Source organism: Rathayibacter sp. AY1E8, assembly GCF_002931415.1.
GTDB lineage: Bacteria > Actinomycetota > Actinomycetes > Actinomycetales > Microbacteriaceae > Rathayibacter.
On sequence record NZ_PSVI01000026.1, the window covers coordinates 1 to 50,509 of the forward strand.

Sequence of the window (50,509 nt, forward strand, 5' to 3'; positions counted from 1 at the left end):
CGAGCCTGGCACCCGACCCGTCGAGACCGCATCCGCCGGGCGACGGGTCCTCCGTCGTCCGCCCGATCGACCGGCCGTTGCGCCCCCCGGAGCCGGGCAGCCGCCCCTCCCCGTCGCTCTCCTCCTCCTGCTGCGGCGGAGCGACGGGCGGCCCGCGGCCTCGTCGGGCGCTCTCGACACCGTCCTGGCCGCCTCCGTCCTCGCGGAGCTCTCCCTCCGGCGGCGCGTCGAGGTGGACGCCGGAGCCGTCGCCCTCGGGCCGGAGCGGTCCGCGCTCGGGGACGCCGTGCTCGACGGGGCACTCGGGTGGATCGCAGCGGAGCGAGCACCGCGCAGCGTCTCCTGGTGGATCGCCCGCCTCACGCGAAGGGAGCTGCATGCCGCCCTCCTCGAGCGGGTCGCCGCCGTGGAGCCGGCGGAGGACGAGCGGCTGCGGATCCGGGTCGCCGAGGTCCTCGCGGCTCGGACGGCGCCCCTTCCGTCGGACGCGGCGCTCATCGGCCTGCTCGACGCGGCCGGAGCGCTCTCGCCGAGGCCCGGCATCCCGGACCGGCAGGCGATCCGGTCGCTCGCGGCGCAGCACTGGGCAGGGCAGGCGGCCGCCGCCGTCCTCGCGGGAACCGCCGCGAGCGTCACGGGAGCCGCGGTGATCGCGGCGACGACGACGGTCACGATCACCGGCATGTGATCCGACGCGTGCGGCTCGCTGAAGCCGCGCGCCCCTATTCCGCCGGGTAGTCGGGCGCGACGAAGACGCAGAACGGGTGGCCGGCCGGATCGGCGAGGACGTGGAGCGCCTCCTCCGGGTCCTCGCTCCTGTCCTCGATCAGCTCGGCGCCGAGAGCGAGCGCCCGGGTCTTCTGCCGGTCGAGCTCGTCGGCGTCCGCGACCATGAAGTCGAGGTGCAGCTGCTGCGGGACGGGCCCCTCCGGCCAGGTCGCGCGCGGCAGGGCGGCCACCCGCTGGAACGTGAGCTTCGCGCCGTCGGCGGTGACGATCGCGACCCACTCCGCCTCGTCGTCCGAGCCGTCCGCGGGCGGCTCGTCGCCGGAGCGGTACTCGCCGCCGAGCAGGGCGAGGTAGAAGGCGGAGAGGGCGCGGGCGTCCTCCGTGTCGAGGACGACCTGGCGCAGGCGCATGCGGGCAGGGTACCGCCGGACGAGCACTGGAGGGGGATGACGTGCTGTGCGGGACGGCTGCGGCGGGCCGGGCGTCGTGGGTCGCGGCCCGACGTCGGCTGAGAAGGGGGGTCCCTGCCCCGACACGGCAGGCCGCGTCTCAGCGGAGGTTGTCCAGCTCTCTCGCTCCCGACCGCGCCGCCCTGCCACTCCGCGCCCGCTTCCTCAACCCCTCCCGGCTCCCGGGCTCGCGCCAGGGCCCGGCGCGTACTGTGGCCGCTGACTCACGACGGCTACGAGGGAGACACCATGACGGAGCAGATCGGAATCCCCGAGGCCGCGGCACTGGGGAGCGAGCGGCGGAGCATCGCGATCCTCGGAGCGGGCGGCGACCTCACCGAGCGGCTGCTGCTGCCGGGCCTGGGCCGGGTGGCCGAGCTCGCGCGCGACCTCGAGCTCACGCTGATCGGCGCGGCGCGCACGCCCCAGACCGACGAGGAGTGGCAGGGCCTCGTCCGCCGCAGCCTCGAGGCGGCCGGAGTCGCCGCGCACACGGTCGAGGCCCTCGCGTCACGGGCGCGCTTCGTCGCCACCGACGCCTCCGACCCGGAGCAGCTGAAGGCCCTCCTCGACGCCTGCCCGTCGACCCCGGTGCTCTACGTCGCCCTGCCGCCGGCGATGGGGCACAAGGTCGCCGCCTCGCTCGCCGAGCTCGACCTCCCCGAGGAGCTGGTCGTCGCCATCGAGAAGCCGTTCGGCGAGGACCTCGACGACGCGATCGCCCTCAACGCGGCGTTCGCGAAGGTCCTCCCCGAGAGCCGCCTCTGGCGCATCGACCACTTCCTCGGCAACGCGACCGTGCTGGGGATGCTGGGCCTGCGGTTCGGCAACAGCATGCTCGAGGCGAGCTGGAGCGCCGAGTGGATCGAGAAGGTCGAGATCGTCTACGACGAGACGCTCGGCATCGAGGGCCGCGCGGCCTTCTACGAGAAGACCGGCGCGCTGCGCGACATGCTGCAGAGCCACCTCCTGATGGTGCTCGCGCTGACCACGATGGAGCGCCCCGACGAGGTCGCGCCCGACGAGGTCCACGCGCGCATGGCCGAGGTGCTCGGCGCCGTGCGGCTCTGGCGCGACGACCCCTCCTCCGCCCGCCGCGCCCGCTACACCGAGGGCCGCGTCGACGGCCGCTTCTTCCCCTCCTACGTCGACGAGCCCGACGTCGACCCCGAGACCGGCACCGAGACCCTCGCGCAGCTGCTGCTCCAGGTCGACACTCCGCGCTGGGCGGGCGTCCCCTTCGTCCTCCGCTCCGGCAAGGCGATCGGCGACCCGCGCCGGGAGGTGGCGATCCACTTCCGCGCCGCCACGCCCCCGCGCGGCCTGCAGGCGGCCGAGGGCGACGCCGGGACGGTCCTCCGGATCGGTCTCAAGGGCGGCGACGTCAGCCTCGACCTGGTCGTGAACAGCGCCGACGAGCTGACCGATCTCGAGCGCACCACCCTGACGGCGCAGCCCGGCGCGGCCACGCTCGACCCCTACGCGCAGGTCCTCGCCGGGATCCTGCAGGGCGACACCCTGCTCTCGGTCCCGGGCGACGTGGCCGAGCAGTGCTGGCGCATCATCACTCCGGTGCTCTCCGCCTGGGCCGCGGGCGACGCTCCACTGGACGAGTACGAGGCGGGGAGCGCGGGGCCCGAGGGCTGGTGAGCTCGCGGTGAGGCGCGCGGGCTGAGGCGTCGGCGCGTGGCGTGATGCGGGGTCAGGTCCGCCGACGCCGGTCGCGTAGCCTCCCGCCCGGCTCCGCTGCTAGCCGTCCCGCTGGTCGACCCGTCCCGCCGGTCGACCGGCCGGTCGGTCGACCTTGCCGCCCATCGACCCTCCCGCCCGTTGACCCTCCCGCCGGGGGAGACGGGATGCTGGAGGCATGTTGGGCATCGGGGAGTACGCAGGCATCACGGGTATGAGCGTGAAGGCGCTCCGGCACTACGACGAGAAGGGCGTGCTGGTCCCGGCGGAGGTCGACGAGCGGTCGTCGTACCGCCGGTACGCCGACGCCCAGGTCCGGGCCGGAGTCGTGATCAGCGCCCTCCGGAGCGCGGGGGTGCCGCTGCCCGAGGTCGCGGCGGCGACTCGAGCCGGCACCGCGGCGGAGGCGCTGCAGGCGCACAGGGAGCGCGTGCTCGCGGAGCGGGAGCAGGAGGACCGGGCGTTCGAGGTCGCCGAGGTGGCGCTGCGGGCGCTCGCCGTGCCGGTCGAGGTCGCCGAGCGGACGATGCCGGCGCAGCCGTACGTCGGCCAGGTCCTCACGATCGCCCTGGACGAGGCCGACGGGCCGGGCGACGACGAGGCGAACGAGATCTTCGGCGCGCTCGCCACCCGAGTGCACGCGGCAGGGCTCGGGCCGACGGGACGTTTCTGGACGGCGCTCCGGGCGGGCGAGCCGGGTTCGGCGGAGCTCGTCTGCTGCTGGCCGACGTCGGCGGAGGCGGAGGGCGATCTCGCCGATCTCGCCGCGATCCTCCCGGCGCGCACCGAGCTGGTCGCCACCTGGCGGCCTCGCGACGGGGAGGAACTGCCCGAGGGGACGCTGCATCCGGCGATCGTCGCGCTCTTCGACGCCGCCGGAGACCGCGGCCTCCGGCTCGACGGGGTCGAGGTGCGGCAGACGGTGCTGGGGGAGGGGCCCGAGGACGTGGCGGTCGAGGTGTCGCTGACGGTCGCGGGGTGAGGGAGGCCGAGGCGTGCCTCAGGTGGGCCGGGTGCCAGCGCTCGAGGACCGGCTCGGCAGGACCGGCTCCTCAGCACCGAGCGGAGGAGGGAGTGGCGCCGTCCGGCTGATCCCGCGCCACTCTGTCGCATGGTGCCACCCGTCTCCGTAGGCTCCGACGCATGACGAGCGGAGTCGAGGCCGGAGTCCATCGCGGTGACGAGCGGACGGTCCTCCACCGTCGGTGGTTCGCGGTCGTGGCCTCCCTGGTCTTCGCCTTCGGCTGGCTGCTGATCCCCGGCGTCGGCTGGCTGATCGGCGCCGTCGCCGTTCTCTGCAGCTCGGCGTGGACGCGGTCCGAGAAGGGATCGGTGTTGGCGATCCCGCTGGTCGCGGCCGCTCTGGTCGGCAGCGGGGTCGGGCTCTTCTACGGTCTGCTCGGCGCGCCGAGCTCCAGCCTGACGACGTGGACGGTGGTGGGGGCCGGGATGCTGGCGGGAGGCGCGGCGACTGCGCTTCTGGGGGTCCGGCTGTGCGCTCGGGCACTCCGCCGGCCGGAGGAGTCCGCTCGAGGCTCGCTCTCACCAGCTGCCCCGGCCTCGGGCGCGAACGACGTCAGCTGAGAGGAGGGGCGTGGGCTCCTGAGGGAGGCCGCCCTGTCTCAGCGGAGGTTGTGCGGCCGCTCGCCGGCCCCGCTCGCGTCGTAGCGGAGCCGCACCAGCTCAGAGCCCGGCAGAACCGTCGCGTCGAGGAGGCGCAGCCCGTGCTGCGGCGCCCCGGAGTAGAGCGGCGTCCCGCCGCCCGCGAGTCCGGCGCCGACGAGGACGATCAGCTCGTCCACCAGGCCCTGCTCGAGGAGCGGGTTCCAGGTGGTGCCGCTGCCGAACATCAGCAGGTCGCCCCGGTCGCCCTGCTTGAGCAGCTCGATCTCGGCCGGACCCTGCTTCCGCGGCACGATCCGGGTGGTGGCGGCCCACGGCGCCGCCGGATCGGGAGCCAGGGAGTCGCTGATCACCAGCGCGTCGAGCGACGTGACCAGCCGCGCCGTCTCGTGCTCCCGCTCACCCGCCGTCCCGTCCGCGGCGACGGCGCTCCAGCTGTCCCAGTTGTCGCGGAACCAGCGGCCGCCGTAGACGAGCGTCCCCGCGCGGCGCAGCAGCTCGAGGTTGTGGTCGTTGAACGCGTCCTCGAACGGCAGCGCCGAGAGGTCGTGCCCGTGCCCCTCGAAGCGGCCGTCGAGCGACGTGAGGACGGAGACGACGAGCCTGCTCATGCGGGGGATGCTACTCAGGCGGGGGTGCCGGGTGAAGGGGCGCGGAGGGCCGCGAGCCGGAGGAACAGCGGCGGGGGCAACTCATCCGGCAGGGGTGTCCGAGAAGCGTCGGCAGCGGTGTTCCCGATCACCTTTCGATACGCGGCTGGATAGTGTCGAGCCAGGAAAAGGCGTCTACGGGGAACAGGTACGGGTGATGGTCGAGCGACCGGAGTTGGACAGGGCGAAGGAGAGAGTCGCGCGAGCTGCCGGCGATCTGAGCAAGCGTGCGCGGAGCGCTACGACGCAGGTGATGGAGCAGGCCGGCGATCTCCGCGAAGCAGCCGCCGAGAAGTTCGGCCCGAGGAGCCTCCAGTCGTACGAGGAGGTCACGGCCGAGTACAACCGCGCCTTCACGGCGATGAGCGACGACGGGCTCTCCCTCCTCCGGCAACGCGAGCGCTCCACCGACCTGATCGCTCTCGTCGAGCTCGTGGTGAACAGCATCGCCAACACGCCCAAGTCCTTCAGCAGGGACTTCGAGCAGATCGAGCTCGACAGAGCCCGGTTCCTGGACGCCGAGGAGATCGCCCGCGCTGATCTTGTCGCTGCACGGAAGTCCGCGGCGGGAGCGGGCGCCGGTGTCACCGCCGGAGCGGCGATCGCGAGCGTCGCGCCGACCGCTGCCATGTGGGTCGCCACCACGTTCGGCACCGCGTCGACCGGGACCGCGATCTCGACCCTGTCCGGTGCCGCTGCGAGCCAGGCCGCCCTGGCATGGCTCGGCGGCGGAGCCGTCGCTGCCGGTGGCGGAGGGACCGTCGCGGGAGGAGCGCTGCTCGCGCTGGCCGGCCCGGTCGGCTGGAGCCTCGCAGGCGCCGCCGTCCTCACCTCGGTCGTCCTGTTCACGAAGAAGAAGTTCGAGAACCGCGAGACGAAGCACGAGATGCTCACCGCCGTGATGCGGAACATCGCGCAGGTGCAGGCGATGGACGCGCAGATCGACGACCTCCTCCAGCGCACCGCCTCTACCCGAGAGCTGCTTCTGAAGGTCTACGGCGAGGCGCTGCCGTTCTTCGGGGCGGACTTCGCGACCCTGGCTCCCTCCCAGCAGTCGCAGCTCGGCGCGCTCGTGAACGTCGCGAAAGCGAGTGCGGCACTGCTGAGCGCCCGTGTGGAGCAGGCCGCCGACGATGCCTGATCTCGCCGACGTCGCCAGAAGCACTCACGAGCAGGCCGTCGCCGCCTGGGTGGGCTACCTGAACCAGGTGCGCGTCGATCGCCTCATGGGCGCCCTGAGCAGGCAGGACCAGAACCTCTCGACGGCTCTCGACCATCTGGATACGGCCCTCCTGCACATAGGCGACGTGGTCTCGTCGAACCGCGGTGGAGTGAAGGGCGCGCACGGATTCATCGCCGAGGTCGCCGAGGTCGGCATCGGCAACGCCCGTGCCGCTGTGCTCGGGGAGACCGGCGGCAACGCCTGGGTGAACGACAACGGCCCCGTCGATCTGATGCGGAACGGCCTGCTGATCCAGCAGAAGTTCTCCGCCGCCGGCGGGCGGTTCGGCCTCGGCGCGATCACGGAGCACCTCGAGAGGTACCCGGACTTCGTGAGGAACGGCGGCAGGTACCAGATCCCGAGCGACCACTTCGAGGTCATCCAGAAGCTGCACGCGATGTCCGCCGAGGATGCGGCGAAGGTCCTCTCTCGCAGCGGGGACGGCCCGTCCCTCCGCGACTGGAACCGGGTGAAGACGTTCTTCTCGAGCGAGACGATCGACATCGCGGCACTCGAGCCCTCCCGGCTGGAGTACCGCGACGTGCAGCTCGGTGCGTACACCGACACGTTCGCGGCGGAGGAGGGAAGGATCACGGCGACCGACGAGGCCGCCCGCACGGCTGCCGTTCGGGAGAACCGGGCGACGGTGCGCCAGGGCGCTCAGGTCACCGTCGCCGCCGCCGGGATCGAGGGTGGGACCGCGTTCGTCTCCGCGGTCCTCGCCAAGCGCCGCGAAGGCACGAAGCTCAAGGAGTTCTCGGCCGACGACTGGAAGGACATCGCGAACGCCTCCGGTCTCGGCGCGGTGAAGGGCGGTGTCCGCGGTCTCACCATCTACTCACTCACCAATCTCACTGCGACGTCGGCCGCCACGGCGAACACGGTCACGACCGCCGCGCTGGGGATCGCGGGCCAGGCGAGCAGGCTGCGAGCGGGCGACATCTCCGAGATCGAGTTCATCGAGAACTCCGAGATCCTCTGCCTCCAGGCCGGCATCAGCGCGCTGTCCTCGGTCGTCGGGCAGGTGCTCATCCCGGTCCCCGTCCTCGGCGCCGTCATCGGCAACACCGTCGGCTCCGTCATGTTCAGCGTCGCGTCGTCCTCGCTCTCCGCCCGGGAAGAAGCGATCATCGCCGGATATCTCGAGGATCAGCGCTCACTCGATCAACAGCTGGCCGCCGACTACGCCGATCTCCTGGCGAAGCTCGAGACGAGCATGCTGCACTTCATCGACATCCTCGACCGGGCGTTCTCTCCCGACATCGAGGTCGCGCTTCTCGGGGCGATCGACCTCGCGGCCCGAGTCGGGGTGCCCTCGGAGGAGATCCTGGACACCGACGAGAAGGTGAACGCGTACTTCCTCGACTAGGTGCCTGCGGGTCGGGACGTCGTTCGTGGCGAGGGCGTTGTGCCGACCTGGTTCCACGGGTTCCGGATGGTGCTGCCGGTACGCCCGCCCCGCACCCCTCCTCACATCGCCGCCCCCAGCGCCTCCCGCAACGTCGCCCGCGCCCGCGCGTGCCGGCTCCGCACGGTCGCGGCGCGGAGGGACAGGATCTCGGCCGCCTCGGCGAGGGAGAAGCCGTCCCAGTAGACGAGGGTGATGATCTCCTGGTCGACGGGCTTCAGCTGCGCGATCGCGGCGCGGACGTCCTCGGCCGCGTCGTCGGCCGGCGCGGGCGGAGTGATGCGGAGCTCCTCCGCCAGCCGCTCGACGAGCGCGCTCCTCCGGGTCGCGGTGCGGCGCTGGCCCGAGATCACCCGCCGTGCGACGCCGAACGCCCACATCCGCGCGCGCGTCTCGTCCTCGGGGATCGACCGCTCCTTCCGCCAGAGGATCAGGAGGGTGTCGCTGAGGAGGTCCGCGGCGTCCTCGGGGCTCGCCGTCCGCCGCGCGAAGTAGCGGAGCAGGTCCGGCGCCTCCCGCTCGACCAGGGCCGTGATCTCGGCCTCCCGGTCGCGCGCGGGGGAGCGGACGACGCTGCGCGCCATGGACGGCGCCGCCTCGCCGGCGCTCATCACAGCTCTCCCGTGCAGTCGGTGCTGCCGCCCAGGCCGCCGTCGCCCTCGACGATCACGCCCTCGGGGATCGTGTCGAGGATGTGGTCGTCCGCGGCGGTGATCCAGGCCCGCCAGCGGATCGTCTCGTCCGAGAGGCCGGGGCCGTCGCTGTTCATGTCCGAGGCCAGCCAGGCGGGGTCGGTCGTGTAGGCGAGCGCGTCGTCGTGGATCCGCTGGCCGATGCCGTTCCAGTCCTGCGCGCGCAGGTAGTCGGTCGCGGAGGTGGTGACCTCGCGGTAGTCGATCTCGCCGTTGAAGTAGTCGATCGAGCACGACACCGCTGCGCCGGAGTCGGTGGTGTAGCTGATCGGGATCGTGAAGTCGGGGACCGAGCGGACGTCGGTGCCGGCGCTGGTCGCCAGCACGAGACCCGGGACGAGGAGGACGGGAGCTGCCAGCCACCACGCCCTCGACCGCGCGGGACGGCGGGGCGCGCGTTCGCGGGTCTCGGCGATCACGCTGTGCAGGGCGGTGCGGACGCCGGGCGCCCGGTCGTCGGTCGCGGGGTCGCTGCGGGAGAGCAGGTCGTCGAGTGTGCGTCGCGTCATCGGGTCCATCCTTCGTCGGTCGGGCGTCTACCGAGTACGTGGCCGGGTGGGGCCCGAGCGTTGCACGGGACCTGACGGGAGGAGTGAGCCGAGCCGGTCGCGCGCGCTCACTTCTTAGAACTCCTTCGCGAGGACCCGTCAAAAGGCGCCATATTCGGCTTCACCCCGGTCCTTTTCTCATCGGTTATGGCCCCGACAAGGGGGGCTCACTTCTCTATGGCGAGAGGGAGGCCGACCTATACGTTCATCTTCGGAAGCCCGCGGGGAATGCGTGCTCCCCTCCGGAGTCTGGGGCCTCCGCACTCGCTGCGACATCCATGTCGTTCGTCGTGTCGACGTTTCGCTCATCTCCACGATCGACAACACGACTGAGAAGCAGAACCATGGCTTTCACGACCCGGCGGCGCCGCCACTCACGGCACCGAGCGCCGTCGCGCCTCGGAATGCGGGCCGTCGTCTTCGCGACGATCGGCGCTCTCCTCGTCGGCTCGTGGGGGCTCGGCGACGTCTCCGCCTCGTCTCCCGCTCAGGCCGCGAACCAGGCGGATCCGGTCGCCGGCGACGCCCCCGCTCCTCTCCCGACGCCGGTCGCACCGACACCGCCGATAGCCCCCGAGGCCGATCCGGCACCCGCCCCCTCCGCATCTGCCACCTCGGCACCCACTCCGTCAGCGTCCGCCCCGTCGGCACCCGCCGAGGCCGCGGAGTCGCCGAGTGCGACGGCGGAGGAGCCGGCTCAGGACGAGCCCGATCCCGCAGCACCCCGCGGCGCCGCGCAGCCGGAGCAGCCCGTCGAGCCGGCGCCCACCGGGTCGGCGCCCGCTCCCACGGCGGCCTCGGACGACGACCAGGAGTCGGACCGCGGCCCGCCCGCGACGGCGCGAGCAGCGGGAGGCTTCTCCACGCTCGCGGCCGGCGTCGCCGAGGCCCCGCGACAGGTGTGGACGGAGACCTTCGAGCAGGGTCTGACCGCCACCCCGAGCGCGCTCACCGCCTACGCGAACGGCCGCTACACGGCCGCCACCGGCTGGTCGACCGCCACGAACTGCACCGGCGTCCTGGTCAACTACACGGCGCCCTACCCCAACTCCGCCTTCTGCCCGACCCGGCCCCTCCTCACCGTCGGCACGGGATCGTCGGCCGCACGCGAGACCCGCCGCATGGCGGACGTCCTCGGCCAGGTGGCGGCCGGAGTGCCGGGGTCCACCTCCAGCACCGCACCGGCCAACGGCTCGAACACCGGCACGCAGGCGAACCACGCCCTGGTCGAGTACCCGTACGCCGCCGTCACCGGCGGCACGACCGTCGCCCAGAGCGCCGCGGGGATCGGCGTCTCCGCGCCCGCCGCCCGCTACTACGCCGTCGGCATGAACGCCGCCGGCGGGCAGTGCGGGACGAACAACGCGTCCCTCTCCCTCAACCTGGTGTCGGGCGGGTCCACCGTCCTCACCGGATTCGCCGCACCGGTCGTGCCCTGCGCCGCGACCGGCGGCGTGTTCTACACGTCCCCGACCCTCCCGCTGGTCGGCGGGCTCGGCTCGCTCGTCGATCCCGGGCTCCCCGCCTCCGCTCGCGCCGCCGCCTACACCGGCACGAGCACCGCGCTCCTCACTCCGGCGCAGATCGCCGCAGCCCAGGTGCAGCTCGTGAACACGGTCACCGGCACGGGAAGCGCCTTCGCCGTCGACGACCTCCGCGTGCTCGACGTCACCCCCGCTCTCGATGCGGCCTTCACGCAGGCCGTGCCGACCGCGACGGTGCCGACCACGCTGACCTACACGGTCACCAACACCAGCGACCTCCTCGCGAAGGCGGACTGGCGCTTCTCGACCGCTCTCCCGGCCGGCCTCGTCGTGGCCCCGACGCCTGCTGTCGGCGGGTCCTGCACCGACGTCACCGGAACGGCGTTCGCCGTGACAGCGGCTGCCGGATCCTCCTCCGTCTCGACGGTCGGCGGCGATCTCGCCGCGGGCGCGACCTCCTGCACGATCTCGGTGGACGTGGTGGCCGCCGCCGCCGGGACGTACAGCACCGGGACCACGACTCCCACCGGTCTCATCGCCGCCGCCCCCACCTCGGTGACGATCCAGGCCGCGACGACCCTCACCGTCCGGAAGAACCTGCCGGTGCGCAGCGCCACGGGCGACCAGTTCACGCTCTCGGTGCGCAGCGGCACGACGGTCCTCGCGTCGGCGACCACCACGGGCACCGCCACCGGGATCCAGGCCGCGCAGATCAGCCGCCTCACCGTGCAGTCCGGAGCGACGTACACGATCGCCGAGGCGCAGACCGCGGGCGCGGGCCTGGGGTACTCCAACAGCTACGAGTGCTCGCGCGGCGGCACGGTCATCGCCTCCGGAGCCTCCGCCGCCGGGTCGATCACGATCCCCAGCGAGGCGGGAGCGGAGGTGCTCTGCACCTTCACGAACACGGTGCAGACGCCGCGCCTGTTCTGCGACACCGGCCGCTTCTACTCCCTCACGGCGGCCGGCGCCCTGCAGCAGGCCGACATCGTCACGGGATCCCTGACCTCGATCGGCAGCTGGTCGGGGACCGCCGAGGCCAACGCGCTCGGCGTCGGCGCGAACGGTGCCTTCGCCTACGCGCTGGACCGCTCGTCCGACGCAACGGACGTCGACGCCGTCCTCAAGTGGACGCCGGAGGCGGGCTTCCAGAGGATCGCGAACAGCGCGTACACGACGGTGGCCGGCGGAGCGCAGGTGACCGGCAGCATCGTCGCCGGCGCGGTCGACCTCCGGACGGGCCGGTACCTGTTCGGCAGCTTCGCGAGCGGCCAGTTCTACATCTGGAGCTTCACCGAGGCCAACCCCGTCGGCACCCGGTTCGCCCTCGTCGGCTCCTTTCCCACCTCCGGAACCCCCAACGGCAACGGCGACATGGCGTTCGACGCTCGCGGCAACCTCTACGTCGTCGGCGCGGGCTCGGTCAACAACGCCAGCAGCGCCGCGATCTTCACCGTGCCGGCCGACGCCCTGGCTGCGGCGACCGGCGGCACCCTCCCGGTGAACACCTCGATCGCGAAGGCCGTGACGGGGACCGACGCCGCCTTCGCCAACATCAACGGCATCGCCTTCTCGCCGCGTGGAACCGTCTACCTCGCCAACGGCGACGTCGCCGCCGCGAACGGTGTCCCCGCCATCCCCGGCAGCGCGTACGAGTTCGACGCCACCACCTGGACCCGCGTCAGCGGCACGCCGCGCGTGAGCGTCAACGCCGTCGACCTCTCCGGCTGCTCCTCGCCGGCCACGATCACCGTGCAGAAGAGCGTGGTCGGCCGCCTCGCCGCGGCGGATCAGTTCCAGCTCACGGCCGCCGCCGGCTCCCCGGCGTCGCCGTTCGCCACGGCCACCACCACCGGCGCCACCACCGGCCGCCAGATTGCGCAGATCGGCCCCTTCCCCACTCCGATCAACAGCACGGTGACGGTCTCGGAGGCGATGGCCGCGGGCTCCGCCTCCCCGATCACCGCCTACACGAGCATCTACGAGTGCTACGCGGACGGCGTGCGGGTGAGCACGGGCTCGAACCCGACCGGGACAGTCACCCTCCCGAACCGGCTCGGCGTCAACGTCACCTGCACCTTCTTCAACTCCCCGCGCCCCGCCTCCACCGTGCGCATCACCAAGACGATCCGGGACGCCTCCGGCACGACCCGCCCCGGCGTGGACTGGACGGTGGGCACGACCGCGACGGCCACCGCCGGCACCGTCGCCCTGCTGCCGGAGCAGTCGCCCCGCCAGCAGACGGACGCCGCGGGTCAGGCCGCCTGGACCGTCCTGTTCGGCACGGAGGCGTCGCGGGCGACGCTCACCGTCTCGGAGGTGCAGCAGACGGGCTTCGCGTTCGTCAGCGGCGCCTGCACGGTCAACGGCGCCGCACGGTCGACCACGTTCTCGCAGTCGGGGACCGTCATCAGCGCGAGCGTCACCGGCATCGCCTCCGCGGCGGTCGTCGAGTGCTCGATCGTGAACCGGCCCACGGCCTCCCTCACGCTCGTGAAGACGGTGAGCTCCGGCAGCGCGCTGCCCAGTGACTTCACGCTCAGCGCCACTGGCCCGACCGGCGCCCTGCCCGGCCCGACCGGCCGCGCGGGCTCCGCTGGCGTGTCGGCTATCCCCGTCACCCCGGGTGTGGCCTACCGGCTCGCCGAGACCGGGGGCCCCGCCACCTCCGTACAGACCGCACCCTGGCAGTGCCGCACCGACGCCGGCGCCGCCCTCACCGTGAGCGCGGCCGGAGACGTGACCCCGACGAACGGCGCCGCAGTCACCTGCACCGTGGACAACGCCAGCGCGACGATCACCCTGGTCAAGCAGGTCCTGCGCCCCCAGACCGGTTTCCAGGCGGCCGACTGGCGCGTCACCGCGACGCCCGCCGCACTGGCCGGAGCGACGCTCCCGACGGAGACCCGGGCCGGCGCGGAGTACGTCGCCGCGGGCAACCCGGCGAGCACCTTCGAGGTGCGACCGGGCCACGGCTACACGCTGTCCGAGGCGGCGACGGATCCGACCCGTCGCCTCGCCTACCAGGAACTGCGTCTCGAGCGCCTAACCGGGACGACGTGGTCCCCGGTCGCCTCGCGGACGATCACGGCCCCCACGGCCGGTCAGACGGCGGTCTACCGCTTCGTCAACGCCCCTGTGGACCCCACACGCCTGCCGCTGACCGGCGGCGCCAGCACCGACGCGTTCCTCCTGGGCGGGGGGTCGGTGCTCACTCTCGCACTCGGCCTCCTCCTCTGGGAGCGGCGCCGGAGGCTGCGAGGCCCCTCCAGGTGACGCCCCGACCGAGAGCCCCGGCGCTCTCCCGCAGACCCCTTCCCGCACACCTTCGACTCCACGACACCAGCACTCACGATTTCAGTAGGAGAGATCACATGTCCCGCTCACTCACCAGGCGGCTCGCCGCCGCAGCCGGCGTCCTCGCGCTGAGCGCTGCGGCGGTCTTCACCGCCGTCGCGCCGGCGTCAGCGGTCACGCTGCCCGGCAACATCGACCCCACCATCAGCCGCACCCTCACCGTGCACAAGCTCGCGCTGGGCTCCAACAACGGCCAGGCGATCGGCACCGGCCAGGAGATCACGGTCCCCGGCGATGCGCTGCCCGGCGCCGTGTTCACCGCCGCGCGCGTCCAGGGCGTCGACCTCACCACGCCCGACGGCTGGAACCAGGTCGCGAACCTGACCCCGGGCACCGCGGCGACCCGCGTCACCGCCGCCGACACCTTCACCGCCACCAGCGGCACGGACGGCGAGGCCGTGTTCAACAACGGCGCGAGCATGCCGCTCGGCCTCTACCTCGTGACCGAGACCCAGCTCCCCGCCGGAGCCACCAACGGCGCGGCGCCGTTCCTCGTCACCCTGCCGTTCCCGACGGGCCCGACCGGTGCGCCGGCGAACCAGTGGATCTACGACGTCCACGTCTACCCCAAGAACGCGGTCACGGAGCTCACCAAGACGCGCGTCCCCGCGGCGGCGAACTCGGTCGAGGCGCGCAACCCCGACCTCATCCGCTGGGCCATCGCCTCGGACGTCCCGGTGCTCGCCGCCGGTGACACGCTCGACACGTTCACCCTCACCGACACGCTCCCCGCCGAGCTGACCTACCTGCCGACCGGACCGGCCGGCGTCGCGCCCACCGGCATCACGGTGACCAGCGCCGCGGGCACCGCGCCCGCACCGGCGTTCATCGCGAACACGGACTACACGCTCGGCTACGACGCCGCGACCCGGAACGTCACGCTGAACTTCCTGCAGCCCGGCCTCACGAAGCTCCAGGGTCTTCAGGGCGGCGTCGTCACCCTCACGGTGCTCACCCGCGCCACCGCCATCCCGGCCAACGGCATCATCACCAACTCGGCGACGAGCGTCGTGAACGGGGCCACGGAGACGGTCACCGGCAGCACCCCGATCGGTCAGCTGACCGTGTACGCCTACCAGAACAACGGCGCCAACCGCGTGCCGCTCGCGGGTGCGGTCTACCAGGTGTTCCTCACCGAGAACGACGCCAACCTCGGCCAGAACCCGGTGTTCATCAACGGCAACCAGAACTGGACGACCGGAGCGAACGGCATCGTCGAGATCCCGATCATCACGCCGGGCAACTACTACGTCCGCGAGCTGACCCCGCCCGCCGGATTCCGTCTGCCCACCCCGGCCCAGGTGCTGACGCAGGTCGTCGCCGGACCGAGCTCGGCCACCGCGCCGATCCAGAACTACGTCGAGTTCCTCCACACCCAGGTGCCGGCGTTCGCCCTGCCCCTCACCGGTGGCGGCGCGCAGTGGTTCACCCTCGGTGGAGGCGCGCTCCTCGCCCTCGCGATCGGTTCGGGCCTGATCGCCTCGCGCCGCCGCACCGCGCTGGCTGCTCAGACCGCGGAGTAACGTCGCACCATGACGAAGTCGAATGCGGGGCACCCGTCGGGTGCCCCGCATTCCTCTGTCTCCAGCCCTTTTCCTCCGCGGAGGCGGATCCACCGCCGGCCGCGGTGGCGGCTCCCGATCGCCCCGCTGGTCATCGCGCTCATCAGCCTCTCGGGAGTGGCGCTGCTGCTGTACCCCGTCGCCGCCAGCTGGCTCAGCGCCGTCGAGCAGGCGCGCGAGATCGACTCCCTCACCCAGGACATCACCGACCTCGGCGCCGAGACCCTCCGGCAGAACCTCGTCGAGGCCCGCGCCTACAACCAGAGCCTCAGCGGAGGCGGCGCGGCCGTCGCCGCGAACGAGCGCCTCCCCCTGGCCGACGACGAGCAGGTCGCCGACCGCGAGCGCTACTCCTCCCTCCTGCGCGGCGACGCCGAGGGACTGATGGCCAGGATCAGGATCCCCGCCATCGACGTGGACCTGCCGATCTTCCACGGCACGAGCGACGCCGTCCTCGAGCGGGGCGTCGGCCACCTCGAGGGCACCGCCCTGCCGGTCGGTGGCCCCTCCACTCACTCGGTGCTCACCGGCCACCGCGGCCTCGCCTCGGCCGAGCTCTTCACCCACCTCGACCGCGTCGACGTCGGCGACACCTTCACCATCGAGGTCTACGGCGAGGTGGTCACCTACCGCGTGCGCGAGACACTGGTCGTCGAGCCGGAGGACACGCAGAGCCTCCTCGTGCAGCCCGGCCAGGACCTCCTGACCCTCGTCACCTGCACCCCGCTCGGGATCAACACCCACCGCATCCTCGTCACCGGCGAACGGGTGATCCCGACGCCGCAGTCGGACGTGGACGCCGCGGGGGAGTCGCCCGACGTCGCCGGGTTCCCGTGGTGGGCGGTCGCGGCCGGAGGCGCCGTGGTCGCTGCCGGTGTGTACGTGTGGTGGGCGGGGCGGCCGGCGCGCGGAGCGTGGGTGCCGGTAGTGGCCGCCGACGAGGAGCGCGACAGAGTTCCTGCGGAGCTGTGAGGCGAGGGGGCGCGGATCTCCGCCGTCCTGCTCCGGTCGCCTCGGCCCCGTCCCGTCACCGGGATCGCGGCTGTGCCGGCCTGGTCAGGCGGGCCGCCACTCCTCGAGGAACTCGGCGACCGTCTTCGTCTCGAGGTCGAGCTCGACCTGACCGAGCAGGTAGTGGGGATCGGTGAGGTCGGCCTTCACGCGGATGATCTCGGCCCCGGTGTCGAGGCGGACGACGACGAGGTCGTAAGGCGCGAGAAAGCCGCTCCCCAGCGCCATGTCGATGGTGAGGCGGAGCCGACCGAAGCGCCGCAGCTGCAGCTCGGCGCGGAGGTGCTCGGCGGCGACCTCGGGGGCGTCGGGAGTGAGGTCGGACATGGGAGAGACGGTATCGAAGCGGGGGTGGCAGACCCCTGGTCGCGCCCGCGGTTTGCGGAGTCATGATGGGAGTCGCTGTGAGGCGGTCAGTCCCGCAGGGCGACCGTCACCGCTCGGCTCTCCGGCGCCGCGATCAGGTTCTTCGCCACCGCAGCGGAGAGGTACGACGTCGCGTCGTGCCGGCGCAGGGTGACGATTGAGGCGACCGCTCTCACCGCCAGGACGATCGGAGCGAAGCTCGGCCCTGAGGTGAACCAGTCTCCGACCGCGACGCCGACCTCGGTCATCGGGATCAGCAGAGTCATCGGATCGAGTCGCCCTGCGTCTCTTCGCCTAGTCGCGGAATCATTTCTGCCGCCTATGTGGAGGCGGTTCGGCTGGATACGGTCAACGCTCGTGGCTTCGAAAGTAGCGCCCGCCAGCGCCGTTCGCTAGCGACCCGCGAGGCCGGACCCGCCACCATCCCTGTCCAGATCGCGGAGAGCGACGAGACGACTGCGGTCCGGATCGTCCAGCGGACTAGCGAGAACGATCAATGCCCCGATCTAGCGTCCGCGGACCACAACGCTCCGCGCAGCGCGCCCGCGACGAGTGAGCTTGCGCACAGGCCAAGGCCGCTGCGAAGGCCGAGCTGACCGCACGCGGATTCGCGATCCTCGACAGCGAGGTCTACTACGCCGACACCAGCCACACCAGCATCCGCGACCTCCGCAAGGAGGACGGCTCCCGGGTAGACGCCGCCGACATCGAGAACGTCGAGGGACGCGCCGCAGATGTACGGGTTGTGTTCACCGGCAAGAGCGCCGATGCCAGCTAGTACTTCACTGACCAGCAAGCCGCGGGCTTCCGCAAGGAGGGAAGGACTACCTGCAGGCCCCATGCTCGACGAGCAGGAGGCCGAGCGTCGCATACTCATCTCCTGCAACAAAGTGTGGAAAGCGGCAGAGACGGTCCCCCGCGAGTGGATCGCCTCGTTCCTCTCCCGCAAGACCCTCCCGAAGGACGCGGACCGCGTGATCGCGCTGGGCCTCACCGTGCACCGCTTCTCGGTGTCCTCCGGAATGAGCGGCGGCAACGCCCTCGCGCACACCCTCCTCGGGATCACGCAGCCCTCCGGCTACCACGCCGACGCTCTCGCCGCACTCATCGAGGCGAACCCCGCGAAGGCCCGCCTCGTCGCGCTGGCCGTCGTTCTCGGAGGCGAGGAGGCAAACACGAGCAAGGAGTCGTGGCGCCGCGGCGACGAGCGCGCCGCCGCTCACTTCCGCCAGCTCGCGGCCTGGGGCTACGCGCTCTCCCCGGTCGAGCAGGTCGTCACCGGCGACACCACCGCCGCCGACGCCGCGGGCCTCAGCTAGCCCGCTCCGCGGGGACCGGCAGCCGCCGGTCCCCGCCCTCCCGCCTCGACTCAGCAGAAAGGCCCACCATGACCACCACCACGACTCCCACCGTCGACGTCGACGTGTGGGGACACACCCCGGCGCTGCGCGACGCGCAAGCCGCCGTCGACGCCGCCGCCGCCTCCGGCGACCAAGCCGCGACCGCCGCCGCCGCGCGAGCGCTCATCGTCGCCGCGGCCGCGCACGGCTGGCCCACCGCGACCGCCCTCGTGTTCAAGTATGAGACGACCGACCCCGTCGCCGGAGTCGGGGGACTCTAGCGAGTCCTCGACGCCGCCGGGACCGTACTCCGAGCGTGGGACGACGACCCCGACCCGATGACCGACGAGTCCGAGGAGGAGTTGGTCGCCCTCGACCTCATCAGCAACCGCCGCGCGACCCAGGACTACACCGACTTCGGACAGCCCATCGGCTCCACCGTGCTCATGCTCCACACGCTCGCGCTCTGCACGACGGGGAGAGCCCCCTCGACCCCCCCCGGTCACGCGCGTGGAACGGCCACCCGCGCTCGAGTCGTGTTCAGCGGCGGGGACGCGGCTTGTACGTCTTCCCCGCCCGAATGTTCCGATTCTCGATCACACCCACGACCGCCAGGCCCACGGCAACGGAGAGGATCAGCGCCCAACCGAGGACGTTGAACCACTCACCCGTGAAGGCCGCGTAGGTCTGCTCGCCGGCGATCGCGAAGAGCATCAACGACAGGCCGAACCACACCATGCCGTTGGAAATCAGCGCCGTGCGCGCGAGCTTGGTGCGAGGCTTCGACATGTTCTCACCCTCCCACCGCGACCTGAGCGTGTCTACGTGCCAGCAGAAGGAGAATAGATCATGCCTTCTAATGCATCTGTCAGCGATAACGAGTTCCCGGGCCTGAACGAGCAGTTCTATGAGATGGCGCCACACCGCTATCTCGACTCGCGGTTGACAGCCCTGCTTCTCATGGTAGGTGAGGAAGACGACCAGGCTCAATCACCGAAATCCATTCGATTTGGCTCCATCACGGCTGAAGTTGAGGGGCTCAGTCGGCAGGAGCGCAGCGAATACGCGGCGATCGAATCCACCGTGCTCCTGCACCACGCGAGCGAGGCGCTGTTGCGGCTCTACCTTGCTCATGCGCGCTCGAACCCGTGCCCCTGGGTTGCGCTGTCGGAGTTCACCAATGCTCGCGAGTTCAAAGAAGCAGTCCGCAAGCTGCGCCGGGATCTCGAGCGGGAAGAGACGATGGCGGACCTCCTGACCGTCTTCACCGGCTCGCCCGACCGCTCAATCTTCGTAGATGAGACAGAAGAACGATAGATAGACCACCGCGACGCCCTCGTCCTTCTCGTGCATCACTGCGCGGACGTCTTCCTGAACCAATCGAACATCTATAACGCCGCCAAGCACGGGCTCGCGCTCGGCTCTCAGGAGGTCGGATTCAGCCTGAAACCGCCAGGCGACGCGCCAGCGTTGGAGCGAACCGGCCCAACACTCAACTTCCTCGAAACTGCAGGCCCACCGAACGACAAGCACTGGCGGCGGACTCTTCAATTCGTACAGCCCGACACCAACGTGGGGTGGGTGGCGCTCATCCTGCGAGAAATCAAGGTGCTTTGGTCCATTGCCCGCCGACGTCGCGTGCGCAATGTCGATGAGCTGCACATCACCTTCCTGCAGCTCGGAGCCGTGAAGGAACTCCTGAGGCAGGAGGCTCCCGACGCCATGAATCTCTCGGGCTTTTCGGAACGACTGCACGCGGACAAGCCGCAACCCGCCGGTAGCGGCAGAAGCATTCGGAGTCCGCGGCCGCAAATACGCCGCCGCTGAGCGGGGCTGGCGGTCCTCTCTGAGGATCGGCTACCCAACGTTCGATTGGTGCTTCAAGTCTCAAAATCAGGCTCATCAACTGACGTCGCCAACTGGCCGTGTTGTGAGCCGCTCCAACACATCAGACGGGAACAAGCGCATGTCGGAAAGGATTGATTCTACCGCTAAGCGGTTCGCTTCGACGTCGTCGCTATGACGCAAAACAATGAGCGCGTCCCAAAGTTTTGTCGCATCATCCGCAAGGGTCAAGATGTCCCGAGGCATTATATAAAACACGTTAGGATTTGACGCCGTTACCGCTTCAGGGGCGAAAGCCTGCCTTGGAGTCATTATGGTGCTGGCTGACTGAGGAGGAATCGACTCAGACCGATTTGAGCTGAGGAGAGCGAGTTGACTGTTCGTTTGCCGAACGTCTTGTAGCGGCACTAGGCCGGAAGAACTTTCGTCAGACTTCGCCTCGACTGTTAACCACAGCGCGTCCTCCCAACACCAAGCGGAGTCACATTGACCATCGTCAGGCGGCTTGTAGGACTCAGCGCCTAAAAGGCGCCCAAGAATTGAGAGTGCTGGCTCATAAAGGCCTGGAGCCGTGAATTGCAGTCCTTTTCTCATCTCCTCCGCCCGCCTATCATGTGCCTGCACGTTGATAGACTTGAGATCGTCGACGAGTCGAGATATCGCTGCCTTATCCCATGTCGGCCGGTCCAGGACGGCGCGGCCTGGGAAGGGAAGAACTTCACGAATCCACGTTGCGGGTTGCGCAGCTGAAACGGCTCCCGCTGCAAGGGAATCCGAAATTGAAAAGTCTGAGTCCAGACCGTAGCTACGGCCCGCGCAGTTGTAGAAATATGCAGCAAGAAGAAGCCAGAATGCGCGATAGCCCTCAATGGCGTGTTCACCCGCCATGGCTTCAACAGCCAAATTGGCCTCGACTGCGGCGCCTCTCCAGTCACCCCGCCACGCCAGTTCGCATGCCAACACCTCGTGCGGGGAAGCGGTAGCGAGCGGGCGGGCGGGGCGTCAGCGTCCCGCCCGCATCCACGATCGATGAGATCCGGGATGAGGTGAAGCATGGCGAAGAAGAGGGAGACGCCGACGTTCGGCAACAAGAGCCAGCAGGCGCGCGAGCAAGCCCTCGCGCGCAAGAAGGCTCAGGCGGAACGCGGCAGTTCGAAGTTCGGCGCGAGCAACCCGCACAACGGCGCTGCAGTCAGCCAGTCTGGCAAGAAGAGCGTGCGCGGGCGTAACGGCGGTTAGCCGCAGTGTTGAACGTGCTCGGCATGGTCACCACTGTGATCGCGCCGAACACGTTCCCGCGGCGCTTGCGCGTCAGAGCGTCGACTTGCGCATCGCCACGTCGACGACGCCCGCGGCGGCGGCGATCAGGTCCTCGGCGCCGCCCCAGCGTCCGACGAGCCGCCGTAACGCCAGCGCATGGGCGCGACCTCGTCCGTGAACCGCGTCGGCGAACAGGGCCTCGCTAATGAGGAGTCGCGCCACCCGTAGATCGGCCGTTCCCTCAGTCAGACGCTCGAGATCGGCGGCGGATGCGAAGCTACTCAGGTGAGCGATTATGCGTCGCGCAATGTCGGCACCGCCGACGGCCACGACCCACTGAGTCGATCCGAGCGGTGACCGTGTCGCGAGCCAGTCAATGGCCAGCAGGGTCTCGATCACCGGAGACAGCTCGGCGCGCTCACGAGCCGTCACGATCGCCTCAGCCGATCTTTCGGAAGGGTTGCGTGGTGTGAGGACGGCCTCAGGGTTCCTCTCGGCCGCCTGGCGCGCCTCTCTCCGCCGTCGGGACACGATCTCTCCGACCGTCCCACCGCGATTTCGTCGAACGTGCCAACGGTAGATGTCGTCGATCAGCTCGACTCGTCCGGCCGGAAGGAATGCTCGAGCGGATGCCGGGATCTCCATCAGGTCCGCGTCCGTCGGAAGCACGAACCAGAACGCTGGCGCCGTCGCCTCCCTGCACCAACCGGTCATGGCCTCGAAGACGCTGTGATCGGCTGTACCGAGTAGCACGGCCGAGGGGACCGGGTGCGTGGTCAAGCGCTCACCGAGCACCGCGATCAATTTGTTCTCGGCGAGGTTCCGACCCTCATCGACAGAGAGGTGCACAACGCGGACGCGGTGCTTCGAGACGGGATACTCGACGAAGAAGCCGTCCACGCTGGGGAGGTCTAGGCGCACCTTCTCGGCCGCGTCTGCCCCGCTCTCGAGAAGCTTCCTTCTGCCGGTCCAGCGCGCGAACGGTTCAGCGCCGCCTCGCAGCCCTTCACCGCTTGACACTGCCACGTAGAAAGCGCGTACTCCGTAGTCCGCCGACTTACCGTAGCTGCGCAGATCGGTGACCCGGACATCGGCCGCGCGAGCGAACCACTCCAGCACAGCCTGGAGGATCAGATGCAGGCGTTCGGAATGGGAAGTCGGGTCCCCGGCGTGGAAGCCGAACAGCGCGTGGATCTCGACTTCTCGTTCGAGCCTCGCCAACGTCTCCTCGGCGTCCGGCTCTCTCGGCGGCACCACCGTAAACGGCTTAAAGAGGTTCTCGCTGTCGAAGTCGGCCTCGCCGAGAGACTCAGGAGGTTGGAGCGAACTCACCGCCGGTCCTCGCTGTCGTTCTGATTCTCTATAGCGCGCTCGAAGGCGAACGGCCGCCGCCATCCGTCATCGGGCGGACCCGCGACGGTGGCGAGTCGATCAAGGATGCGCCGCAGGATGGTTGCTCGAAAGGCCCGCGCCTCGTCCGGTGAGATGCCGTCGCCACGGGTGAAGACGTCGGATCGGACGTGAACCGAGACGGCGGCGAGTTCGACCCCGCCTTCGACCGGACCCGAGCCGACGAAGTAGAGCCCCTCGGCATCGAGGGTGAGCGGTACGGCGAAGGCGGTTCCCGCCGCATCGATCTGAGCGACGAGTTCGCCCGGCTCGGCGGGCTCACGAACACCCGGCTCGGCGGCGCGCACCCGGACCACGACCTCGTCGCCGTCATCGCCTGCGCGCAAGAACCACCGAATCGCCCCGGCTGCGCTGCTCAACTGCCGCGGATGAACGGCACGCCAATCCACATCAGTCGACCGCGACGCGAGAAGGCGCTCACCGAGTACGGCGGTGCGATCCGACACGCCGGCGAACAACGCGGGCGAGCGATGTCGCGGGCGAACCGCTGCGCGGGCCGGCGGCGCTCCGAACTGGATCTCGAACCACGACGCGTCGTCCGTACGCGCGAGAGCATCGGCAGAATGTTGGACTTCAGAGTCCATCTCTTGGAGGCGTTCCAGCGAATCCGCGATTCCGTCGTAGTGCGCCGAGTCCGTCGGCAAGCTCTCCAGCGCGGCCGACGCGGCCGACCGGAGCAGGGCACCTGTCCCACCCGGCGGCTGCCGATCCGACTGTTTCACGACATACTCCGCGAGGTGGGCGTCGAACTCGGCCACCCGCGGCGAGAGGAAGGATGCGGCCACGTCTGTCGTGCCGAGCACCGCCTCGGCCTCGAAGGCGAGCACACCGAGTTCGATGTCGAGCAGCCATGGCCGTATCGCCTCGATGTCGATGGTGCCCTCGGCCGAGCCCTCGTGCACCGGGCCCGGCCAGTTTCGACGCAGCCATGCGCCGAGAGCGAATCGGCGGACGACATCCGCTAGGGATACCGCCCCATCGGGTAAGTATCCGATGGTCGGGTCAATGACGAGCTCCTCGCGAGCCTCGACCAGCCCGGCACTCCGTGAGGCCACGGCACGGGCCACCGCGCGGCCGTAGAGTCCGGCCAGCCACCACGATGCCAGGGCAGGGTCGTCGATCTCGGCTCGGATTGCACCGCGCTCGCCCACGATATTGATCGTGAGCTCCGCGCCGTCCGCGGGGAGTGCGACCGAGTCGAGCGACCCGCCGTCCGTCCATTCCGTCGGTACGACTGCGATGGTGCCGTCCGCTCCGATGCTCACCTCGACACGGTAGGTGCTGCTCATTTCGACTCCGTTCCCGGTGGGCTCTTTGCTCACCGCCGGAGTATGTCGATCCCGGACGTCGGGAGGCCCCGTCCTGTGCACATCTTTCCGTCGATGCGTCACGGTGTCTACAGTCGTGAGCAGCATCCGCGCGATCCGGATCCGCGGCACCGAACCAGGAGGGCCATGAGCAGACCCACCCTCTTCCTCGCCGGCGTGGATCGCGGACGCACCTACGTCTTCTGGCAGTGGATCGAACCCGAGCCCGGCGAGCCCGAGTATCACGTGATGGATCCCGAGCAACTCGATCCGCTGACGAATCGGATCGCGGCCGCTGTCCCCGATGGCTCCAGCGCGGAGGAGATCACCGCGCCCTCACCTCTCCCACAAGCCGATCGGGGGATCGAGGAGACCCTTCGTCGGGGAGAATTCGCGACCCTAGCCGACGAACTCGCGCTCGCGCGCGATCTTGCCGCGCTTCTGCTGCCGGCCGAGCTGGCCCGGCAACTCGCGGATGCATTTGTACGCAACCGTAGACAGCCGATCCTTTTCCGCGTCTTCCCAGCCGCGTCGTGCTCGCTCGTGCCATGGGAACTGCTGACACTGGTGGTCGAGGACGACGACGGCGTCCTTCGGGAGCGTCGACTGATCGAGGTGGCCGATGTCGTCTATGAGGTTCCGGCCGGGATGCACGTCGGGCGCGCGGCACGGCCACGCCCGTGGGAATCCTCCGGCGACGAAAGCCGGGTGGTGTACGTGATCGACCCGGTCACCCGGGTCGCATCGGACGTGTTCGATGACCACGCCGCGGGAAGGCTCGCCGCTCGCGCGCAGCGGATGCCCCGACGATGGCAGAGCCTCGAACATCGCGGTGGAGCCGATGGCTGGACGCGAGAATCGCTCTCCACCGTTCTCCGGGACGCGCAACCGCCACAGCGGCTCGTGTTCGTGGGTCACGTGGTCACTGTCGCCGATGGACCAGGGGCTACCGCCCTGCTCCTTTCGGATACGGCGGAGAGCTACGGCGTCGCGTCTGTCATCCGCGCCCTCGATCGAGGCTTCGTCGAGCGGAACCGACCGCTGTCGGCACTCGACCTCCTCGAAGGCACCTCGAGCATCGGCGCGCGACTGCCCGTCCTGCTTCAGGCCGAGCCGGATCTCGCCGCATCGACGATGCGCTGGCCCACCGGAAGACGGTCGAACGAATCCGGAGCGACGATCTGGCCTGCTCCGCCACGGGTACTCCTGCTCGCCTGCAGTTCGGGTGGCGATCTGCGCACCCCCGAACCGTTCGGACTCGCGCTGGCCTTCGTCAACTCCGGCGCCGCGTACGTGACGGCGACGAAGTGGACGATACCGACCGACCACGCATTCCGTCTCGCTTACGCGACCGACGAACGCTACGCGGCCCTCGCCATCGAGCCGATGGTCGAGACGGCTCTTGCGCTCGACGACGCGCACACCGCGGAGGACCCGGTCGCCGCGATTGCGCAGTGGCAGCGCGGACGTCTCGAACTATGGTCGTCCGGAACGGATCCGGTCGGGTCCTCACCCCTGCACTGGGCAGCCGTGTCGACCTACATCGGTATCGAGAGAGCTGTCACCCCACTCGTCGACGGCACGTCGACACGGAGCTAGAGCGTCCGATCGTCGATCACCCGGATGCCTAGCGGGTTGCCGCGACCGGCAGCTATGAAGACATCGCGCCACCGGCCGGTCTCCGGAACGACGCTGCGCGTCGTGGAGCCGTCACCCCAGCGGACCGTGAGCACCCATTCGCCATCCGCGGGCACCGCGATGAGCCGGAACCGCCAGTCACCCCTGCGGAACATCACGTCGACCTCGATGCCGGAGGATGGGTCGGTAACCGGGTAGACGACCAGATCCTCGGCTGCCGTGTTCCGCATCCCTAGAGAACTCGCGGACAGTTCGAGCCAGGGCTGGTCCTCGATCGAACCTGCCGAGAGCTTGCGTGCCATCGAATCGAGCACGGCCTCACGGACACGTTCGTGCAACCCGTCGGGAACCCGGATGTCGGCTTCGGGCGCGCCGGACTCGTACGCGATATCGGCCCGGATGATCGCGAGTGCGCGCTCGCGTTCGCGGGCGTTAGGTTCGGGCGATGCCTCGGTCATGCGTCCCCTCCTTCCGAGAGCGAGCGTTCAGTGGTTTCGAGCAGCCGGCGCAGGGCTGATGCAGAGGAGCCGAGAAGATTCGCGGAGCCGAACCGACCACCGTCAAGGTCGAGATAGCCGAGCACCTCGATGCGATCCGGTGGGTTCAGGTCGTCCAGGGCGGTCCGGAACATGAGTCGGACATCGGCCGACATCGTGTAGCCCTCTACGAACGGGACACCGGGATCATCCGGCTGCTCGTCCGCGTCGGTTGACGACGCCATCGAAGCGTTGCGCGCGGCGGCACGAATCTCCTGGCGCCACGCGGAGACCGGCATCCGGTGATCCGCTCCCCGCAGATCGAACACCTCATTCAGCGCGGTCGTCGCGATGTTTGCGGCATCGTCCGCACCGGAGTAGAGGATCGCGAAGTACAGAGCGATCCCGGTCGCCGAATCGTCTTCGGCACCACGGCGCCCGTCCTCGGGCGAGACCAGCAGCTCGACGAATGTCGGCTCGACCGACGACCGGGGGCTGTGCTCGCCGACTTCCACGCTTATCCTCCTCGGTTGATCCGATCATCCCAAAGGTGAGCAACGATGGCTAGCATCCTGATGCAGGCGGATGAGCAAACGACGGTAAGAGGATTGATGACCGAACCACCTCCTCTGCGCAGCTGGGCGGCGGACGTGATCGCGCGGGCGCGCTCCGCGGAGCGTTCCGGTAGGACCGTCGACGCCCTGCGGCTGTACGAGACGGTCAGTCACGCGCTGCACGGTGCCGCCGAGATCGCCGCGTCGTGCGATGTCGACCTGGGTATCGCCGCGCAGAAGGTGGGCCGTTTCGACGCGGCAGCCGAGGCGTTCGACCGTGCTCGCCGCTACTACTCGGCGAAGGAGCGGCCACGGCAGCTCGCCGAGGTCGACGCGAATCTCGCAGCCGTCGAAGCGGATCGCGGTCGGCTGTCCGCCGCGATCGACGGATACGAGCGCGCGCGGGAGACCTTCGTGACACTCGCCGACGCGCACGGGACGGCGAGGTGCGAGGTGACCCTTGCGGACCTGTACCGGCGCTCCGGTCAGCTGGCGCAGGCGAGCGCCTCCGTTGAACGGGCTACCGAGCACCTCCGCGACGGGGGAGACCCGTTCCTGATCGGGATGTGCTCGATCGTCGCGGCACGCATCCGTCTCAACCAGGGACGGACCGACGAGAGCCGTAAGCAGCTCGCGGAAGCGGCCGCCCACGCCCGATCGGCCCCCGAGCTCGTAGGGGTGCTCAAGCAGGCGACCGGGGAACTGGATCTCGCGGAAGGACGCGTGCAGGCGGCCGTCTCCGCGTTCAAGAAGGCGAGGGTCGCGTTCGTCGACGCTGACGACGCGCTCGGCGTTGCCCGCTGTGACGTCGACCTCGGACTCGCTTATCTCGCTCGCGACGATTGGGCGCGCGCTCATCACTTTCTCGGGCAGGCGGCGCTCTTCTACCAGCGGGCCGGCCAATTCTCCGATCTCGCGTATTGCGATGCCAACGTTGGGCTCGCCTACGAACGACAGGCGGCCGCCGAAACCGATCCGAGCAGGCACGAGCTACTGACGGCGGCCGCGGCCGCGCTGGTGCCCGCAGCCCTCTTCCTCGATGCGCGGCGGTTCGAGATCGCGGACGCGGATCAGCGCGCTGAATGGACCGGGGAGATCGCTGGGGCGGCCCTAGACGGCTCCTACCGCGTCGCCTACGCTCTCGGCGAAGGGACCTTGCTGGCGGAGCTCATCCTCGACGACCGGTCTGTCGGCGCGATGGGCGAAGGCCCTTGCGATCAGCCCGGAGTCGCCTTTTCAGAAGGTGCTGCAGCAGCGTCGGTCGTCGGGCTGCTGGGCGGCGACCGTCGACCGCTCGGCCCGAGTCCGTTCACGACGCTCGCCGAGCCTACGGTGGCGATGGCGTCGTGGGTCGGTGTCGCCGAGAGCCGGTACCACGCCGTTTTGCGCGCCCGATCCGTCGTTCACCTGGTAGAGTCGGACGCCGCCGGCGGTTTCTGAGCTAGCGCTGACCCGCCACCCGCTCGCCCGACGGTGCGTCGTCCTTCCAGAATGGTCGACTCCGCGATCCGAGCGGCGGCATAATCGCGCCGCAGCGGTCATACAAGGTTGTCAGGGCGTCGAGGCTAAGGAATCGCGTCGGCGGTCGCCCGATGAAGATCAAGGCGTTCGGCTTCGCCTCCACGAGGAACGCGCGCGCCGTCTCGCGCTCGGTCATCCTCCATCCCGTGGCGACTCGCGCCATCCTTGCGAATCCGTCGTCGCGCCGCATCGCCGCGATCAGTAGGTGGTCGACGTCGACGATCCCGTGTCGGGATAGCTCTGCCAAGGCGACGGCGTCCTCGACGAGTCCAAGGGCATCGTCTGAGAACGACACCGTCGACGGCGCCACCTCGTCGCCGAGCCTTCGCAGCGATTGCCCACTACGAAGGAACTCGGCCAACCACGCAGCACGAGTCAGTGCTCGAGCGCCGACTCGTCGCAGGCCGGTGACATGGTCGACGTGGCCCCACATGGCCAACTCGAACTGCACATCCGCAAGGGTGACAGCGTCGCCTCCGTGTGCGAAGGTCAGCGCGGCCGCGCTGTCGAGCATCTTGACGAGAGACTCGGAGACGAGGACTGAGCGCTCGGCGGACAGACTCGTCGGGCTTTGCTGGGCGGAGGCGGCGATAGTGCCCATCAGCATGTGTCCCGCCCAGAGGATCGGCGCGCTTGACCGGTCGCCGGCCCGCCAGCGTTCCAGCAGGTCGAGCTGGCTGAGGCGAAGCGCGACGTCGACGCTCATTCCGTGGCCGATGCCGTCGAGGAGGGCTGTATCGAGGGGGGTCTCATCGAACACCGGGTACGAGGTGACCACCGCACGCGCGGCACCGGCGCGCAGGAGCGCGGGTCCGAGCGTCGTCCACTCTCCGGTATCGGTTGCGTCGAGATCAGCTGAGCCGCAGGCGAGCGCGACCACCTGCTCCGGCATTGGGAACCTTTCCGGCTCCTCGAGGAGGGTGGAGGCCCATAGGACCTCGTTCGGCCCGAGGACGAGTCCGGCGCCGGCGCCGGCGCCGTCTGGAGAATCGCTGGTGTGGCAGGCGAACACAGCGGAGGAGCGAGCGGGAACACGCCGCAGTGCAGCGGAAAGCACGTCCAGTGTCGGCCCGTCGGCCGAGCCGATCACCTCCGCGTCCTGGGGTATGGATGTGCGCAGCCGTCGCGCGGCCGAAAGGTCGTGACCGGGATCGAGCAGGGCGAACCTGACCGCGCGTTCGTCTCCGGACGCGTCCTGCTTTGGGAATGCGCTGAAGATCGAGGCGATTGTCGCCGCAGGCGGTGCGATCACAACCCTGGTGCACTCGACGAGCCGGAGGTCGCGCAAGCCCGGCCCGAGATCGATGCTGGCCCAAGGGACTGTCGCGAGAGCAGCTGCCGGCGCTACGGCCAGCCCGGGTGCCTCGCCGCGCAGGAGCGCCTCGCGGAGCCGATCGGGGATCAGCCTGCCCAGATCCTTCGCGAAGGCGTGTTCCAGGTCTCGCCCGCCCTGCCCCAGCTCCCCGTATCGCACCCGGTCGGCGCGATCAAGCGGATCCTCGTCGGGATAGGGCATAGGGAGGGCGTCCCGCAGGCGACGGAGTGTGTCTCCGAGACCGTCTCCCAGGTCGACGCTGCCCCCCGAACACTCCGCGGTCGGGGACAGCAGGGTCCAGTACAACGTCGAGCCACTGATCCAGGTGCTCCACCACCACGCGCCTTCACCGGCGACGGCAGCGGCGAGGCTCTCCAGGTCGTACGCGACCGTTGAGCGGGCGCCGTACCAGGTGGAGTTCTCGAATGCGGAGCGACCGTGGACCCGGATGAACGGAGCCATGGAGTCATCGGCCCATCCTCGGGTGGAGTCGGTGGCAGCGGCGGATTGCAGCCGAGCGGTCTCGATCAGTTCTGCGAGGGTGCGCCATTCGTGGCCGGCGGCCGCGGCGGCCATCGCCTTCTCGACCTGGGATCCGAAGGTTCTCCACCAGCCGCGGCGCTCGGCCGGATCGGTGATCGAGTGGCGGACGGCGTTCAGCGCGACGAGCGCCTCGATACGGAGAGAGAGCGTCTCACGCCGGAACAGCGGCTCATCCGCGATGACGTCGGCTGCGGCTGTCAGTGTCCGCGCCGCCTCGAGAGGCCGGTTGAAACTGAAGAGGAACTCGCTCGCTCCCGATCCGGCGGCGACCTCGTCGACGGCGGTCGCTGTCGGCCTGGAGCGCAGCTCGGCCAGGGTTATCTGCGTGACGCACCGCAGGTCCTCGAGTTCCAAGACCCGAGCAGCGGACACCGGCGCGTACCAACCATCGTTCGTCTTCCGTGCGATTCGGACGAGCGCCATCGTTATGCCCGCAGAGATCGTGGACAACTCTGGATGAGACCTCTCGATTAGAGCGGACAGCAGCCGGAGCATAGTGGCTGTCTGGAGCAGGCTCTCCGCTGTCACCTCGAGCGGGATGCGGCTCAGCACCGGCTCGAGGGTCCCGTCGAGCGTTCCCCGGTCGATATCGGCCTGCAGCGACGCGATGACGAATTCGGTGTGCAGGACGGCATTCGGCCGACGGATCGTGCCGTTCTCGGCATAGCGCTGGACAGCTCGAACGGCCGCCTCGGCGTCGCCGAGGTCGCGACTGGCGCGACAGTCGATCAGATCGGCGAGATGCGAGAACGCCGCATCGAGTCGCGCGGCGACGACGCGCGCCTCGCTCGGTCGCGTCGCCTCGACGAGCGCCCAGGCGGCCAGCGGGTCGAGTGCGTGTGCCTCGCCCTCCCGCATCCGTCCAATCGCGTCGAGCGCGGCATCCGAGCGGCCACCGGCTATCGCCCCGTGGATGCGCGCAGCGCGAAACCGTTGCGGGATGCCGGAGATGCCGAGCTCGCGTACGGTCACGGGCACCCTCGCGCGCGGGAACCGTTCCGCGTGCAGGCGGAGCAGGAAGGCGATGATCCCGATCCCCAGCGCGACGGCGACGGTCTGCGGCGGATCCCCGAACTCGAGCATGCAGACGATCGAGGAGACGACCGCGAGGATCACCCAGCCTCGACAGGCGAAGAAGACGATCAGGACGAAGGACACCAGGGACGCGGTCGACAGTTCCAGCAGGTTAAGAGATGCCACTGCAACGACCATCGACCACCAGGAGAGCGACAGGACAGCGGCGCGACGCGCGATGTTGAATATCTCCGCTGTGCGAGCGAGGAGCGCGATCACCGGTGCGTACGTGCCGAAGGAGTCCACCTCGGGGCCCTGGAACCGCAGTTGATCCGCTTGGCCTCGCTCCCCGACGACGGAGATCCGATTCGACACGAATTCGACCACGAGGAGGATGAGCGCGATCAACGGGAGTCCGCAGACGGCGGCGAGGAGAGCCGCGACCGGACGGATCGGTCGGCGAACGGGCACGGCGAGGGCGGGAACGGCCTCGATCCCGAGGTAGTCGAAGCCGCCCGGCGTCCGCGCCGAGACGAGCACGAACGGCACGAAGAGCCAGACCCACCAATGCGGCGACACCACCGCGCCGATGACCGCGACGACGAACCCAATGACGATCAGCACTCGGTGTAGCGTGACGGCGCGACGGAGTCGCCGGACGCCCAGGGGAGTGATGGACAGCTCCGCTCCCTCTCCGCGGTTCCCGAAATCTCGGTCCTCCAACCGTCGGAGATGATGGTTGAGGATCTCGGAGGATTTCTCTAACACCCCGAGGCCAAACGCTTCCGCTACGACATCGACCGTCGAATCCATTCCCTCGCCACGCGGCGCCGCGCCTTTCGACGAGGTGACGGCAAGGGCCACAGCGAGCGATGCGGCATCGATGCGCGGGAACTCGTAGGCCGTCGCGACAGAATCCGCCACCTCAAGAATCGAGGCGAGCGAATCCTGACGATAGAGCTGACCGACGACGCGGAGGTTCTCCAGATGCTCGGGATCGAGCACGATCGCGACGCGCGTCCATTCTGAAGAGCAGACTGTGTCGAAAGCGGTGATGAGGCGGTCGCGGTCGGTCATCGACAGCGGCAGCCCCGCCGCCGCGGCGAGCACCCGCCCCGCATCGTCGGCGAGCGGCTTTTGGGTCCAGGCCATGAGCTCCACCTCATACGCTCGGACGGCACAAGTGTCAGCGTCCCTCGAGCGGGACCGAGACACCGTGTGTCTATTATTCGGATCCCGCAGGGACGGATGCAACCGCGACGGCGCGCCGCGTAACGCGGCTTCGTCCTCCGCGCCCGACTCGGTGAGGGTGTGCAGGGATCCTGCAGCGGTGGAGGCCTCCGCCTCTGTCTCGGCAGCCGCCGACGCGGCGGGGAGAGCGTCGGCCGCGTCATCCGGGTCCGCGATGGCCTCGGGACGGTGCCGACGCAGCTACTCCAGATCGAGCTGGAGCTCGTCAAGCACCTACGGAGCGAGCCGCATCGCACTCCGGGCTCAGTGCGCTGTCTGTGGGTGCGGCAACCGCGCTGCATCCCCCGAGGCAGGTGATCGCGACCGCCGCTGCAGAGATCGCGGACAGCAACGGGCGGAAGTGTCGGATAGGCGGAACGGGCACGAACGGCTCCTCTACTCCGTGCGGGCATTGCGCCCGTACCTTCCAAGGCGATCCCGGGTCTCTACCCCCGACTCTTGTTCGTGCTTCCCCAGGCGTGCTACGTTTCCGACCTCGCATAAGGCGAGCAACTGCACGGCGGACCATCAGGCCCGCCGATGATGCCAACACACACCAGCGTCCGCGCATCCCGCCATTCCTCTCCCGACTCCCGACGCGCGGCAATCGATCTCTCGTGTCGCCTAGCCGTCGCCGCACGTCCGGACGCGTTGACCGTGTCCGCCCTGAAGCGGATCCTGCGCCCGCTGTATGCGGATATCCTCCCTCGGAGGACTTCGCGCTCTGCCGCCGCGGTGACGCCGCTCGCCCTCGAAGTGTGTCGCGCAGCGGGTTCGGATGTCGCGGTCGTCGCCGCGCTGGGAGGGCTTACCGAAGCCGCCCCCGTCGATCCTGCGCTCGTTCATCATGTGTTCGCCGTTGCCGAGGTCCTCGCTCCCCTCGCTGGTCTTGTGCCGGAGGTCGCGGAGGCCGTGCGCCCGATGGTGCTCTCGGTCGAGGAGGTGAGGGAAGGGCGGCGACTCAGCGCCGACGAACGCAGCTCGTTGCGCACTCGGACGACCACTCGCGTTCGCTACCTCCTGGTCGAGCTTCTCCGCGAGGATCACTCGCTGCTGCGAAGCGTCGGCTCCGCGCGGACCCGGTTGCGTGCCGCGGTGCTCGAGCAGGTCCGCACGGGAACAGGTGTGGCCCAGGCGCGAGCGAGCGGACGGCGGCGGATGAACGACTGGCGTTCCAGTGCGCCTGTGAATCGCGAATACTTTCAGGTGCTCTGCGACGAGTTCCTGCGCGACCGTAAATCCGAAGCGCGGCTTCTCGAGTTCGCGCGGCGCAACATCGGGGCGGCGGACGCGGGACTCGCCGCGGATGCAGTGAACGACGCCCTCCTGCGTCTCGCTCAGAACACGCCGGAGTCCGATGCGGACGCCCGGCGTCGCGCCGTCTACGGCGAGACCGCGCGTGCGGCGTGGAAGCTCGCTGCGGCCGGCTCAGGACTACCGCTGAGCAGCGGCTACCTTGGCTACGAGTCGCCGGTGGAGATCCGCGCGGCTGAGGCCTCGCCGATCGGAGAACGTGCGATCACCGCGGTGGAGGAGCGGTTGACAGCGATGTCGCGGCTGAAGCGAGCCCTCGAGGTCGCGGGCGACAGCCTCGAGCACACGCCTCCGATCCTTGCTGCGCTGGAGGCTTTCGGACTCCGCGTCGCGGAACTCGCGCAGCCCGATCCGGAATCCGACGCTCGAACGGACCCGCGCCTCGTCCTCACCGCGATGCGCGACGCCGCCGCGGCCGCGGGATGCTCACGAGCCGAAGCGACTTCCGCGGCAGAAAAGGTGTTCGCCGAGCTGCGCCGGCATCTCGTCGCACCGTGAGCAGTGCTCATGTCGGGCCCTTCGCGACCTGGCCGAACCGTCACGTCGTGTGCCGGTGATGGTCGTGCGTGTAAAGCGTTCCGACGGCAGCGAGAACGTCCTTCCGAATTCAGGGAGCACGCTGGAGGTGCCCGAGCGGGGAGTCGCCTATCTGGTGGCGTCGATCTTCCGCGCCGCGAAAGCTGCCGGGAACCTGCACCGGTCGCAGGGGCTCGCTCGGATGATGACGCAGCGCCTGACCGTCGTCCGCGACGGCTACACCGCGCGGATCACCGCCAACCAGGTTGCCGCGCTCACGCCTGAGCAGCAGGCCGCGAAGCAGCGTGCCGACCTCGCCGCGGGTCGCGGCGGACCGGTGCCCACGCGCCTGACTCCGGCAGCAGGGCCGGCGGTGCAGGTGCCGACCACGAAGACTCCCGGGACGCGCCAGCGCGCCGAGCTTTAGCAGATCGCTGACGTCCTCTCAACCGCGCAGCAGTGGAAGGACCTCGACCCGGTAGCCGAGCGTGCCACACAGACCATCGCGCGCGAGGTGCAGGATCGGTTCGGCGTCGACGTCGCATACATCGCGGAGAAGCTGCGCAACGACCAGCCGGCCGACTTCTCCGCAGAAAAGGCCCTCGCCGTCGCGGAGAAGTTTCCGCAGCTGCTCACCGACGAGTAGCGCGCGGCTGTCGACGGAGCACGGACGGACAACGTCGAGACGACGGTCGACGCCGCCGTCGTCGCCGAATGATGGACGACGACGACGAGCGCCGCGCCAACGCCTCATGCAACGACGTAGCCGACGCGCCGATCGATCAGGGCGGATCCGAGGACGGGCAGGAGAACGTCGACCAGGCGGCCGCGCTCGAGCTGCACGCACGCGAATACGACGCACAAGCAGACGAGGGCGGTACCTCCGAGCAGACCCCCGACCAGCTGCGCGTACTCGCGGACGACGCCCGCGCCCAGGCTCAGCTCTACCGTGACAACCCCAGCGCGCAGACCGCCGCCGACAAAGCCGCCGCCTCCGAGCGAGCTGCGGCAGGCGGGGACCTCAACCAGTCGATTGCGGCAGAGGTTGAGCTGGGGCATCTGAACCAATTCGGAGCCGAGGCCGAAGCTGACCGGCTCGCCCAGTTCGATGACCGCTATCAGCGGGCGCTCGACCGCGGCGACGTCCACGAGGTGATCGACGTCCTCCTGGACGAGGCGACCCGCTACGAGCAGGAAGCTGACGCCGGCGGCACCGCTACCGAGACCCCTGAGCGGCTGCGCGCTCTCGCCGCAGAGAACCGCGACGAAGCCGCCTACTTCAAGAACAAACCCCTGCCTTCGCAGACAGCCCGATCCGCTGACGCAACTCCGGCTGGCACCGAAGGATGGGCCGACGCGCTGCGCTCGGAGAGCGAGATCTCCTACGACAGCGCGGGCCGGCGCACGGCCACTGCGAACGAGATAAAGGCCCACGGGATCCAGCAGGACCTCATCGATGTGAAGATGCGCGCTGACATCGCTCAGGGGCGCCCCGCGAACGAGGCGGTCGCCCAGGCCGGTCGGGTGCAAGTGCCGAACACCAACCTCCGCCGCTCCGTGGGACTCTCGCAGGAGCGTGGCGAGCAGGCTCGTTGATTGCTGTCAGCGGTTTAGTCGAAGGCCGCGGCGATCTGCTTGGCGGTCGGTAACGCGCCCTGTTCTTCCGGTAGAACGAGCCGTGCTCGGCGGCAGCCGCCGCTCACTAGGCGCGAGCGTCGGGGTCGGCGAGTTTCTGTGGCGGCAGGACGATGTGTCCCTTAAGTCGTCGGCCACGACATGTGCGAGGGTGCGCATGCTAAATGGGGCTCGGCCTCGACCCATCCTTTATCTCCGGAAGCATGACTGGTGCAGGGCGTGAGTCCCGATGACAGTGCAGTCCAGCGCATCGGCTACCGCGAGGTCAGTTCCGGGGGAGCGGTAGGGGTCGTAGATCTTCGAGGCCCGTGATGCCGCGGATTCCGCAGACCGTGCACCCGGAGTCTCGCGCTGGTTCACCGTGGGCGTGATCGTCGCGACGCGGGTGAACTCGGTGGTGCGCTATCGGCTCATCCGAGTTAAGCCCGGTCAGGGCGAGAGTGAGCCTCGTCAAGGCGTTGCTGACTGCGATCCCGTTCAGAGTGATCACGCGGGCAATCTTGCCGCCCAGCTTCCGCGCCCAACGAGGTCGGTCGGGGTGAGTGAGGATCGCGCGTGCGTCTCGGCGGAGCGCGCCCGGTAGACGTGTGAGATTCGTAATTTCGACCTTGTCCGAATCCACGACCACCAGCTCTCCGACGCCGAGGCGAGAGAGGAATTCGGTAGCAAGCATTCCGGCGCCGCCAACCCCACGATCCCAATCCGAGAGCGGCGGAGGATTTCCTGGCCGGCGCTCCCGAACAGTCGAGCTTGGTGGTCGTCCTCCGCGCGTGTCGACGACTGTTCGGAGGGTGTTGGAGTCAGGCGGGTGATGTTGCTTCCCACGACGACCGTGGTGTCGATCCGGCGACGACTGCCGTCCTGTTACCGAAATGGAAGGGCACCTTGAGAGATCGGCCATCGGCATGGGCGAGGTCGGCGCGAACGTAGTGCGGGTAGCAGTCGGCGTCGGGGTAGAGGTAGCTGACCGAAAAGGCGAGCCACGTCGACTCCTGAGCCCAGCCGGGGCCGAGTTCGATCGAATCGATGACCACGTGAGCGCCGCCCTGGCCGTCGGGCCAGGCGTACACCTGGGCGTCAGGGAAGCTGCCGCTTGTGTATCGCCGAGTCGTACAGATGTCGCGGTCATCACGTGGAGTCGATGGTGACCAGCGCTGCCCTGTTGGAGAGCGCCCACCCGCGCAGTTCGTCGACGAACTCGTTCGCGCATCGCACGGCGACCGTGCGGGAATCGGGCAAGTGTTCTCGCATGAACAACGCCAGCTCGTCGTCGGATTGGAGCTGCAGTGCGCTGGTTTGATCGGAGAGGCTGAGGCTCTCGAGTAGCTCAGTTCCGATTTGTTCCGTCAGCGGGTTCCACTGTGAACTCACCAACTCGATCGCTGTCGCCCGAGAGATCGTCACGCCCTCGTGCGCGAGCTCAGCCGACAGGGTCCGTGCGATTTCGTCAAGGGTCACAGCCCGTGCGAAGACGGTGCCGCTCATCGCTTGCACGAGGTCTCGATGGTGCCGCGGGAGATCACGACGACACGGTTCAGCGCGGCTTGCTCCGCGAGGAGGGCGCCATCGGGACCGCGGTCGTTCACGCGGCACGTCCACTCCTCCCCGAATCCCTTGATGGTGATCGATTCGACGGGAAGGCCCAGGTGCTTCGCGACGAGCCCGGCGACGGTGGTTGCGCGGTCGGTGGAGAGTGGAAGGTTGACCGTCTGATCTTTCGCCGAGCTCGTGGAGCCGATCACCGTGTACGCGCCCGCGCATCCACTCAGGGCCTGCACCGCGGCGGCGACGGTCGCCTTGGCGGCGTCCTCGCTGAGCAGGGTCGCTTCGTCGGCGACGAAGCCGATCGCGCCGTCCTCCAGCGTCCAGGCGCACTTCCCCGCGGTGGCGGTGGGGCGATCGATGGACACGGGGGTGACGTTCGGGAGATCCGGAGCGGCCTGCGGTGAGGGGGCGCTGCTGGCACCACCGATCGTCAGCGTGCCGCCGGCGGCCGACACGAAGGCCGTCCACTGCGCGACGAGCGCCTGATAGGCGTCCTCGGTGAGAGGTTCCTGCGGCGGCTGGGTGAGCCCGAGCATGGGCATCTGCACGTGGATGCCCTCGAGGTCGGCGAGGGCACCCGCGTCGCGCATCGACTGCACGCGGTCGTTGGGGTCATTGTAGAGTGCGCCGTCGAGCATGGCGAAGTCACCCGTTGTCTGGACTCCCGAGTCGAGGAAGACGATCGTGCGGGTCGCTGCTGAGTCGGAGAAGTTTCGGGTAGCGAGCGCGATCGCCTCGGTCTGGTCGACCTCCGGGTCGTTCGCGGTCGATACGGCGATTGCGGTGTCGACGTCCGACTCGAAGGCGTCTCGCGCGTCCCTGGCGTCGAGGTCGTTCTCGGGAGGCTCGCTGAGCGTGAAGTCGTAGATCGTGTCGGGCACCCCATCGGCCGCGATCACGGTGATCCGGTCTCCGGGCGCGTTGATCGTGGCGAGCGCGTCGCCGAGCTGATCGGCGGTCGCGAGCGCGCTGTTGGAGCGATTACCGACGATGACGGCGAGTTGGTCGACGCCGTCGCCATCGTCGGTGCAGACGCCAGGGGTGCAGCCGCTCAGGCCGACGGCGGCGGCGAGTGCCAGGACGAGGACGGTGCCTCGAGTGCGGAACGTCATGGTGTGCCTTTCGTTGGTGGTGTGAGTGAGGTCCGGGGATCGGCCTCGTCGAAGAGACCGATCCCCGGTGGAGGAGCTCAGGCCCAGTGCCGACCGTGGGTCGGGCAGGTGCGACCGATGCGGCAGATGCAGAGCGGCACCAGCCGCCACTCGCCACGGCACTGCGGGCACAGCTCGAGCGCAGAAGAGCACCAGAGGCACTCGCCGAGCGACGGCCGGGCTGGGTGTCGGCCCACGAAGATCCAGCGGAACCAGCGCATCAGCGGTCCGCTCCTCCACCGGTGGTGGACGTCGATGCTTCGCGCGCCCGAAGCTGAAGAGCGTTGATCATCGACGGATCACGCGACACGCGTGCGAGCTCGGCGCGGTAGGTGCTCTTCGTCTCATCGCACTCGGCCACGAGCGCGTCGGCCCGGATGACGTAGGACGGGCGGATGAGTGCGGCCGCCTCGGCCTGGAAGGCCAGCTCAGCCTTGATCAGTGAAATGCGCTCGCGAAGGTTAGTCACCGCTAGAGCCGCCCAGTGGGCCCGCTCGCGAGCGTTGAGGTCAACGATTCGCGCCGGGTTGTGGTGATGCAGCTCCCACATGAAGACGACGACGCCCACGCCGAGCAGAACGGACAGCCACAGCGCCAACTCGATTTCGAACGGCACGGAACCTGCGGCGTTCGCAGCCGCCTCCTGCATCGGCGCCGGGATCGATCCGTTCCGGGCGGCGAAGCCGGAGTCGGTCGACTCGTCGGCTGCTCTCGCTGCTCGTTCGCTCGCTTCGACGATCGCCCGGAGCACCGCGAGAGAGACGCCGGTGGCGAGCCAGAAGCCGCTGCCGAGCGCCACGACGAGGATCCCGAAGCGCCGGAAGTGCCCGAGCGCACGCCGCTCGGCGAGTTCGAGCGCCACCAGGTGCGGGCCGACCGTGAGCGAGAGGAGGATCGCAGCCGCCAGAGCGTTCGCCACGAAGGGATTCTCCAAGCGGAAGGCCGCGTACAGGTTCGACGAGGTGACGATCAACTCAAGGATCAACGCCAGCCCGAGCGGTACACACTCAGCGATCCGGTACAGCAACCGCGCCCGCGCGAAGTCGAAAGCACGGACGAAGATCTGCCGGCCCGGCCACCGAGCGCCCTCCTTGTCGGGATGCGCACCAGTAAGCACGCCGGCTGTTTCGGTGGCGCCCTCGTCGGCCGACACCTTCTCGGCCTCAGCCTCCTTGAGTGCTGCGACGGTTCCCGTGAGCGACAGCGGCTCCTCGCCCGGCCGAACAGTCAGAAGCCCGAGCTCGGCATCACGCATATTCGACGCCGAGATCACCTGGGCTTTGTCCTCGTCGACCTTGTTTCCGGCGAGTGCCCGCGCGAGCCGCGCGTCGACGGTCTCGTCGTTAAGAAGCGGCCCTTCACCGGCCGCGATGCCCGTCGCGTCGATCGCGCCGCTTGCGAGGTCGGCACCGGCGACTTGCTCGGCACGTGTGAGCTCGATGCCGTGGTCGGCGAGGGAGGTGATGTGCGCGAAGTCAGCCGTGTGTAGCTGGCGTGGGGCATCGTCCTCAGGCCCGTGCGTGGGCTTCTGCGTGCGGAAGCGGTCGAAGATGCTCATGAAATGTCCTTCCCAGACAGCACGTCGTGAATGAGGTGTGAGGCCGCCTCCCGTGCAGCGGCGGCCCCGAGTCGTTCGAAAGGGCTACCGATCCCCGGTGGGGCCGACCGGCCCGATCGGTCCGACAGAACCGAGTACCCGGGGGTCGGCATGCCCGATCGTCGGCCGGTAGACCGGAATCGCGGGAGCCGCCGCCGACCGCCGACCGAACACCCCGTGCCGGGCCCGCTCGTAGAGCGCAGCGCGAACAGCGAACGCCTCAGCCCACAAGATCCGCACCGCAGATGCCTGCGCCAACACCGACTCGCGCTCGGCCCCAACCCGGACAATCTCGAGCTGTGCAGCCCGCACCCGAGCCGAAGCCGCCGCCGCCGCAGAAGCAGCGACACGAGCGGAACGCACGTCGTCCGCCCAGCCGGTACGGTCCTTGCCGCTCAGCGAAGCGAGCTCGCTTAGGGTCGGTTCGCTCGGCGCAGGCGCGACGTGGTCACTGGCCGCGTGCTCAGCCTCCGCGGCGAGAAGTCGCAAGTGGGCGAAGCATCGATCCGCTCCGGAGACGACTTCCGCCTCGCGTCGGCGCACCTCATGGGCGAGCCGGTGCAGATAGTGGGTGTGCTCGGTGTCGTCAACCTGTTTCGTGCGCACCCGGTCGACGAGCCCGCTCCAGCGGATACCGAACCGTTCCCAGAACCCAGGGTCAGAGCGCGGAGCAGGGACGCTCTCGCTGACAATGTCGGTGCCGAGTTTCGCGGTGACGATCTTGGGAGTCATTGTGTCCTCTCGGCCACTCCGAGTGAGCGGCTTCTTTGACAAGACCGATCCCCGGGACTCCGAACGTGGCTTCCAGACGATCAGGACAAAGAATCCGATAGGGTCGGCTGAGCGGAGACGTTCTGCGCCGAGGACATGGCCAACCGAGTGCGGCTTATGCCCCCGGACTTCGCGAAAGCGACGGGGCTCCTGCGTCTCGCGACGGGGGGGGGGAACACGTTGCCGCGTGCGTTGGACACCATCGTTGCCGCTCTGCCCGCGAGCTTCTCGGCAGAGAAGCATGAGTTAATCCGTCGCCATGCGTCTCGCGGTCGAATCGGAAACGGACCTGCGCCTGTTCCGCAATGCGGGCACTGCGATGCGCTTCGACGTCGATGCAGAGGTGAATCGCTCGAATCACATCTGCCGGGCCATCCCGGTGTGCGAGGCCCACGAATCAGGTAGGCGGGTCGACGAGACTGCTCTGGTCGGTCGCGGCTTCCGACCTCAATCGGCTGCTCACCCACTCGTCCGGCGTCACAGAGGCCGTCGGCCGCGGACTGCGCGCTGCCGCCTTCGCCAGGATGGGTCGCATGAAGGCATCGACCGACGTTGGAGTGGGGACAGCTGTGTCGCGGTGGGGGGTGCTCAGCAGTGCAGTCGACCTCGCGTCAAGGGTGCCGAGCGCGTCGGGGTTGGCGACCGCCCTCGGTCGCGCCACTGCGAGCGTGAATGGTTCGGTCGGAACTCCGCCCCGCGAGAGCACGGTCGCAGCCGCCAGATCAGGCAGGCGTGTGAGGTCACTCGCTAACCAACCTGCGAGGCGTGCCGTGGCGCGAGCCGCGGAGTGAAGACTCGATCGGAAGGTCAGGGTCGATCCCGAGTTGCTCGCCAGTGCCCCGGAGAGCTCGCGCGGCAATGAGTCGAGCGACTGCGTCGCCATCACCACGCCCACACCGAACTTTCGCCCCTCCGCCAGCATCGCTGGAAGCGCCCCGAAGCGGAAGAGCTGTGCTTCATCAACCACGACCACGTGTGGTCGATCGCGATTCACTCGTCTCGTCATTGCTGCCCAGTGCTTGAGGAGCCAGATCGAGCCGAGCATGCGCGCCGTGGGTGCACCGAGGGCCGGGGATCCCAGGTCGATGAGCAGCGGCGTTCCGTCGGCCATCACCGCGTCGACGTCGACGGCGTCGATGCCGGTGCCGAGGGTCCGGCGCATCGTGTGGCCGGAGACGAGTTCGTGCAGCTTCGATATCGCCCAGGACGTCACCTCGATCGCCTCCTTCTGGCTGAGGTCGCCGTACTCGGCGGCGAGGCGCTCCCCGGCGACCGACCCGAGCTTTTGGGCGACACGGGCAACGTGCGCTACCCGCCGCATGTCTCCGCCGATTGCGACGAGGGTCGCGATCGACGTCGCCGGGCCGAATACGACAAAACTGGCCTCGGCGAGCAACGCGAACCATGTGCGCCAGCGCGGGCCGACGATGCCTTCCGATCGAGGGTCGAAGATCGTCTGCACGAGTTCTATAAACTCGCTGATGGCGCGTTCGCGGCGGGCGACGTCCGGCTCGGCGAACAGGTTTATGGGCACCGGGTTCTCGGCATCGCCGTGTCGCACGATGAGTGCGCGCCCACCCGTGTCGGCGCGCAGGCTCGCGCCCACCGCGTCAACAGTCGTGCCGTGTGGGTCCAACAGGGTGACGCCGTAGCCTGCGTCAGCGACCTCACGACACAGCTGGGCGAGAACGGTCGACTTGCCGGCACCCGTCGCGCCCTCGACGGCCACATGACGAACGAGGTCTGAGACGTCGAGTGCCGCCGTTACGCGCCGTCGATCGCCGGTGCGTGCGGTGCCGAGGCGGATGGGAACGCTGGGCTTAGTTGGAACCGGGTCGAGAGCGACCGGCTTGACCGGGGGAATGAGGGTGCGCACACCATCGATCGGGTCCTCTCCAGCAACTGGCATACGGAACAGGCTGATCGCTGCCGATTCGGCGGTCGCCGCTCCGGCGAGTCCGTCTGCGTCCCACGCCCACTCTTGCGTGGATGCCATCTCGAATTCGACGGACGAACCCCAGCCGCGCACGAGTGCTCGCAGTCGCGCAGGCACCTGTTCGTCGGCGCCGAGCAGCGACACGATGCGCACGCACGATCCGCGGTAGCTTCGCGGATCTCCGTGGAGTACGTCCCACTCCGCGTGGAGAGCGTCGTCGAGCATCGAGCGTTCCAGCGGCGACACTGCCGCGAGGTGGATGCGCACGCTCGTGCCGGGATGCGCGGCGAGAAGCGGAAGCAGCTCCCTCTCGCCGCCGCCGTGCGCGACAGGATGCTTCACCGAGGGGCGCGTCGTCGTGGAAGCGTACGCCTCCTGCTCGATCGCGATGCGCGTCGGGCGGGCCGTGACTCGCAGCAGTGCTCGTGGCGCAGGCCGCTTCGCAGGTACCACCTCGCGTACCTCAGCGACGTGCTGCAGCACGGCGCGAACGTCGTCCTGCCACCCTGGCTGCGGGGTCCCCGCGCATTCGATGTCGAGTTGGACCTTCCGGTCACTCGTCAGTGTGAGCGTGAGGCCGGCGCCCTCGTTCCATTCCGACACTGTCGTCACGAGGCGACGGGTGGCGTCGAGCGAGCGCGCGTCAGCGAGGGATCCGCGGAGGAACCCCGTGGCGCGCAGGGCGTTTCGGCGGTTCGCTGGAGCAAGGAACGTCTCGGGGGCTGCTGTGTCAGTGCTCTCGTTCACGCTGCCACCTTTACGATCTCGCGGGCGCCACGCGCCGGCTCGGCGGCGGCAGTCTTGCCTGTGCCCGTCGGGATCGTGTCGAAGCGCAACCGCGAATGCGTCGGGCACGCGGCGAACAGCTCGCGGGAGGGGAGGCCGCGGCCGATCACCTGGTGCACACGCATGCCGAGTTTGCGGGCTCGACGTGCGAGCGGCGCGAAAGCGTGGTCGCCGCTCGCGATCACCAGGCGGTCGAACCGGACCGAGTAGCGCTCGAGCTCGACGGCGTCGATCAGGGCGAAGTCAGCGCCGTCGATGCCGCGGCCCACGCGGCGCTGCACGTCGTTTGCCGGGATAGCGAACCATGCAACGGGTGCGAACCGCGGCCCGCTCGCGACGATCGCGTGGTCGTTGTAGCCGAGACCGATGGCGAGTCGGCGATAGCCGGTCCAGAAGGAGGTCACCTCCTCGGCGCTCGCATCCGGACCGACCATGTTCTCGATGTCGATAAGGTGCAGCGTGCGGGGACGCTCGGGCAGGTATGGGGTGGAGAGCGGGCGGTTCATAGGGGGTCCTTTCGTCGAGTTCGTCATCGGCAGGACCGATCCCCACGAACACCATTGACGAAGGGCGCGGAGAAGGGACGCGGGCTGCGGTTGAAGGCCGGGTTCGCGGGGGATCGGTGAGAGGGGTGCTGCCCAAAAGGACCTCGCTAGGTCCCTCCCCGCACAAGTCAGAGGGCCGGATTGCTCAAACGCCCCGTTCGAGACCGACACCTTTGACGCCCACGCCGAGGACGCGTTCGCAGTTCTCGTCGTCTCTCACGATCGCGCCGGGCCGCGAGTTGATGCACGCCCACACCGCGGCCGTGCGCCAGCGCGCGTTCGTCGGAGGCGGAATCATCGTCGGCGACGACGCGGACGACAACCCTTCCTACGCCGTAGCAGTGGTTGAGAACCTCGGTACCGGGCAGGCCGCGTATCGCGGACGGGTTGAGGCTGATCATCAGTCGATCCGTCGACGAAACGGGGATTAGCGAGACGCCGCCGCCGATCGAAGCCGACTGATTCAGCGATTTCAGCCGCATCGCACGCGCGCTCGATTACGGGTCGCCGAAGGTATCGATTCGCATCCCGCGCGATGTTCGCGCCGGCTTCGACGTGGCGTCGCCCGGTGCCATCGTGCTCCGGTAGGCCGAACCGAGTGCGATCACTCATTGTTCAGACCCCGTCGAGGGCGCATACGCACGCGTGTACATATCGTGCAGGGTGGGAAGGTGGCACCGCAGGTTGTGGGCGTCGAGGTTCATCTCAGCCGTGTACGTGCAGGGGAATCGACCGTTCTAGCGCGAGATGCGTTCGAGATCGGCGGCTCGCCGAGCCCGCATTCTTCGCCTCCTCGAGGAACACCTTCACGAGTTCGGCGACCTCGACCTTCGGCGTCGGCTGCGCGGAGCCTTCCTCCCTGGTCTTCGAGACCCCGGGATGATGATCACCCGGGATCGGTTTGTGCCGTGGCGAGGGCAGCCACCGACCGAGGAGACCATATGTCGACCACAGAAGTAGCTGACGCCATCATGCTGGTCGTCCTGATCATCGCCGTTGTCCTTATCGTTCGTCGGCTCATCCGCCGCCCGGGCGGGAGATACGCCGACCCGGAATCGATCACGCTAGCCAGTGGGCCCGTGCTCGTGTTCGCAGCGGCGATGGGCCTCGTCGGCGACACGGTCGCCTCGGCCACCGGCGCGACGATCTTCGGACTCGCCTTCGGTTTCGGCGCCCTCTGCGGAGTGCTCTCTTTCGGGATGTTTCTGCCGATTCGTAAAGTCGGTCTGTCAGTCGTCGCCACAGGCGTGACCATTGGCATTGTCGTCGCACGGCTAGCGATGGGATGGGATACCGCCATCGTGCTACTGGTCTACCTGGCCTCGCTCGCAGTCGGTCTCGCGGTGAGCTTCCTGCTGCCCTCGAAGCGACGACCGGGCGTCGTCGCCCTTCTCGGCGGCGTGGCGATGCTCGACTTCGCACTCTCCCCGTTCGGCATCTCGGCATTTGTCGCCGCAACCACGCCGCTGAGCATCATGGTCGGTTGCGCCAGCGCGCTGATCATCGGCATCCTGGTCGGCACTGTGCCCGACATTGTAGTATCTCTCGGAGGGTTGGCGATCAGCATCCTCGCGGTTCTGTTCCCCCTGATCACCAGCCTTGACTCGAGTTCTCTACTCATCCAACCGGATTGGTCGCAGGCGGTCGGCGCCGCCGGAACTCTCTTCGGCTTCGCGCTCGCCCGGGCCCCTTTCGTGTTCGCCGCGCGCCGCGCTCGTCGATGAGCGAGGCTACGCACGATCGCCACGATGGGCAGGCCGAAGATCGACCAGATGGCTCCGCCCAGGAGTTCTCGCACCATAGGGACTGGACAGGTTGGAGCCGACCGGCATCGGGCTAGCAGAACTGGAAGAACGTCGGCCATCGACACGACGACGAACTCCACAGCGAACGTCTTCCTCGACGGCGCGGCAACCTCTCGATTAGAGCGCTGCAGGCCGCGTCGGGTGCGTGGACGCCGGAACGGTCATCACCGCCGACAAGTCCTTCTCGGCGGCAACCTCGGGCGCTGAGCGGCTGTCGTCAGTTAGCGGCGTCGTAGGCGTCCTGAATCTCGGCGGGGATGCGGCCGCGGCTGGACACGGTGTACCCGTTGGCGTTGGCCCACTCGCGGACGGCCTTCAGGCGCTGCGGGTCGCCCTTCTTCGCGGTCGGCGCAGAAGCGGTTCCGCCGTTTCCGCGGACACGGCGGGCGTTGGTGATGAAGTCTTCCAGAGCGTCGTGCAGCTTCTGGGTGTTTTTCGCGGAGAGGTCGATCTCGTAGTTGACGCCGTCGATGCCGAAGCGGACAGTGCCGCCGTCGCTGTCGAGGGGGGTGCCGTCGATGTCGTCAACCAGCGTGACTTTCTGAGCCATGGGGGACCTCCTACAAGTTCAAGAAATAGCGTCACGACTGTAACGCACGAATATCGACGTATCCCACAGCTTGCCGGATGCTTCGCCGTCTTCTTCTGGAAGTCCAGGTACTGACAGGTCCGCCCGACACGGGTGCATGCTTACCCCGCGTTGGTGCCTGCGGATGATGTAATCGCTAGTGGGGAAGTTGGCGAATTGCTCCGTTGTTTACCAGCGGCGTTTCGGGAGAGGTGGGTGTCGTGTCGGTGTCGGATCAGTTGGAGGGCCCGTTCGAGGGCATTCTGGCTTTTCCGCCGGACGTCGATACAATCGCGGCGGAGATAGACGAGGTCCGGTTGGCTGAATGGTTCGACGGAGACGGTGAACCGAATTGGCGTGTTCTTCTGCAGGCAACGAGGGTTCTGCGCTCGGGGGTGCCGGAGCTGCTGGAGCGGGTGCGTGTCCTCGAGCAGATCGCTGACGGCCGCCTCCCGCATACCGACACCGGGTGCTGCCCCGATCCAATCAGTGGGCCGGACCGTCGCGACGTGAACTGTCGGGCGTGCCTGGTGATGGGGATGCCCCGGTCGTGACGCTGCCGCAGGACATCCTCGAAGAAGCGCCAGCGACTTCAGCACCGGAGCAGGTGCCGGCTGTGGCTGTGTTGCCTGTGTCGGCAGCGGTGACGGAGTTGAGTGACGCGTCGATCGCGGGGAACACGCGGCGGGCGTACGAGTCGGACCTGCGCGCTTTCGTGTCCTGGTGCGCAGCGAACGGACGCCCGGACGTGCCGGCGTCACCGGAGACGGTCGCGGAATATCTCGCCGACCGTGCCGGGATCCTCACGGCCGCGGGGGAGTGGCGGTATGCGCCCGCCTCCATGGCCCGCTGGTTGTCGCGATCAACGCCGCACACGCGGAACAGAACCTTCCCCCTTCCCGGTCACAGCTCTCTGGTGGCTCGTACTCTGCAGGGCATCCGGCGGGAGCGACTGCGACCCCCGCGTCGAGCGGACCCACTCCTCTTGACGGATGTGCAGGCGGTCCTTGACCGCATCGATGTCACGACGTGGCCTGCGGGAGCGACTGGGGTTCGGGACCGTATGTTGATCCTGCTCGGCTGGGCCGGCGCGTTCCGCCGCACCGAACTCACCGACCTGCGCATCTCCGACGTCACCCGACACAAGGAAGACGGGCTGCACCTGCGGATCCGCCGCTCCAAGACCGACCAGACCGGCAAAGGACTCGTCAAAGCCATCCCCTACGGCCGGGAGCCGCTGACGTGTGGTGCGTGTGCGTGGGTACGGTGGCTGCGGATCCTCGCTGCAGGAGAGAAGGGACGGAGTGCAGTGATGCGGGTCCTGTTCACCGACGACCCGGCAGTGCATGTGTGCCGGGCGAGGGTTCCGGCCCTCGATGGGGAGGCGCCGCTGCTGCGGCGGATGCACAAGACGGGCCTGCCGACAGTGAACGCGTTGACGGCGCAGTCGGTGAACCTCATCGTCAAACGCCGCGTCACCGCGGTCGGCCTGGATCCTGAGCAGTACAGCGCCCACTCCCTCCGCGCCGGGTTCGTCACCTAAGCGCTTAGTCATGGGGCGAGTACCCATGCGGTGATGCGGCAGACCGGACACCGGTCCCCGGCGACGGTCGAGATCTACGCGCGCGAGCGTGATCCGCGCACCGGGAACGCCGTCAACGACATCGGCCTATGACCCCCGACCACGTCCTCAAACGGTTGCCGGTATCGAGCCGGCCGCATTGGCAGCTGTACACCGACTGGTGCGATGCGATCGGGGCGAGCCCGGCGCCGGCGTCGCTTGTCCAGCTGGGTCGGTTCTTCGCCGCAGTTCCCACCGCCTCGTCCACGGCGGTGGCACGGGTGTGCGCTATTCGCGCAGCCCACGAGCTCCTCGACGAGGCATTCCCGGTACCACTCACGGAACCTGCACGACCGATTCGCGTCGGTGCTGGATGGATCACCCCGGTGGAAGCTGTCGCAGCAGTGCCGCTGACCCGCTACCCGGCGGGTCTTGTCGGCCGACGGGATGCCTTCCTGCTGCTCCTGCTCGATCAACTCCACTTCACCCGACATGACGCAGGCAGCATTGCCGAGGCGGACATCACTCTCGGCGGTGACATGACGATTGCCGGCGTCCTGATTCGACGGTCGGTGGAGGCGGTGTCGTGTTGGCGGTGCGTGGTCACTCGCTGGTTGCGGGTCCTGGGGCCAGCGGCGCTGGGATTTCGGTACACCGTCCGCGAGATCCTCGACCCCGCACTCTTCACTGACGCGCACGACTGCGACATCGACGTGCCCGAGGACTGGCGGGTCGCACCGTTCCTGCTTCCGGCGATCGATCAACACGGATGGCTGAACCCCCACGGACCCCTGACCACCCGGGCGATGTCGAGCATCACCGCAATCCGGCAACGAGCCGGACAGCCGCTTGTCGACAACCACCCGCGCGTGCGGCTCGAGCCGTCCGCGCGCAGGTCTCTGCAGGATGTCGCAGACGCGTACGACGACGTGGATGCGAGGCTGGCCGCGCTACTCCTGCAGACCGCCATGCTTCTCGCCGACAACGACGACCTCCGCCGCGCGTGAGCTACGTGGCTCACACCCTGAAACCGTCGAAACCCCGCGAGCTGGCACCTCGTCTGGGTTGTTGCCCCGGCGTCCTCAGCAGGCAGTCACCGTGCTGACGGCTTGGGACAGAGTGAGTTCGCTGCCGAGGATCTTCACGGTGTCGATTTTGCTGCGCTTGAACGAGTCAACAGCTGCACTCGGGACGCAGTCGGGGCGGTTGAGGCTGACCGACATGTTCTCGGGTTTCCGCCGAGAGTAGCCCCAGGACCCCTCTGCCCAATACCCCCAGGCATCCGCGGGGGAGGGCTGGCGTTGCCCTCCGTGAGGGGCGGGCCCCTCACCCTCCCCGGGTTCTCCCGCCAGAGGCGGGGGTGCGCTGTGCGCGTCGCCTGCGGCGATGAGGAGCCGCTTTGCGGCGCAGTTCTTGAGGTTTTTTGTTCCTCTCCGCGGTACAAACCTATTTCGCTCCGGCGCCTGCGTGCCACCTCTTCCGAACGCGGTCGCTGCGCTCCCTTATCTCGTTCGGAACAGGCGTCACTCCGCCGCCTCCACTCAAACGGTTCTTCCCGCCGGAGAGGCACAAAAAACGATCAGACGAGGGACAAGCCAGGCGTCACCATCAGGTGAGCAGCCCGGGTCTTGTTCCGGAGAAGCGGGAATCATGTCGAACACGTCCACAGGCCAGGCCACCCCCGAGCAGCTCGCGCTCATCTGCACCACACAGCGCGCGTCCAGCGCGGACTACGACACCGCCTCCGACGCCGAAATCCTCGAGGCTGCCCGCAACACGCTCTGCCTGCCCGGGACGGCCGCGCCCGGGGCGCTGGCGGTCGAGCAGGACGGGTCTCCGTTCGCGGAGGCGCTGATCGCCCTTCTCATGCCCGCTGTCGACGCCGCGGGAGCGGTACCCGACGCTCCGGCGCTGAGCGTGGAGGAGGCCCTGGCGGTGTTCGTGGACACGTTCGCGAGTGGGGACCTTGCCGGAGACGTCGCAACGCGGCTGAACTGTGGTGAGGTCGGCGCCCTCGCCGGACTCCTGCGAGCCGCAGGCAGAAAAGAGGCCGCGGACCTGTGGATCGCGGAGCACGCGACCGACGACGACGAGGGCGACGCCCACCACGCTCAGGACGGAATCCAGCGATGACCGAGCGGCAGAAGAGAAAAGCCGTCACCACCTACCTCACTGCTGATGCTGGCTACGACGCGGCAGTCGCCACTTTCCTTGCTGCCGCCGACTCCTACACCGCGGCTCTCGCGAGCGTCGACGTCGCCAAGGCGATCGCTCCTACTCTCGACTGCGAAAAGGTGACCGTCATCGCGCAGATGCTCGAGAAGTCCGGTCACAGCGAGATGGCCGGGGCGTGGATCGCGTGGCACTCGTTTCGCGGCGACATCGACGATGACGACATCCACTTCGACGACTGGCGGGAGGAGCAACGGTGGTTCTGACCGTCTAATCGAAACCGTCATGCGTGCAGTGCACCATGACCTACCGGGTGCTCGAGAAGAAGGGCATCGAGTACACCACCGTCGACATCACCACCAAC

General features: G+C 68.9%; 47 protein-coding genes and 1 pseudogene. 27 read left to right on the forward strand and 21 right to left on the reverse strand.

Features of this window, described 5'->3' with window-relative positions; all coding sequences use genetic code 11:
- A partial coding sequence (locus C5C74_RS09365; protein ID WP_104351406.1) for a GPP34 family phosphoprotein occupies positions 1 to 688 on the forward strand: 688 nt, incomplete at its 5' end.
- Between the two features lie 34 nt (positions 689 to 722).
- Here the strand turns inward: C5C74_RS09365 and C5C74_RS09370 are convergent.
- A complete protein-coding gene (locus tag C5C74_RS09370; protein ID WP_104351407.1) occupies positions 723 to 1,139 on the reverse strand; it encodes a VOC family protein in 417 nt (138 codons plus the stop codon).
- A 288-nt stretch (positions 1,140 to 1,427) separates the two neighbouring features.
- On the opposite strand from C5C74_RS09370, the gene C5C74_RS09375 reads away from it, so the two are divergent.
- The 3 genes from C5C74_RS09375 (at position 1,428) to C5C74_RS09385 (ending at position 4,451) form a co-directional block, all read left to right on the forward strand.
- On the forward strand, positions 1,428 to 2,828 hold the full coding sequence (locus C5C74_RS09375; RefSeq protein WP_104308176.1) for a glucose-6-phosphate dehydrogenase: 1,401 nt from the start codon (positions 1,428 to 1,430) through the stop codon (positions 2,826 to 2,828).
- 217 nt (positions 2,829 to 3,045) lie between these two features.
- Positions 3,046 to 3,849 carry a MerR family transcriptional regulator gene (locus C5C74_RS09380; RefSeq protein ID WP_104351408.1) on the forward strand — a complete coding sequence of 268 codons (804 nt, stop codon included), beginning with the start codon at positions 3,046 to 3,048 and terminating at the stop codon, positions 3,847 to 3,849.
- Positions 3,850 to 4,010: 161 nt separating this feature from the next.
- Positions 4,011 to 4,451, forward strand: coding sequence for a hypothetical protein (locus tag C5C74_RS09385; RefSeq protein ID WP_104351409.1), 441 nt, complete (start codon positions 4,011 to 4,013; stop codon positions 4,449 to 4,451).
- A 38-nt stretch (positions 4,452 to 4,489) separates the two neighbouring features.
- Here C5C74_RS09385 and C5C74_RS09390 read toward each other — a convergent pair whose 3' ends face one another.
- Positions 4,490 to 5,101 (reverse strand): dihydrofolate reductase family protein, encoded by a 612-nt coding sequence (locus C5C74_RS09390; protein ID WP_104351410.1) that lies wholly within the window; start codon positions 5,099 to 5,101, stop codon positions 4,490 to 4,492.
- Between the two features lie 292 nt (positions 5,102 to 5,393).
- On the opposite strand from C5C74_RS09390, the gene C5C74_RS09395 reads away from it, so the two are divergent.
- Together C5C74_RS09395 and C5C74_RS09400 are read left to right on the forward strand one after the other, a co-directional pair.
- Complete coding sequence (locus C5C74_RS09395; protein ID WP_219812565.1) at positions 5,394 to 6,281, forward strand: hypothetical protein; 888 nt, start codon at positions 5,394 to 5,396, stop codon at positions 6,279 to 6,281.
- On the forward strand, positions 6,274 to 7,731 hold the full coding sequence (locus C5C74_RS09400; protein ID WP_104351411.1) for a hypothetical protein: 1,458 nt from the start codon (positions 6,274 to 6,276) through the stop codon (positions 7,729 to 7,731). Before C5C74_RS09395 ends, C5C74_RS09400 begins: the two co-directional genes overlap by 8 nt.
- Before the next feature lie 101 nt (positions 7,732 to 7,832).
- Here the strand turns inward: C5C74_RS09400 and C5C74_RS09405 are convergent, their stop codons facing one another.
- Positions 7,833 to 8,381 carry an RNA polymerase sigma factor gene (locus C5C74_RS09405; protein WP_219813455.1) on the reverse strand — a complete coding sequence of 183 codons (549 nt, stop codon included), beginning with the start codon at positions 8,379 to 8,381 and terminating at the stop codon, positions 7,833 to 7,835.
- Positions 8,381 to 8,971, reverse strand: a complete 591-nt coding sequence (locus tag C5C74_RS09410) for a hypothetical protein (RefSeq protein ID WP_104351412.1) — start codon at positions 8,969 to 8,971, stop codon at positions 8,381 to 8,383. Before C5C74_RS09410 ends, C5C74_RS09405 begins: the two co-directional genes overlap by 1 nt.
- Before the next feature lie 383 nt (positions 8,972 to 9,354).
- Here C5C74_RS09410 and C5C74_RS09415 point away from each other — a divergent pair, with 383 nt between their 5' ends.
- The 3 genes from C5C74_RS09415 (at position 9,355) to C5C74_RS09425 (ending at position 16,385) form a co-directional block, all read left to right on the forward strand.
- Positions 9,355 to 13,770 (forward strand): LPXTG cell wall anchor domain-containing protein, encoded by a 4,416-nt coding sequence (locus tag C5C74_RS09415; RefSeq protein ID WP_146083046.1) that lies wholly within the window; start codon positions 9,355 to 9,357, stop codon positions 13,768 to 13,770.
- 98 nt (positions 13,771 to 13,868) lie between these two features.
- On the forward strand, positions 13,869 to 15,374 hold the full coding sequence (locus tag C5C74_RS09420) for a SpaH/EbpB family LPXTG-anchored major pilin (RefSeq protein ID WP_104351414.1): 1,506 nt from the start codon (positions 13,869 to 13,871) through the stop codon (positions 15,372 to 15,374).
- Positions 15,375 to 15,383: 9 nt separating this feature from the next.
- Positions 15,384 to 16,385, forward strand: coding sequence for a class C sortase (locus C5C74_RS09425; protein ID WP_104351415.1), 1,002 nt, complete (start codon positions 15,384 to 15,386; stop codon positions 16,383 to 16,385).
- A gap of 84 nt (positions 16,386 to 16,469) precedes the next feature.
- Here the strand turns inward: C5C74_RS09425 and C5C74_RS09430 are convergent, their stop codons facing one another.
- Positions 16,470 to 16,751, reverse strand: a complete 282-nt coding sequence (locus tag C5C74_RS09430; RefSeq protein WP_104351416.1) for a hypothetical protein — start codon at positions 16,749 to 16,751, stop codon at positions 16,470 to 16,472.
- A gap of 86 nt (positions 16,752 to 16,837) precedes the next feature.
- Positions 16,838 to 17,056, reverse strand: a complete 219-nt coding sequence (locus C5C74_RS09435; RefSeq protein WP_104351417.1) for a hypothetical protein — start codon at positions 17,054 to 17,056, stop codon at positions 16,838 to 16,840.
- Positions 17,057 to 17,629: 573 nt separating this feature from the next.
- Here C5C74_RS09435 and C5C74_RS09440 point away from each other — a divergent pair.
- Together C5C74_RS09440 and C5C74_RS09445 are read left to right on the forward strand one after the other, a co-directional pair.
- Positions 17,630 to 18,109: a hypothetical protein gene (locus tag C5C74_RS09440; protein WP_104323813.1), complete on the forward strand. Its 480-nt coding sequence runs from the start codon at positions 17,630 to 17,632 to the stop codon at positions 18,107 to 18,109.
- 68 nt (positions 18,110 to 18,177) lie between these two features.
- On the forward strand, positions 18,178 to 18,411 hold the full coding sequence (locus C5C74_RS09445) for a hypothetical protein (protein ID WP_104323812.1): 234 nt from the start codon (positions 18,178 to 18,180) through the stop codon (positions 18,409 to 18,411).
- Between the two features lie 259 nt (positions 18,412 to 18,670).
- On the opposite strand, the gene C5C74_RS09450 is transcribed toward C5C74_RS09445, so the two are convergent.
- Entirely contained in the window at positions 18,671 to 18,919 is a 249-nt protein-coding gene (locus C5C74_RS09450; RefSeq protein ID WP_104323811.1) for a hypothetical protein, read from the reverse strand.
- A gap of 60 nt (positions 18,920 to 18,979) precedes the next feature.
- Here C5C74_RS09450 and C5C74_RS09455 point away from each other — a divergent pair, with 60 nt between their 5' ends.
- From C5C74_RS09455 to C5C74_RS17095, 3 genes are all read left to right on the forward strand, one after another.
- Positions 18,980 to 19,447: a hypothetical protein gene (locus C5C74_RS09455; protein WP_104351418.1), complete on the forward strand. Its 468-nt coding sequence runs from the start codon at positions 18,980 to 18,982 to the stop codon at positions 19,445 to 19,447.
- Between the two features lie 30 nt (positions 19,448 to 19,477).
- Positions 19,478 to 19,957, forward strand: a complete 480-nt coding sequence (locus C5C74_RS17090) for a hypothetical protein (protein WP_146083047.1) — start codon at positions 19,478 to 19,480, stop codon at positions 19,955 to 19,957.
- A 1,071-nt stretch (positions 19,958 to 21,028) separates the two neighbouring features.
- Positions 21,029 to 21,214 (forward strand): hypothetical protein, encoded by a 186-nt coding sequence (locus tag C5C74_RS17095; protein ID WP_146083048.1) that lies wholly within the window; start codon positions 21,029 to 21,031, stop codon positions 21,212 to 21,214.
- Positions 21,215 to 21,286: 72 nt separating this feature from the next.
- Here C5C74_RS17095 and C5C74_RS09460 read toward each other — a convergent pair whose 3' ends face one another.
- Complete coding sequence (locus C5C74_RS09460) at positions 21,287 to 22,567, reverse strand: hypothetical protein (RefSeq protein WP_104351419.1); 1,281 nt, start codon at positions 22,565 to 22,567, stop codon at positions 21,287 to 21,289.
- Positions 22,564 to 23,934 carry a hypothetical protein gene (locus C5C74_RS09465; RefSeq protein ID WP_104351420.1) on the reverse strand — a complete coding sequence of 457 codons (1,371 nt, stop codon included), beginning with the start codon at positions 23,932 to 23,934 and terminating at the stop codon, positions 22,564 to 22,566. The genes C5C74_RS09460 and C5C74_RS09465 overlap by 4 nt, the downstream gene beginning before the upstream one ends.
- Before the next feature lie 165 nt (positions 23,935 to 24,099).
- On the opposite strand from C5C74_RS09465, the gene C5C74_RS09470 reads away from it, so the two are divergent.
- The gene (locus C5C74_RS09470; protein ID WP_181125547.1) at positions 24,100 to 25,551 is read left to right on the forward strand and encodes a CHAT domain-containing protein; all 1,452 of its coding nucleotides are present in this window, start codon (positions 24,100 to 24,102) and stop codon (positions 25,549 to 25,551) included.
- Here C5C74_RS09470 and C5C74_RS09475 read toward each other — a convergent pair.
- The gene (locus C5C74_RS09475; protein ID WP_104323806.1) at positions 25,548 to 26,048 is read right to left on the reverse strand and encodes a hypothetical protein; all 501 of its coding nucleotides are present in this window, start codon (positions 26,046 to 26,048) and stop codon (positions 25,548 to 25,550) included. The two genes, C5C74_RS09470 and C5C74_RS09475, sit on opposite strands and share 4 nt — an antisense overlap.
- Positions 26,045 to 26,581: a hypothetical protein gene (locus C5C74_RS09480; protein WP_104323805.1), complete on the reverse strand. Its 537-nt coding sequence runs from the start codon at positions 26,579 to 26,581 to the stop codon at positions 26,045 to 26,047. Before C5C74_RS09480 ends, C5C74_RS09475 begins: the two co-directional genes overlap by 4 nt.
- 45 nt (positions 26,582 to 26,626) lie before the next feature.
- On the opposite strand from C5C74_RS09480, the gene C5C74_RS09485 reads away from it, so the two are divergent.
- Entirely contained in the window at positions 26,627 to 28,060 is a 1,434-nt protein-coding gene (locus tag C5C74_RS09485) for a lipopolysaccharide assembly protein LapB (RefSeq protein WP_104351421.1), read from the forward strand.
- A 1-nt stretch (position 28,061) separates the two neighbouring features.
- Here the strand turns inward: C5C74_RS09485 and C5C74_RS09490 are convergent, their stop codons facing one another.
- On the reverse strand, positions 28,062 to 32,165 hold the full coding sequence (locus C5C74_RS09490) for a CHAT domain-containing protein (protein WP_146083049.1): 4,104 nt from the start codon (positions 32,163 to 32,165) through the stop codon (positions 28,062 to 28,064).
- A 735-nt stretch (positions 32,166 to 32,900) separates the two neighbouring features.
- On the opposite strand from C5C74_RS09490, the gene C5C74_RS09495 reads away from it, so the two are divergent.
- From C5C74_RS09495 to C5C74_RS09505, 4 genes are all read left to right on the forward strand, one after another.
- Positions 32,901 to 34,055, forward strand: coding sequence for a hypothetical protein (locus C5C74_RS09495; protein WP_104323802.1), 1,155 nt, complete (start codon positions 32,901 to 32,903; stop codon positions 34,053 to 34,055).
- A gap of 127 nt (positions 34,056 to 34,182) precedes the next feature.
- Positions 34,183 to 34,500 carry a hypothetical protein gene (locus C5C74_RS09500; RefSeq protein WP_104323801.1) on the forward strand — a complete coding sequence of 106 codons (318 nt, stop codon included), beginning with the start codon at positions 34,183 to 34,185 and terminating at the stop codon, positions 34,498 to 34,500.
- A gap of 87 nt (positions 34,501 to 34,587) precedes the next feature.
- Entirely contained in the window at positions 34,588 to 34,719 is a 132-nt protein-coding gene (locus C5C74_RS17845) for a hypothetical protein (protein ID WP_258064141.1), read from the forward strand.
- 68 nt (positions 34,720 to 34,787) lie between these two features.
- Entirely contained in the window at positions 34,788 to 35,669 is an 882-nt protein-coding gene (locus C5C74_RS09505) for a hypothetical protein (protein ID WP_104323800.1), read from the forward strand.
- A gap of 304 nt (positions 35,670 to 35,973) precedes the next feature.
- On the opposite strand, the gene C5C74_RS18050 is transcribed toward C5C74_RS09505, so the two are convergent.
- The 8 genes from C5C74_RS18050 to C5C74_RS09540 form a co-directional block, all read right to left on the reverse strand.
- Entirely contained in the window at positions 35,974 to 36,615 is a 642-nt protein-coding gene (locus tag C5C74_RS18050) for a ThiF family adenylyltransferase (RefSeq protein ID WP_374953512.1), read from the reverse strand.
- Positions 36,509 to 36,778: a hypothetical protein gene (locus C5C74_RS17420; RefSeq protein WP_181125545.1), complete on the reverse strand. Its 270-nt coding sequence runs from the start codon at positions 36,776 to 36,778 to the stop codon at positions 36,509 to 36,511. The genes C5C74_RS18050 and C5C74_RS17420 overlap by 107 nt, the downstream gene beginning before the upstream one ends.
- A 58-nt stretch (positions 36,779 to 36,836) precedes the next feature.
- A complete protein-coding gene (locus C5C74_RS17425) occupies positions 36,837 to 37,193 on the reverse strand; it encodes a hypothetical protein (protein ID WP_146087040.1) in 357 nt (118 codons plus the stop codon).
- A complete protein-coding gene (locus C5C74_RS17100) occupies positions 37,190 to 38,536 on the reverse strand; it encodes an OmpA family protein (RefSeq protein ID WP_146083050.1) in 1,347 nt (448 codons plus the stop codon). The genes C5C74_RS17425 and C5C74_RS17100 overlap by 4 nt, the downstream gene beginning before the upstream one ends.
- Before the next feature lie 88 nt (positions 38,537 to 38,624).
- A complete protein-coding gene (locus C5C74_RS09525) occupies positions 38,625 to 39,962 on the reverse strand; it encodes a hypothetical protein (protein WP_104351423.1) in 1,338 nt (445 codons plus the stop codon).
- A gap of 84 nt (positions 39,963 to 40,046) precedes the next feature.
- Positions 40,047 to 40,733 (reverse strand): hypothetical protein, encoded by a 687-nt coding sequence (locus C5C74_RS09530; protein WP_104323796.1) that lies wholly within the window; start codon positions 40,731 to 40,733, stop codon positions 40,047 to 40,049.
- 436 nt (positions 40,734 to 41,169) lie between these two features.
- Positions 41,170 to 43,455: a helicase HerA domain-containing protein gene (locus C5C74_RS09535; RefSeq protein WP_104351424.1), complete on the reverse strand. Its 2,286-nt coding sequence runs from the start codon at positions 43,453 to 43,455 to the stop codon at positions 41,170 to 41,172.
- On the reverse strand, positions 43,452 to 44,000 hold the full coding sequence (locus C5C74_RS09540) for an NYN domain-containing protein (RefSeq protein ID WP_181125544.1): 549 nt from the start codon (positions 43,998 to 44,000) through the stop codon (positions 43,452 to 43,454). The genes C5C74_RS09535 and C5C74_RS09540 overlap by 4 nt, the downstream gene beginning before the upstream one ends.
- 980 nt (positions 44,001 to 44,980) lie before the next feature.
- On the opposite strand from C5C74_RS09540, the gene C5C74_RS09545 reads away from it, so the two are divergent.
- Positions 44,981 to 45,763 (forward strand): hypothetical protein, encoded by a 783-nt coding sequence (locus tag C5C74_RS09545; RefSeq protein ID WP_104351425.1) that lies wholly within the window; start codon positions 44,981 to 44,983, stop codon positions 45,761 to 45,763.
- A 298-nt stretch (positions 45,764 to 46,061) separates the two neighbouring features.
- On the opposite strand, the gene C5C74_RS09550 is transcribed toward C5C74_RS09545, so the two are convergent.
- On the reverse strand, positions 46,062 to 46,394 hold the full coding sequence (locus C5C74_RS09550) for an Lsr2 family protein (RefSeq protein WP_104323792.1): 333 nt from the start codon (positions 46,392 to 46,394) through the stop codon (positions 46,062 to 46,064).
- A gap of 203 nt (positions 46,395 to 46,597) precedes the next feature.
- Between C5C74_RS09550 and C5C74_RS09555 the strand changes: the two genes are divergently transcribed.
- From C5C74_RS09555 to C5C74_RS09580, 6 genes and pseudogenes are all read left to right on the forward strand, one after another.
- The gene (locus tag C5C74_RS09555; RefSeq protein ID WP_146083051.1) at positions 46,598 to 46,966 is read left to right on the forward strand and encodes a hypothetical protein; all 369 of its coding nucleotides are present in this window, start codon (positions 46,598 to 46,600) and stop codon (positions 46,964 to 46,966) included.
- Complete coding sequence (locus C5C74_RS09560) at positions 46,963 to 47,955, forward strand: integrase (RefSeq protein WP_104323790.1); 993 nt, start codon at positions 46,963 to 46,965, stop codon at positions 47,953 to 47,955. Before C5C74_RS09555 ends, C5C74_RS09560 begins: the two co-directional genes overlap by 4 nt.
- Positions 47,956 to 48,083: 128 nt before the next feature.
- Positions 48,084 to 48,980, forward strand: coding sequence for a hypothetical protein (locus C5C74_RS09565; RefSeq protein WP_146083052.1), 897 nt, complete (start codon positions 48,084 to 48,086; stop codon positions 48,978 to 48,980).
- 643 nt (positions 48,981 to 49,623) lie between these two features.
- Positions 49,624 to 50,106, forward strand: a complete 483-nt coding sequence (locus tag C5C74_RS09570; protein WP_104323788.1) for a hypothetical protein — start codon at positions 49,624 to 49,626, stop codon at positions 50,104 to 50,106.
- The gene (locus tag C5C74_RS09575; protein ID WP_104323787.1) at positions 50,103 to 50,411 is read left to right on the forward strand and encodes a hypothetical protein; all 309 of its coding nucleotides are present in this window, start codon (positions 50,103 to 50,105) and stop codon (positions 50,409 to 50,411) included. The genes C5C74_RS09570 and C5C74_RS09575 overlap by 4 nt, the downstream gene beginning before the upstream one ends.
- 20 nt (positions 50,412 to 50,431) lie before the next feature.
- Positions 50,432 to 50,509: pseudogene (locus C5C74_RS09580) on the forward strand (glutaredoxin domain-containing protein); the annotation flags it as partial.

Bases quoted from the DNA above. Each gene is read 5' to 3' on its own strand.
- C5C74_RS09370 (WP_104351407.1), bottom strand. From the start codon at position 1,139: ATGCGCCTGCGCCAGGTCGTCCTCGACACGGAGGACGCCCGCGCCCTC.
- C5C74_RS09375 (WP_104308176.1), top strand. From the start codon at position 1,428: ATGACGGAGCAGATCGGAATCCCCGAGGCCGCGGCACTGGGGAGCGAG.
- C5C74_RS09380 (WP_104351408.1), top strand. From the start codon at position 3,046: ATGTTGGGCATCGGGGAGTACGCAGGCATCACGGGTATGAGCGTGAAG.
- C5C74_RS09385 (WP_104351409.1), top strand. From the start codon at position 4,011: ATGACGAGCGGAGTCGAGGCCGGAGTCCATCGCGGTGACGAGCGGACG.
- C5C74_RS09390 (WP_104351410.1), bottom strand. From the start codon at position 5,101: ATGAGCAGGCTCGTCGTCTCCGTCCTCACGTCGCTCGACGGCCGCTTC.
- C5C74_RS09395 (WP_219812565.1), top strand. From the start codon at position 5,394: ATGGAGCAGGCCGGCGATCTCCGCGAAGCAGCCGCCGAGAAGTTCGGC.
- C5C74_RS09400 (WP_104351411.1), top strand. From the start codon at position 6,274: ATGCCTGATCTCGCCGACGTCGCCAGAAGCACTCACGAGCAGGCCGTC.
- C5C74_RS09405 (WP_219813455.1), bottom strand. From the start codon at position 8,381: ATGAGCGCCGGCGAGGCGGCGCCGTCCATGGCGCGCAGCGTCGTCCGC.
- C5C74_RS09410 (WP_104351412.1), bottom strand. From the start codon at position 8,971: ATGACGCGACGCACACTCGACGACCTGCTCTCCCGCAGCGACCCCGCG.
- C5C74_RS09415 (WP_146083046.1), top strand. From the start codon at position 9,355: ATGGCTTTCACGACCCGGCGGCGCCGCCACTCACGGCACCGAGCGCCG.
- C5C74_RS09420 (WP_104351414.1), top strand. From the start codon at position 13,869: ATGTCCCGCTCACTCACCAGGCGGCTCGCCGCCGCAGCCGGCGTCCTC.
- C5C74_RS09425 (WP_104351415.1), top strand. From the start codon at position 15,384: ATGACGAAGTCGAATGCGGGGCACCCGTCGGGTGCCCCGCATTCCTCT.
- C5C74_RS09430 (WP_104351416.1), bottom strand. From the start codon at position 16,751: ATGTCCGACCTCACTCCCGACGCCCCCGAGGTCGCCGCCGAGCACCTC.
- C5C74_RS09435 (WP_104351417.1), bottom strand. From the start codon at position 17,056: ATGACTCTGCTGATCCCGATGACCGAGGTCGGCGTCGCGGTCGGAGAC.
- C5C74_RS09440 (WP_104323813.1), top strand. From the start codon at position 17,630: ATGCTCGACGAGCAGGAGGCCGAGCGTCGCATACTCATCTCCTGCAAC.
- C5C74_RS09445 (WP_104323812.1), top strand. From the start codon at position 18,178: ATGACCACCACCACGACTCCCACCGTCGACGTCGACGTGTGGGGACAC.
- C5C74_RS09450 (WP_104323811.1), bottom strand. From the start codon at position 18,919: ATGTCGAAGCCTCGCACCAAGCTCGCGCGCACGGCGCTGATTTCCAAC.
- C5C74_RS09455 (WP_104351418.1), top strand. From the start codon at position 18,980: ATGCCTTCTAATGCATCTGTCAGCGATAACGAGTTCCCGGGCCTGAAC.
- C5C74_RS17095 (WP_146083048.1), top strand. From the start codon at position 21,029: ATGGCGAAGAAGAGGGAGACGCCGACGTTCGGCAACAAGAGCCAGCAG.
- C5C74_RS09465 (WP_104351420.1), bottom strand. From the start codon at position 23,934: ATGAGCAGCACCTACCGTGTCGAGGTGAGCATCGGAGCGGACGGCACC.
- C5C74_RS09470 (WP_181125547.1), top strand. From the start codon at position 24,100: ATGAGCAGACCCACCCTCTTCCTCGCCGGCGTGGATCGCGGACGCACC.
- C5C74_RS09475 (WP_104323806.1), bottom strand. From the start codon at position 26,048: ATGACCGAGGCATCGCCCGAACCTAACGCCCGCGAACGCGAGCGCGCA.
- C5C74_RS09485 (WP_104351421.1), top strand. From the start codon at position 26,627: ATGGCTAGCATCCTGATGCAGGCGGATGAGCAAACGACGGTAAGAGGA.
- C5C74_RS09490 (WP_146083049.1), bottom strand. From the start codon at position 32,165: ATGGCCTGGACCCAAAAGCCGCTCGCCGACGATGCGGGGCGGGTGCTC.
- C5C74_RS09505 (WP_104323800.1), top strand. From the start codon at position 34,788: ATGATGGACGACGACGACGAGCGCCGCGCCAACGCCTCATGCAACGAC.
- C5C74_RS18050 (WP_374953512.1), bottom strand. From the start codon at position 36,615: ATGCCGATGGCCGATCTCTCAAGGTGCCCTTCCATTTCGGTAACAGGA.
- C5C74_RS17425 (WP_146087040.1), bottom strand. From the start codon at position 37,193: ATGAGCGGCACCGTCTTCGCACGGGCTGTGACCCTTGACGAAATCGCA.
- C5C74_RS09525 (WP_104351423.1), bottom strand. From the start codon at position 39,962: ATGAGCATCTTCGACCGCTTCCGCACGCAGAAGCCCACGCACGGGCCT.
- C5C74_RS09530 (WP_104323796.1), bottom strand. From the start codon at position 40,733: ATGACTCCCAAGATCGTCACCGCGAAACTCGGCACCGACATTGTCAGC.
- C5C74_RS09540 (WP_181125544.1), bottom strand. From the start codon at position 44,000: ATGAACCGCCCGCTCTCCACCCCATACCTGCCCGAGCGTCCCCGCACG.
- C5C74_RS09545 (WP_104351425.1), top strand. From the start codon at position 44,981: ATGTCGACCACAGAAGTAGCTGACGCCATCATGCTGGTCGTCCTGATC.
- C5C74_RS09550 (WP_104323792.1), bottom strand. From the start codon at position 46,394: ATGGCTCAGAAAGTCACGCTGGTTGACGACATCGACGGCACCCCCCTC.
- C5C74_RS09565 (WP_146083052.1), top strand. From the start codon at position 48,084: ATGACCCCCGACCACGTCCTCAAACGGTTGCCGGTATCGAGCCGGCCG.
- C5C74_RS09570 (WP_104323788.1), top strand. From the start codon at position 49,624: ATGTCGAACACGTCCACAGGCCAGGCCACCCCCGAGCAGCTCGCGCTC.
- C5C74_RS09575 (WP_104323787.1), top strand. From the start codon at position 50,103: ATGACCGAGCGGCAGAAGAGAAAAGCCGTCACCACCTACCTCACTGCT.